At 73.3% G+C, this 55,141-nt stretch carries 49 protein-coding genes and 3 pseudogenes (1 of these 52 cut by a window edge); 23 read left to right on the top strand and 29 right to left on the bottom strand.

Annotated features, from left to right (window positions below; all coding sequences use genetic code 11):
• Nucleotides 1-140: 140 nt before the first annotated feature.
• From ABZ945_RS14955 to ABZ945_RS14965, 3 genes are all read right to left on the bottom strand, one after another.
• Nucleotides 141-1,664 carry a catalase gene (locus ABZ945_RS14955; protein WP_361268585.1) on the bottom strand — a complete coding sequence of 508 codons (1,524 nt, stop codon included), beginning with the start codon at nt 1,662-1,664 and terminating at the stop codon, nt 141-143.
• A gap of 185 nt (nt 1,665-1,849) precedes the next feature.
• The gene (locus ABZ945_RS14960; protein WP_361268588.1) at nt 1,850-2,143 is read right to left on the bottom strand and encodes a YkvA family protein; all 294 of its coding nucleotides are present in this window, start codon (nt 2,141-2,143) and stop codon (nt 1,850-1,852) included.
• A 110-nt stretch (nt 2,144-2,253) separates the two neighbouring features.
• Entirely contained in the window at nt 2,254-2,544 is a 291-nt protein-coding gene (locus ABZ945_RS14965) for a hypothetical protein (RefSeq protein ID WP_361268591.1), read from the bottom strand.
• Between the two features lie 495 nt (nt 2,545-3,039).
• Here ABZ945_RS14965 and ABZ945_RS14970 point away from each other — a divergent pair, with 495 nt between their 5' ends.
• Genes ABZ945_RS14970 through xdhC form a run of 3 tightly spaced genes read left to right on the top strand, consistent with a single transcriptional unit; the run spans nt 3,040 to nt 7,722 of the window.
• Nucleotides 3,040-4,515 carry an FAD binding domain-containing protein gene (locus ABZ945_RS14970; RefSeq protein WP_361268594.1) on the top strand — a complete coding sequence of 492 codons (1,476 nt, stop codon included), beginning with the start codon at nt 3,040-3,042 and terminating at the stop codon, nt 4,513-4,515.
• Nucleotides 4,512-6,911, top strand: coding sequence for a xanthine dehydrogenase molybdopterin binding subunit (gene xdhB, locus ABZ945_RS14975; RefSeq protein ID WP_361268596.1), 2,400 nt, complete (start codon nt 4,512-4,514; stop codon nt 6,909-6,911). Before ABZ945_RS14970 ends, xdhB begins: the two co-directional genes overlap by 4 nt.
• Before the next feature lies 1 nt (nt 6,912).
• The gene (xdhC, locus tag ABZ945_RS14980) at nt 6,913-7,722 is read left to right on the top strand and encodes a xanthine dehydrogenase accessory protein XdhC (RefSeq protein ID WP_361268932.1); all 810 of its coding nucleotides are present in this window, start codon (nt 6,913-6,915) and stop codon (nt 7,720-7,722) included.
• A gap of 68 nt (nt 7,723-7,790) precedes the next feature.
• Here the strand turns inward: xdhC and ABZ945_RS14985 are convergent, their stop codons facing one another.
• The 8 genes and pseudogenes from ABZ945_RS14985 to ABZ945_RS15020 form a co-directional block, all read right to left on the bottom strand.
• A complete protein-coding gene (locus ABZ945_RS14985) occupies nt 7,791-10,313 on the bottom strand; it encodes a sensor histidine kinase KdpD (RefSeq protein ID WP_361268598.1) in 2,523 nt (840 codons plus the stop codon).
• A 46-nt stretch (nt 10,314-10,359) separates the two neighbouring features.
• On the bottom strand, nt 10,360-11,067 hold the full coding sequence (locus ABZ945_RS14990; RefSeq protein ID WP_361268601.1) for a potassium-transporting ATPase subunit C: 708 nt from the start codon (nt 11,065-11,067) through the stop codon (nt 10,360-10,362).
• Nucleotides 11,068-11,073: 6 nt separating this feature from the next.
• Nucleotides 11,074-13,179 carry a potassium-transporting ATPase subunit KdpB gene (gene kdpB / locus ABZ945_RS14995; protein WP_361268604.1) on the bottom strand — a complete coding sequence of 702 codons (2,106 nt, stop codon included), beginning with the start codon at nt 13,177-13,179 and terminating at the stop codon, nt 11,074-11,076.
• On the bottom strand, nt 13,176-14,840 hold the full coding sequence (gene kdpA / locus ABZ945_RS15000; RefSeq protein WP_361268607.1) for a potassium-transporting ATPase subunit KdpA: 1,665 nt from the start codon (nt 14,838-14,840) through the stop codon (nt 13,176-13,178). Before kdpA ends, kdpB begins: the two co-directional genes overlap by 4 nt.
• Nucleotides 14,841-14,848: 8 nt before the next feature.
• On the bottom strand, nt 14,849-14,938 hold the full coding sequence (gene kdpF / locus ABZ945_RS15005) for a K(+)-transporting ATPase subunit F (protein ID WP_361268610.1): 90 nt from the start codon (nt 14,936-14,938) through the stop codon (nt 14,849-14,851).
• Nucleotides 14,939-15,396: 458 nt separating this feature from the next.
• A pseudogene (locus ABZ945_RS15010) lies at nt 15,397-15,648 on the bottom strand (diaminopimelate decarboxylase); the annotation flags it as partial.
• 10 nt (nt 15,649-15,658) lie between these two features.
• Nucleotides 15,659-16,021 (bottom strand): SAV_915 family protein, encoded by a 363-nt coding sequence (locus tag ABZ945_RS15015; protein WP_361268614.1) that lies wholly within the window; start codon nt 16,019-16,021, stop codon nt 15,659-15,661.
• Between the two features lie 201 nt (nt 16,022-16,222).
• Nucleotides 16,223-17,875, bottom strand: coding sequence for an IclR family transcriptional regulator C-terminal domain-containing protein (locus ABZ945_RS15020; protein WP_361268616.1), 1,653 nt, complete (start codon nt 17,873-17,875; stop codon nt 16,223-16,225).
• Nucleotides 17,876-18,062: 187 nt separating this feature from the next.
• Here ABZ945_RS15020 and ABZ945_RS15025 point away from each other — a divergent pair, with 187 nt between their 5' ends.
• The 8 genes from ABZ945_RS15025 to ABZ945_RS15060 are packed head-to-tail and all read left to right on the top strand — an operon-like array spanning nt 18,063 to nt 25,352.
• Nucleotides 18,063-18,833 carry a CoA transferase subunit A gene (locus tag ABZ945_RS15025; protein ID WP_361268619.1) on the top strand — a complete coding sequence of 257 codons (771 nt, stop codon included), beginning with the start codon at nt 18,063-18,065 and terminating at the stop codon, nt 18,831-18,833.
• A complete protein-coding gene (locus ABZ945_RS15030; protein WP_361268622.1) occupies nt 18,833-19,474 on the top strand; it encodes a CoA transferase subunit B in 642 nt (213 codons plus the stop codon). The genes ABZ945_RS15025 and ABZ945_RS15030 overlap by 1 nt, the downstream gene beginning before the upstream one ends.
• On the top strand, nt 19,471-20,490 hold the full coding sequence (locus ABZ945_RS15035; protein ID WP_361268625.1) for a thiolase family protein: 1,020 nt from the start codon (nt 19,471-19,473) through the stop codon (nt 20,488-20,490). Before ABZ945_RS15030 ends, ABZ945_RS15035 begins: the two co-directional genes overlap by 4 nt.
• Before the next feature lie 10 nt (nt 20,491-20,500).
• Nucleotides 20,501-21,274, top strand: coding sequence for a protocatechuate 3,4-dioxygenase subunit beta (gene pcaH / locus ABZ945_RS15040; RefSeq protein WP_361268628.1), 774 nt, complete (start codon nt 20,501-20,503; stop codon nt 21,272-21,274).
• Nucleotides 21,271-21,846 carry a protocatechuate 3,4-dioxygenase subunit alpha gene (pcaG, locus tag ABZ945_RS15045; protein ID WP_361268630.1) on the top strand — a complete coding sequence of 192 codons (576 nt, stop codon included), beginning with the start codon at nt 21,271-21,273 and terminating at the stop codon, nt 21,844-21,846. The genes pcaH and pcaG overlap by 4 nt, the downstream gene beginning before the upstream one ends.
• Nucleotides 21,833-23,257, top strand: coding sequence for a 3-carboxy-cis,cis-muconate cycloisomerase (pcaB, locus tag ABZ945_RS15050; protein WP_361268633.1), 1,425 nt, complete (start codon nt 21,833-21,835; stop codon nt 23,255-23,257). The genes pcaG and pcaB overlap by 14 nt, the downstream gene beginning before the upstream one ends.
• Nucleotides 23,254-24,168 (top strand): 3-oxoadipate enol-lactonase, encoded by a 915-nt coding sequence (gene pcaD / locus ABZ945_RS15055; protein WP_361268636.1) that lies wholly within the window; start codon nt 23,254-23,256, stop codon nt 24,166-24,168. The genes pcaB and pcaD overlap by 4 nt, the downstream gene beginning before the upstream one ends.
• 2 nt (nt 24,169-24,170) lie before the next feature.
• A complete protein-coding gene (locus ABZ945_RS15060) occupies nt 24,171-25,352 on the top strand; it encodes a 4-hydroxybenzoate 3-monooxygenase (RefSeq protein WP_361268638.1) in 1,182 nt (393 codons plus the stop codon).
• 10 nt (nt 25,353-25,362) lie between these two features.
• On the opposite strand, the gene ABZ945_RS15065 is transcribed toward ABZ945_RS15060, so the two are convergent.
• Nucleotides 25,363-27,012 carry an amidohydrolase gene (locus ABZ945_RS15065; RefSeq protein ID WP_361268641.1) on the bottom strand — a complete coding sequence of 550 codons (1,650 nt, stop codon included), beginning with the start codon at nt 27,010-27,012 and terminating at the stop codon, nt 25,363-25,365.
• Nucleotides 27,013-27,059: 47 nt separating this feature from the next.
• On the bottom strand, nt 27,060-28,565 hold the full coding sequence (locus tag ABZ945_RS15070) for an APC family permease (RefSeq protein ID WP_361268643.1): 1,506 nt from the start codon (nt 28,563-28,565) through the stop codon (nt 27,060-27,062).
• Between the two features lie 129 nt (nt 28,566-28,694).
• Between ABZ945_RS15070 and ABZ945_RS15075 the strand changes: the two genes are divergently transcribed.
• Complete coding sequence (locus ABZ945_RS15075) at nt 28,695-29,387, top strand: TetR/AcrR family transcriptional regulator C-terminal domain-containing protein (RefSeq protein ID WP_361268645.1); 693 nt, start codon at nt 28,695-28,697, stop codon at nt 29,385-29,387.
• A gap of 9 nt (nt 29,388-29,396) precedes the next feature.
• On the opposite strand, the gene ABZ945_RS15080 is transcribed toward ABZ945_RS15075, so the two are convergent.
• Together ABZ945_RS15080 and ABZ945_RS15085 are read right to left on the bottom strand one after the other, a co-directional pair.
• Complete coding sequence (locus tag ABZ945_RS15080) at nt 29,397-30,743, bottom strand: aldehyde dehydrogenase family protein (RefSeq protein ID WP_361268648.1); 1,347 nt, start codon at nt 30,741-30,743, stop codon at nt 29,397-29,399.
• A gap of 42 nt (nt 30,744-30,785) precedes the next feature.
• Entirely contained in the window at nt 30,786-32,321 is a 1,536-nt protein-coding gene (locus ABZ945_RS15085; protein ID WP_361268650.1) for a CoA transferase, read from the bottom strand.
• Between the two features lie 260 nt (nt 32,322-32,581).
• Here ABZ945_RS15085 and ABZ945_RS15090 point away from each other — a divergent pair, with 260 nt between their 5' ends.
• Nucleotides 32,582-33,160, top strand: a complete 579-nt coding sequence (locus ABZ945_RS15090) for a dihydrofolate reductase family protein (RefSeq protein ID WP_361268653.1) — start codon at nt 32,582-32,584, stop codon at nt 33,158-33,160.
• A 65-nt stretch (nt 33,161-33,225) separates the two neighbouring features.
• On the opposite strand, the gene ABZ945_RS15095 is transcribed toward ABZ945_RS15090, so the two are convergent.
• The 4 genes from ABZ945_RS15095 to gcvT all read right to left on the bottom strand — a co-directional run bounded on the left by ABZ945_RS15095 (nt 33,226) and on the right by gcvT (nt 37,265).
• Nucleotides 33,226-34,065, bottom strand: a complete 840-nt coding sequence (locus ABZ945_RS15095; RefSeq protein WP_361268655.1) for a hypothetical protein — start codon at nt 34,063-34,065, stop codon at nt 33,226-33,228.
• An 8-nt stretch (nt 34,066-34,073) separates the two neighbouring features.
• A complete protein-coding gene (locus ABZ945_RS15100) occupies nt 34,074-34,691 on the bottom strand; it encodes a papain-like cysteine protease family protein (RefSeq protein ID WP_361268657.1) in 618 nt (205 codons plus the stop codon).
• A gap of 421 nt (nt 34,692-35,112) precedes the next feature.
• Entirely contained in the window at nt 35,113-36,054 is a 942-nt protein-coding gene (locus tag ABZ945_RS15105; protein ID WP_361268660.1) for a hypothetical protein, read from the bottom strand.
• 104 nt (nt 36,055-36,158) lie between these two features.
• On the bottom strand, nt 36,159-37,265 hold the full coding sequence (gene gcvT, locus ABZ945_RS15110) for a glycine cleavage system aminomethyltransferase GcvT (protein ID WP_361268663.1): 1,107 nt from the start codon (nt 37,263-37,265) through the stop codon (nt 36,159-36,161).
• Between the two features lie 511 nt (nt 37,266-37,776).
• Between gcvT and ABZ945_RS15115 the strand changes: the two genes are divergently transcribed.
• Both ABZ945_RS15115 and ABZ945_RS15120 read left to right on the top strand, forming a co-directional pair.
• Nucleotides 37,777-39,042 carry a S8 family peptidase gene (locus tag ABZ945_RS15115; protein WP_361268666.1) on the top strand — a complete coding sequence of 422 codons (1,266 nt, stop codon included), beginning with the start codon at nt 37,777-37,779 and terminating at the stop codon, nt 39,040-39,042.
• A gap of 298 nt (nt 39,043-39,340) precedes the next feature.
• Nucleotides 39,341-40,123, top strand: a complete 783-nt coding sequence (locus ABZ945_RS15120; RefSeq protein WP_361268669.1) for an FCD domain-containing protein — start codon at nt 39,341-39,343, stop codon at nt 40,121-40,123.
• 58 nt (nt 40,124-40,181) lie between these two features.
• Here ABZ945_RS15120 and ABZ945_RS15125 read toward each other — a convergent pair whose 3' ends face one another.
• Complete coding sequence (locus ABZ945_RS15125) at nt 40,182-40,919, bottom strand: hypothetical protein (protein WP_361268672.1); 738 nt, start codon at nt 40,917-40,919, stop codon at nt 40,182-40,184.
• A gap of 313 nt (nt 40,920-41,232) precedes the next feature.
• On the opposite strand from ABZ945_RS15125, the gene ABZ945_RS15130 reads away from it, so the two are divergent.
• The 4 genes and pseudogenes from ABZ945_RS15130 (at nt 41,233) to ABZ945_RS15145 (ending at nt 45,760) form a co-directional block, all read left to right on the top strand.
• On the top strand, nt 41,233-42,084 hold the full coding sequence (locus ABZ945_RS15130) for a class II glutamine amidotransferase (RefSeq protein WP_361268674.1): 852 nt from the start codon (nt 41,233-41,235) through the stop codon (nt 42,082-42,084).
• 52 nt (nt 42,085-42,136) lie between these two features.
• Nucleotides 42,137-44,809: a LuxR C-terminal-related transcriptional regulator gene (locus tag ABZ945_RS15135; RefSeq protein WP_361268935.1), complete on the top strand. Its 2,673-nt coding sequence runs from the start codon at nt 42,137-42,139 to the stop codon at nt 44,807-44,809.
• A gap of 55 nt (nt 44,810-44,864) precedes the next feature.
• Nucleotides 44,865-45,416: a hypothetical protein gene (locus tag ABZ945_RS15140; protein ID WP_361268677.1), complete on the top strand. Its 552-nt coding sequence runs from the start codon at nt 44,865-44,867 to the stop codon at nt 45,414-45,416.
• Nucleotides 45,417-45,561: 145 nt separating this feature from the next.
• Nucleotides 45,562-45,760: pseudogene (locus ABZ945_RS15145) on the top strand (hypothetical protein).
• Nucleotides 45,761-45,763: 3 nt separating this feature from the next.
• Here the strand turns inward: ABZ945_RS15145 and ABZ945_RS15150 are convergent.
• The gene (locus tag ABZ945_RS15150) at nt 45,764-47,170 is read right to left on the bottom strand and encodes a DUF2252 domain-containing protein (protein ID WP_361268680.1); all 1,407 of its coding nucleotides are present in this window, start codon (nt 47,168-47,170) and stop codon (nt 45,764-45,766) included.
• Nucleotides 47,167-47,754 (bottom strand): potassium channel family protein, encoded by a 588-nt coding sequence (locus tag ABZ945_RS15155; RefSeq protein ID WP_361268682.1) that lies wholly within the window; start codon nt 47,752-47,754, stop codon nt 47,167-47,169. Before ABZ945_RS15155 ends, ABZ945_RS15150 begins: the two co-directional genes overlap by 4 nt.
• 194 nt (nt 47,755-47,948) lie before the next feature.
• Here ABZ945_RS15155 and ABZ945_RS15160 point away from each other — a divergent pair, with 194 nt between their 5' ends.
• Both ABZ945_RS15160 and ABZ945_RS15165 read left to right on the top strand, forming a co-directional pair.
• On the top strand, nt 47,949-48,413 hold the full coding sequence (locus tag ABZ945_RS15160; RefSeq protein ID WP_361268684.1) for an SHOCT domain-containing protein: 465 nt from the start codon (nt 47,949-47,951) through the stop codon (nt 48,411-48,413).
• A gap of 30 nt (nt 48,414-48,443) precedes the next feature.
• Nucleotides 48,444-48,872 (top strand): hypothetical protein, encoded by a 429-nt coding sequence (locus ABZ945_RS15165; protein ID WP_361268687.1) that lies wholly within the window; start codon nt 48,444-48,446, stop codon nt 48,870-48,872.
• On the opposite strand, the gene ABZ945_RS15170 is transcribed toward ABZ945_RS15165, so the two are convergent.
• The 7 genes and pseudogenes from ABZ945_RS15170 to ABZ945_RS15200 form a co-directional block, all read right to left on the bottom strand.
• Nucleotides 48,838-50,154, bottom strand: coding sequence for a SpoIIE family protein phosphatase (locus ABZ945_RS15170; protein WP_361268690.1), 1,317 nt, complete (start codon nt 50,152-50,154; stop codon nt 48,838-48,840). The two genes, ABZ945_RS15165 and ABZ945_RS15170, sit on opposite strands and share 35 nt — an antisense overlap.
• Nucleotides 50,154-50,957 (bottom strand): alpha/beta hydrolase, encoded by an 804-nt coding sequence (locus ABZ945_RS15175; protein ID WP_361268938.1) that lies wholly within the window; start codon nt 50,955-50,957, stop codon nt 50,154-50,156. The genes ABZ945_RS15170 and ABZ945_RS15175 overlap by 1 nt, the downstream gene beginning before the upstream one ends.
• Before the next feature lie 91 nt (nt 50,958-51,048).
• On the bottom strand, nt 51,049-51,387 hold the full coding sequence (locus tag ABZ945_RS15180; protein WP_361268693.1) for an STAS domain-containing protein: 339 nt from the start codon (nt 51,385-51,387) through the stop codon (nt 51,049-51,051).
• A gap of 227 nt (nt 51,388-51,614) precedes the next feature.
• A pseudogene (locus tag ABZ945_RS15185) lies at nt 51,615-51,989 on the bottom strand (amino acid permease); the annotation flags it as partial.
• Nucleotides 51,986-52,684, bottom strand: coding sequence for a GAF and ANTAR domain-containing protein (locus tag ABZ945_RS15190; RefSeq protein WP_361268696.1), 699 nt, complete (start codon nt 52,682-52,684; stop codon nt 51,986-51,988). The pseudogene ABZ945_RS15185 and the gene ABZ945_RS15190, both read right to left, overlap by 4 nt.
• Before the next feature lie 177 nt (nt 52,685-52,861).
• Entirely contained in the window at nt 52,862-53,317 is a 456-nt protein-coding gene (locus ABZ945_RS15195) for a TerB family tellurite resistance protein (protein ID WP_361268698.1), read from the bottom strand.
• A 156-nt stretch (nt 53,318-53,473) separates the two neighbouring features.
• Nucleotides 53,474-54,472, bottom strand: a complete 999-nt coding sequence (locus ABZ945_RS15200; protein WP_361268940.1) for a sporulation protein — start codon at nt 54,470-54,472, stop codon at nt 53,474-53,476.
• Between the two features lie 200 nt (nt 54,473-54,672).
• Between ABZ945_RS15200 and ABZ945_RS15205 the strand changes: the two genes are divergently transcribed.
• Nucleotides 54,673-55,071, top strand: a complete 399-nt coding sequence (locus ABZ945_RS15205; RefSeq protein ID WP_361268701.1) for an STAS domain-containing protein — start codon at nt 54,673-54,675, stop codon at nt 55,069-55,071.
• Nucleotides 55,068-55,141 carry the beginning of a GAF domain-containing SpoIIE family protein phosphatase gene (locus ABZ945_RS15210; protein WP_361268704.1) on the top strand. 2,134 nt of this gene lie beyond the right edge of the window, so only the first 74 of its 2,208 coding nucleotides appear in the window; the start codon lies at nt 55,068-55,070; its stop codon lies off the right edge, out of view. The genes ABZ945_RS15205 and ABZ945_RS15210 overlap by 4 nt, the downstream gene beginning before the upstream one ends.

A 55,141-nucleotide genomic window follows, 5' to 3' on the forward strand; every position in this document is an offset into this window, starting at 1 on the left:
GGCCCGGATCCGGGAGCAGGAGGCCGAGCTGGAGGCCGCCCTGGAGGCGGCCCGGTCGGCGCTGGAGGACATCCCGGCGGACGACACGGTCCGCCGGGAGCCCGTCGATGCCGTCCCTGCCGGGTCCGTAGGGGACCGGGTCAGGCCTTGTGCTGCATGCTGCTGCGCGCGGGGTTGCCCTGCTCGTCGCGCTTGGGGTCCTTCTCGTCGGCCTTGTCCCGTACGCCCTGCCGGATCCGCTCGCCGATCTTGGGGTCGATGTTGGACCAGTAGGTGAAGGCCCGCTCCAGGACCGGCTCGGTGACGCCGTTGAGCAGATGGCCCACCACGTTGTCCACCAGCCGGTCGCGCGCCTCGTCGTCCAGGACCTCGCGGACCATGGTGCCCGCCTGGCCCCAGTCGTCGTCCTCGGCGTGGGAGACGTAGGCGGCCCGGGTGATCTCGCCGTCGGCGTACCAGGAGGGCGGGGAGCCGTAGCGCTCGGTGTCGGCGGCCGGGCCGCCCTTGGAGTTGGGCGCGTAGACCGGGTCGGTGGTCTTCCGGTACGCCATCGCCCCGTCCTTGGAGTAGGTGTTGACCTCCACCACGGGGGCGTTGACCGGGAGCTGCTGGTAGTTGCCGCCGATGCGGTAGCGGTGCGCGTCGGCGTACGAGAACAGGCGGGCCAGCAGCATCCGGTCCGGGCTGGGGCCGATACCCGGCACGAAGTTGTTCGGCTGGAAGGCGGCCTGCTCGATCTCGGCGTGGTTGTCGGTCGGGTTGCGGTCCAGGGTCATCCGGCCGACCTCGATCAGCGGATAGTCGCCGTGCGGCCAGACCTTGGTCAGGTCGAACGGGTTGAACCGGTAGCCGGCGGCCTCCTCGTACGGCATGACCTGCACATACAGCGTCCAGCTGGGGTACTCCCCGTCGCGGATGTGCTCGAACAGGTCCCGGGTGTGGTAGTCGGTGTCCGCCGCGGCCATCTGGTCGGCCTCATGCTGGGTGAAGAACTCGATGCCCTGGTCGGTCTTGAAGTGGTACTTCACCCAGAACCGCTCACCGGAGGCGTTGATCCACATGTAGGTGTGGGAGGTGTAGCCGTTCATATGGCGCCAGGTGCGCGGAATGCCGCGGTCACCCATCAGCCAGGTCACCTGGTGGGCGGACTCGGGCGAGAGGGTCCAGAAGTCCCACTGCATGTCGTGGTCGCGCAGGTTGTTGTCGGCGCGGCGCTTCTGGGACCGGATGAAGTGCTGGAACTTCATCGGGTCCTTCACGAAGAAGACCGGCGTGTTGTTGCCGACCATGTCGTAGTTGCCCTCGCTGGTGTAGAACTTCACCGCGAAGCCGCGCGGGTCGCGCCAGGTGTCCGGGCTCCCGCGCTCCCCGGCCACGGTGGAGAAGCGGATCACCAGGTCGGTGGTGGTGCCGGGCTGGAACAGCGCGGCCTTCGTGTACGCGCTGACATCGGAGGTGACCTCGAAGTGACCGAAGGCACCGCTGCCCTTGGCGTGGGGCTGACGCTCGGGGATGCGCTCCCGGTTGAACTGCGCCATCTGCTCGATCAGGTAGGCGTCCTGGAGCAGGATCGGCCCGCCCGGTCCGACGGTGAGCGAGTGCTCGTCGCTCTCCACCGGTGCACCGGAATCCATGGTTGTCGGCTTGCGAACGTCTTCCGTCATAACCGTTTCCTCCGCTGTCCCATGCCCTGTCACTGTGATGCGGTGGGGGCCCGGGCGAGGCCCCTAGGCACCAGTGACCCTCTTTGGACGTCGTCAAACGAATAACGAACCGAACTGTCAGGAAATGCCCCTTCGGGCGGGCAGCAGGCCGCGTGTCGGCTCGGCGCCGATCCGTCTCGGGACCCTTACGCAGCGTGATCGTGCCGGGTGTCCCGGCGGGCGGCGGCGGAGTGCAGGGTGCGCAGGGCGAGCAGCAGCACCCCCATGTCGTCCAGGTAGACCGGGTCGGGCACCAGATCCACCGGGGAGACGGTGTAGACCACGGCTGCCCAGAACAGCGCCTTGTCCCGCAGCGGCACCCCGGCGTCCAGCAGCAGCCGGCGCGCCCGGAGCAGCCGGATGAGCAGCCAGAGGGCGCCGACCGCCGTGGCGACGGCCAGCACGGCCGCGCCGATGAGCCACCAGGAAGTACCGTCCATGAGGGGCGTCTACCCGCCGCGGCGGCGGTGATGAGCCGTCAGCGGCGGACGGCGTAGGGCCGCCGGTGAGGGGGCGGGCCCGGTGGGCCGCCCGAGGGGACATCGCCCGTTCAGTCGCGGTCCTCGGCGGGGAGGAGCAGCCGGGGGTCTATGCCGGTCACGGCATCCGCGTAGGACAGCCGGGCCGCGGCTGACATGAGCCGGTCGTACTCGTCCTGCCGCACGGTGAGCCGGAACCAGTTGACCGTGCTGACGAGATAGTCGACGGCCAGCTCCGCCTCGTCGTTCGCGACGAGGTCGCGGACCGAGTCGAGGGCGCCCACGGCGTCTCCCCGACCGGGGGCCCGCCGCTGCACGGCGTCGGCCACCGCGCGGATGATGCCGTCCTCGGGCGTGTTCACAGGCTTCGGCTCCTTGGGTCGCCGGGTCCGGGAGACGGTGGTCGACGGAGAGTGGTCAACCCCTTGACCGCCCCCGGACGCAGCCACTACTTTGCGGTAGACGTCGACCCATCATGACCGAAAGGAGGCGGCCCGCGGATGTACACCTGCTCCGATCTGAGTCGCCTCGCTCATCGCACGGTCTGGATTCCGGGTCGCATCGCCCACGGCTCTTGAACGCGCCGTGGTGACGGGCCCGTCCACGGGGTGCTCCCGGGGCCCTGTCACCTCCTCCCGGCACGGCTGCTGAGCTCGCCGCCGTCTCGACGCGCCTCCCGTCCGTGGCACGTTCCGGGTTCTGCTGTCACCCTCTCTCGGTATCCCTCGGCCATCGCTGACGCGTGCCGTGGCGCGGCCGCCTTCTGATCACAGGGGGCGTGGCCGGAACACAGAAAGCTGCCCGAAATTGGCGAACATGATGCATCGACCCGTCGCGCACCGAAACGGAGGCCCGTCATGGTAGGAGCGCGGATCACGGTCAACGGGAAAGAAACGCCGATTTCACCGGCTGCTCCCCACACCACGGTGCTGGACTTCCTGCGCGACCAGGGCTTCACCGGTACGAAGGAGGGCTGCGCCGAGGGTGAGTGCGGCGCCTGCTCGGTCCTGGTGGCCCGTCCCGGGGTGGACAAGCCCACCGACTGGGTGGCGGTCAACGCCTGCCTGGTCCCGGCTGCGGCGCTGGACGGCCAGGAGGTCATCACCTCCGAGGGGCTGGCCACCGCCGGGAAGCCCGGCACGCCGCCCACCCTGCACCCGGTGCAGGAGGAGATGGCGGTCCGCGGCGGCTCGCAGTGCGGGTACTGCACTCCGGGCTTCGTGTGCAGCATGGCCGCCGAGTACTACCGGCCCGGCCGCTGCGCGCACGCGGAGCCGGCGGAGGGAGCGGAGAGCGCGGACGACGCCGAGCACGGGCCGAACGGTTTTGACCTGCACGCGCTGAGCGGGAACCTGTGCCGCTGCACCGGCTACCGCCCGATCCGCGACGCCGCGTTCGCCGTGGGCGCGCCCGCCGACGAGGACCCGCTGGCCCGGCGCCGTGAGCAGTCGCCGCCCGCGGCCGTGGCCACCTCGTACATCCAGGAGAACAGCGCGTTCCTGCGGAAGGACACCCTGGCCGAGACGCTCCAGGTGCTGCGCGAGCGGCCCGACGCGGTGGTGGTCGCCGGCTCCACCGACTGGGGCGTGGAGGTCAACATCCGCTCCCGCCGGGCGGACTGCGTGGTCGCCATCGACCGGCTGCCCGAGCTGCGGGAGCTGAAGGCGGGGGCCGACTCGGTGGAGATCGGGGCGGCGCTGACGCTCACCGAGATCGAGCGCCGGCTGGACGGGAGCGTCCCGCTGCTGGCGGAGCTGTTCCCGCAGTTCGCCTCCCGGCTGATCCGCAACGGCGCCACCCTCGGCGGCAATCTGGGGACCGGCTCCCCCATCGGCGACAGCCCGCCGGTGCTGCTGGCCCTGGAGGCCTCGCTGGTGCTCGCGGGCGCCGACGGCGAGCGCGAGGTGCCGCTGGCGGAGTACTTCACCGGGTACCGCCAGAGCGTGCGGCGCCCCGGTGAGCTGATCCGCGCGGTGCGCGTCCCGCTGCCGCTGGCGCCGGTCACGGCCTTCCACAAGATCGCCAAGCGGCGCTTCGACGACATCTCCAGCGTGGCGGTCGCCTTCGCGCTGGAGATCGAGGACGGCGCCGTGCGCAAGGCCAGGATCGGCCTGGGCGGTGTGGCCGCCACCCCGATCCGCGCCCTCGCCACCGAGGCGGCCCTGGAGGGCCGGGAGTGGACGGCCGAGACCGTCGAGGCCGCGGCCCGGGTGCTCCGGGCCCAGGGCACCCCGATGAGTGATCACCGCGCCAGTGCCGAGTACCGCGCCGCGATGCTCGGTCAGAGCCTGCTGAAGCTGTACGCCCAGACCAAGGAGGCGGTGTCGTCATGAGCCATCTGTCCGAGCGTCCCGAGAAGCCGGTCGTCGGCGTCTCCATGCCGCACGAGAGCGCGAGCCTGCACGTCACGGGCACCGCGCTGTACACCGACGACCTGGTGCACCGCACCAAGGACGTGCTGCACGCCTACCCGGTCCAGGTGATGAAGGCCCACGGCCGGATCACCGCGCTGCGCACCGGGCCCGCGCTCCGGGTGCCCGGGGTGGTCCGGGTGCTGACCCTCGAGGATGTGCCCGGGGTCAACGACGCCGGGATGAAGCACGACGAGCCGCTCTTCCCCGAAGAGGTCATGTTCCACGGCCACGCGGTCGCCTGGGTGCTCGGCGAGACCCTGGAGGCGGCCCGGTTGGGCGCCGCGGCGGTGGAGGTGGAGCTGGAGGAGCTGCCCTCGGTCCTGACGTTGAAGGACGCGATCGCGACCGCCAGCTTCCACGGCATCAACCCGGTGATGGTGGCCGGCGACACCGAGGCCGGATTCGCCGACTCCGCCCATGTGTTCACCGGTGAGTTCGAGTTCGCCGGCCAGGAGCACTTCTATCTGGAGACCCACGCGGCGCTGGCGCTCGTCGACGAGAACGAGCAGGTGTTCATCCAGAGCAGCACCCAGCACCCCTCGGAGACCCAGGAGATCGTGGCGCACGTCCTGGGCCTCAGCAGCAACGAGGTGACCGTGCAGTGCCTGCGGATGGGCGGCGGCTTCGGCGGCAAGGAGATGCAGCCGCACGGGTTCGCGGCCATCGCCGCGCTGGGCGCCAAGCTCACCGGCCGGCCGGTCCGGCTGAGGCTCAACCGCACCCAGGACATGACCATGTCCGGCAAGCGCCACGGCTTCCACGCCCGTTGGAAGATCGGTTTCGACGCCGAGGGCCGCATCCAGGCCCTGGACGCCACCCTGACCGCGGACGGCGGCTGGAGCCTGGACCTGTCCGAGCCGGTGGTGGCCCGCGCGCTGTGCCACATCGACAACACCTACTGGATCCCCCACGCCCGCGTCGAGGGCCGGATCGCCAAGACCAACTCGGTGTCCAACACCGCCTTCCGCGGCTTCGGCGGACCGCAGGGCATGATCGTCATCGAGGACATCCTCGGCCGGGTCGCGCCGCTGCTCGGGCTGGACCCGATGGAGCTGCGGGAGCGCAACTTCTACCAGCAGGGCCAGACCACCCCGTACGGTCAGCCGGTCACCCACCCCGAGCGGATCTCCGCCGTGTGGGAGCAGGTGCGGGCCAACGGCGGCCTGGCCGACCGCAAGCGGGAGATCGCGGCCTTCAACGCCGCGCACCCGCACACCAAGCGGGCGCTGGCGGTCACCGGGGTGAAGTTCGGCATCTCGTTCAACCTCACCGCCTTCAACCAGGCTGGCGCGCTGGTGCTGATCTACAAGGACGGCTCGGTCCTGATCAACCACGGCGGCACCGAGATGGGCCAGGGCCTGCACACCAAGATGCTCCAGGTGGCCGCGACCACGCTGGGCATCCCGCTGCACCGGGTGCGGCTGGCCCCGACCCGTACCGACAAGGTGCCCAACACCTCGGCGACCGCCGCCAGTTCCGGCGCCGACCTGAACGGAGCGGCGGTCAAGAACGCCTGCGAGCAGCTGCGGACGCGGCTGTTGCAGGTGGCCGCCACCCAGTTGGGCGCGGGCGCCGCGGACGTACGCATCGTCGAGGGCATCGCGCGCGCCCTCGGCAGCGACCAGGAGGTGGCCTGGGACGATCTGATCCGCACCGCGTACATCCAGCGCGTCCAGCTGTCCGCGGCCGGCTTCTACCGCACCGAGGGACTGCACTGGGACATCAAGAAGTTCCAGGGCTCGCCGTTCAAGTACTTCTCCTACGGCGCCGCGGCGACCGAGGTGGAGGTGGACGGCTTCACCGGCAAGTACCGCATCCGGCGGGTGGACATCGTGCACGACGTCGGCGACAGCCTCTCCCCGATGATCGACATCGGTCAGGTGGAAGGCGGTTTCGTGCAGGGCGCGGGCTGGCTGACCCTGGAGGACCTGCGCTGGGACACCGGTGACGGTCCGCACCGGGGCCGGCTGCTGACCCAGGCCGCCAGCACCTACAAGCTGCCGAGCTTCTCGGAGATGCCCGAGGAGTTCCACGTCCAGCTTATGGAGAACGCCACGGAGGAAGGCGCCGTGTTCGGGTCCAAGGCGGTGGGTGAGCCTCCGCTGATGCTGGCCTTCTCGGTACGCGAGGCGCTGCGGCAGGCCGCGGCGGCGTTCGGGCCGGCCGGGGTCAGCGTGGACCTCGCGTCCCCGGCGACCCCGGAGGCGGTGTTCTGGGCGGTCCAGGCGGCCCGCGGTGGCGAGGTGCGGCGCGACGGCCGCACGCTCGACACCGGCGGGGAGCCGGTCCGCACCATCGCCCTGAGCCATGCCTGACATGACCTGGGTGGCCGCGGTCGCGCGGTTGCGGGCACGCCGGGAGCCCGGTGTGCTGGTGACCGTCGCGACCGTGCGCGGCCACGCCCCGCGGGACGCCGGTGCCAAGCTCGTGGTGGGGCGGACCGAGGCCTGGGGCTCGATCGGCGGCGGCAATGTCGAAGCGGTCGCGATCGACCGGGCCCGGGAGATGATCGCCGTGTCCAAACCGGAGCCGGAGCTGATCGACTTCGCGCTGAACGACAAGGTGACCAACCAGCACGGGGTGCAGTGCTGCGGCGGCACGGTCGCGGTGCTGCTCGAACCGCTGCCGGTGGTAAGGGCGGTGGCGATCTTCGGCGTCGGCCATGTCGGCCTGGAGCTGGCGCGCATCCTGGCGCGTCAGGACCTGGACCTCCATTTGGTCGACTCCCGGGCCGACATGCTCACCGAGCGGCGGCTCGCCGTCCTCGGGGACGCGGTGGCGCAGGTGCACACCCACCACACGCCGCTGCTGCCCGAGGAGGTGCTGGCGACGGTGCCGCACGGGACCCATGTCCTGATCATGACCCATGACCACGCCGAGGACGCCGCGCTCTGCGACGCCGCCCTGCGCACCGACCACCTCGGCTCCGTCGGGCTGATCGGGTCGGCGGCCAAGTGGACGCGGTTCCGCAAGCGGCTGGCCACCGAGGGCGGTCATGACGAGGCCGTCATCGACCGGATCAAGACCCCGATCGGGCTGGCCGACATCACCGGCAAGGAGCCCGCGACCATCGCGGTGAGCGTGGCCGCCGATCTGCTGCGCACCTTCGAGACCGAGGGGGACTGACTCCTCGGCGGGCCGCGGGGTGCCCCGTACGGGTTCGCTTCCGTACGGGGCACCTGTGCGGCGGCTCGTCATCGTGCCGGTGGCGGCGGCTCCGCCACCGGCAGGGTGAGGACCATGGTGAGGCCGCCGCCGGGGGTGTCCTCCGCGGTCAGGGTGGCGCCGAAGGCCTCGGTGAAGCCGCGGGCCACCGCGAGGCCCAGGCCGACGCCGGCGCCGCGCGGGGCGTCGCCGTGGCGCTGGAAGGGTTCGAAGATCCGGTCCTTCGCCTCGTCGGGGACGCCGGGGCCGCGGTCGGTGACGCGCAGTTCCACCCGGTGGGCCAGGGCGCTGGCCGAGACATGGACGGGCCGGCCGGCGGGGCTGTGCTGGACGGCGTTCTCCACGATGTTGGCCACGGCCCGCTCCAGCAGGCCCCGGTCGACGGCGATCATCGGCAGGGTCTCGGGGATGTCCAGGACCACGGAGTCCTCGGGGACGCCGCCGAGCGCCATCGGGACGACCTCGTCCAGGTCGGTCTCCCGGACCAGCGGGACGACGGTGCCGGTGCTGAGGCGGGACATGTCCAGCAGGTTGCCGATCAGGGCGGCGAGCCGGTCGGCGCCGTCCTCGATGCCTTCGAGGAGCTCGGCCCGGTCGGTCTCGGACCAGGCGACGTCCTCGGAGCGGAGCGAGGTGACCGAGGCCTTGATGCCGGCGAGCGGGGTGCGCAGATCGTGGCTGACGGCGGCCAGCAGGGCGGTGCGGATGCGGTTGCCCTCGGCCAGTTCGCGCGCCTGGCCCGCCTGGTGCAGCAGGCGCTGGCGGTCGAGGACCACGGCGGCCTGGGCGGCGAAGGCGGTGAGGACCCTGCGGTCCTCGGCCGGCAGCACCCGGCCGGAGAGGGCCAGGGCCAGGTGGTCGCCGATGGGCAGGTCGACGTCGGCGTCCTCGGGCCGGTCGGCGGGGGCGGCGCCGACGGAGGCCACCGTCGACCAGGCGCCGGTCTCGCCGGCGCGCTCCAACAGGGCGACGGAGTCCATGGTGAAGGTCTCACGGAGCCGGGAGAGCAGGGCGTCCACGGTGTCCTCGCCGCGCAGGATGCTGCCGGCGAGCAGGGAGAGGACTTCGGACTCGGCGCGCAGGCGGGCGGCCTGGTGGGTGCGCCGGGCGGCGAGGTCGACCACCGAGGCGACGGAGACGGCCACCCCGGCGAAGATCGCGATGGCGACGATGTTCTTCGGGTCGGAGACGGTGAACCGGTGGAGCGGCGGAGTGAAGTAGTAGTTCAGCAGCAGGGAGCCGAAGGCCGCCGAGGCCAGTGCGGGCAGTACGCCGCCCAGCAGGGCGGCCGCGACGGTGCAGGTGAGGAAGAGCAGCATGTCGTTGGCGAGCCCGAGCTCCGGCACCGCCTGCCGGAGCAGCAGGGTGAGCAGGGCCGGGCCGAGCAGGCCGGTCAGCCAGCCCCGGATGACCCGGCCCCGGCCGAGCCGGGCTCCCCGCACCACGGCCGGCAGGCTTCGGCGGCCCTTGGCGGCCTCGTCGTGGGTGACGATGTGGATGTCCAGGTCCGGGCCGGACTCGCGGGCGACGGTGGCGCTGGCCCCGGGGCTGAAGAGGTACTGCCAGGATCTGCGGCGGCTGACGCCGAGGACGATCTGGGTGGCGTTGACCCCGCGGGCGAACTCCAGCAGCGCGTCGGAGACCTTCTCCCCGATGACATGGTGGAAGGTGCCGCCCAGGTCCTCCACCAAGGTGCGCTGGGCGGCGAGTTCGCCGGGTGAGGCGGAGGCCAGTCCGTCGCCGGCCGCGATGTGGACGGCCAGCACCTCGCCGCCCGCGCCCTTCTCGGCCAGCCGCGCGGCCCGGCGGATGAGGGTGCGTCCCTCGGGGCCGCCGGTGATGCCGACGACGATGCGCTCCCGGGCCTGCCAGGTGGAGCGGATGCCGTGCTCGCCGCGGTACGCGTTGAGGTAGGCGTCGACCCGGTCGGCGGTCCACAGCAGGGCCAGCTCCCGCAGGGCGGTGAGGTTGCCGGGGCGGAAGTAGTGGGAGAGGGCTGCGTCGACCTTGTCGGGCTGGTAGATGTTGCCGTGGGCCATGCGGCGGCGCAGCGCCTGCGGGTCCATGTCGACCAGCTCGATCTGGTCGGCGCGCCGCACCACCTCGTCGGGGACCGTCTCGCGCTGGCGGACGCCGGTGATCGTCTCGACCACGTCCCCGAGGGATTCCAGGTGCTGGATGTTGACGGTGGAGACGACGTCGATGCCGGCCCGGAGGAGTTCCTCGACGTCCTGCCAGCGCTTGGTGTGGCGCGAGCCGGGGACGTTGGTGTGGGCGAGCTCGTCCACCAGGGCGACGGCGGGGCGCCGGGCGAGGACGGCGTCGACGTCCATCTCGGTGAAGACGCCGTCCCGGTAGGCGATCTCGCGCCGCCCGACCAGTTCCAGGCCGTGCAGCATCACCTCGGTCCGCGGCCGGCCGTGGTGCTCCACGAAGCCGACCACGCAGTCGGTGCCCCGTTCGAGCCGGCGGTGCGCCTCGGAGAGCATGGCGTAGGTCTTGCCGACGCCCGGTGCCGCGCCGAGGTAGATCCGAAGCTTGCCGCGTCCCATACCGCCGTCTTCTCGTGTGTGCTGGTGCGATGGTTCGACAGTGCCGTCAGCTCTGGATGAGTGAGGTGAGCGCGGTGTTGAGCTCCAGGACGTTGACCCGGGGCTCGCCGATGAAGCCCAGCGTGCGGCCCTCGGTGTGGTCCCGTACCAACTGCTCGACCCGCTGGACGTCGAGCGTGTTCCGCTCGGCGACCCGGTGGACCTGGAGTGCGGCGTAGGCGGGCGAGATGTGCGGGTCCAGGCCGGAGCCGGAGGAGGTGACCGCGTCGGCGGGTACGGCCTCGGGCCGCACGCGGTAGGTCGCGGTGGAGTTGTCGGCGACGACGGCCCGCTGGGCGGCGGTGACCTGGGCGCAGAGGGTGCCCCCCTCGGCGTCCTTCGGGCAGCCGCCGTCGACCGCGCCGTTGTCGGCGGAGCGGTTGGTGGCGCCGGACAGGAGCAGCGTGTAGCGGGTGTTCACGCTGTTGGCGCCGAGCCCGTGGGAGGGCCGCGGCTGGAACCAGCGCAGGTCGGGCCTGGCCGCCTCCTCCGGGCCGCCGCCGGGGAGGGTGTACGTCTGCCCGATGAGGGAGGAGCCGACGACCCGGCCGCCCTGGTCCTCGATCTCGGAGCCGTCGGCCTTGCCGGGGAAGAGGGTCTGGGCGGCGCCGGTGAGGGCCAGCGGGTAGAGCACGCCGCAGATCGCGGTGAGGACGAGGAGGGCGCGCAGACCGGCGCCGAGGAGCCGTGCGGTCGCGGTGACGGAGGTGTTCATGTCGTCTCAGCCGATTCCGGGGATGAGGGAGAGGAGCAGGTCGATGAGCTTGATGCCGAGGAACGGGGCGATCAGGCCGCCGAGGCCGTAGAGGCCGAGGTTGCGGCGGAGCATCCGGTCGGCGCTGGTGGGCCGGTAGCGCACGCCCTTGAGGGCGAGCGGCACCAGGGCCACGATGATCAGCGCGTTGAAGACCACGGCGGAGAGGATCGCGGACTCGGGCGAGGCCAGGCGCATGATGTTGAGGGTGTCCAGGCCGGGATAGACCACCGCGAACATGGCCGGGATGATCGCGAAGTACTTCGCCACGTCGTTGGCGATGGAGAAGGTGGTGAGGGCTCCCCGGGTGATCAGGAGCTGCTTGCCGATCTCCACGATCTCGATCAGCTTGGTGGGGTCGGAGTCCAGGTCCACCATGTTCCCGGCCTCCTTGGCGGCCGAGGTACCGGTGTTCATCGCCACGCCGACGTCGGCCTGGGCGAGGGCGGGGGCGTCGTTGGTGCCGTCGCCGGTCATCGCCACCAGCTTGCCGCCGGCCTGCTCCCGCTTGATGAGGGCCATCTTGTCCTCGGGGGTGGCCTCCGCGAGGAAGTCGTCCACCCCGGCCTCGTCGGCGATGGCCTTGGCGGTGAGCGGGTTGTCACCGGTGATCATGACGGTCTTGATGCCCATCCGGCGCAGCTCGTCGAACCGCTCGCGCATCCCGTCCTTGACCACGTCCTTGAGGTGGACGACCCCCAGCACGCGGGCGCCGTCACTGTCCTCCACCGCGACCAGCAGCGGGGTGCCGCCGGCCTGGGAGATGCGGTCGGCGAGTTCGCCCGCGGCCTCACCGACCTGCCCGCCCCGCTCCCGTACCCAGGCGATGACGGAGCCGGCGGCGCCCTTGCGGACCGTGCGGCCGTCCACGTCCACGCCGGACATCCGGGTCTGGGCGGTGAAGGCGATCCACTCGGCGTGCGCCAACTCGCCCTGGTGGCGCTCGCGCAGCCCGTAGCGCTCCTTGGCCAGCACCACCACGGAGCGGCCCTCGGGGGTCTCGTCGGCCAGCGAGGAGAGCTGGGCGGCGTCCGCCAGTTCGTCCTCGGTGGTGCCGGGGACCGGCAGGAGCTCGGCGGCCTGGCGGTTGCCGAAGGTGATGGTGCCGGTCTTGTCCAGCAGCAGGGTCGAGACGTCGCCGGCGGCCTCGACCGCCCGGCCGGACATGGCCAGGACGTTGCGCTGGACCAGGCGGTCCATACCGGCGATACCGATGGCGGAGAGCAGCGCGCCGATGGTGGTGGGGATGAGGCAGACCAGCAGGGCGACCAGGACGATCATCGACTGCTCGGCGCCGGCGTAGACGGCGAACGGCTGGAGGGTCACCACCGCCAGCAGGAAGACGATGGTCAGCGAGGCGAGCAGGATGTTCAGCGCGATCTCGTTGGGCGTCTTCTGCCGGGCGGCGCCCTCCACCAGGTTGATCATCCGGTCGATGAAGGTCTCGCCCGGCTTGGTGGTGATCTTGATGGTGATCCGGTCGGAGAGGACCTTGGTGCCGCCGGTGACGGCCGAGCGGTCGCCGCCGGACTCGCGGATGACGGGGGCCGACTCGCCGGTGATGGCGGACTCGTCCACCGAGGCCACGCCCTGGACCACGTCCCCGTCGCCGGGGATGATGTCGCCGGCCTCGCAGACGACCCGGTCGCCGATGCGCAGCTGGGAGCCCGGTATCCGCTCCTCGCTGGTGCCGTCCTCGCCCAGGCGGCGGGCGACGGAGTCGGTCGTGGCCTTGCGCAGGGTGTCGGCTTGGGCCTTGCCGCGGCCCTCGGCGACCGCTTCGGCCAGGTTGGCGAAGACGGTGGTCAGCCAGAGCCAGGCGGTGATCGCCCAGCCGAACCAGTCCGTGGGATCGGCGCAGGCCAGCACGGTGGTGATCACCGAGCCGATCAGCACCACGAACATCACCGGGGATTTGATCATGACGCGCGGGTCGAGCTTGCGGACCGCGTCCGGGAGGGAGATGAGCAGCTGCCGGGGGTCGAACAGGCCGCCGCCGACCCGCCCGCCGCCGGGCTGCTCGCCGGCGGGTGTGTCGTGCTGCGGAGCCTTGGTGGGCGTGGCGGTGCTCATGCGGCGAGTCCTTCGGCGAGCGGCCCCAGTGCCAGGGCCGGGAAGTAGGTCAGACCGGTGATGATGACGATCGTGCCGACGAGCAGGCCCGCGTAGAGCGGCTTGTCGGTGCGCAGGGTGCCCGCGGTCTCCGGGACCGGCCTCTGCCGGGCCAGCGAGCCGGCCAGCGCCAGCACGAACACCATCGGCAGGAAGCGGCCCAGCAGCATGGCGATGCCGATGGTCGAGTTGAACCACGGGGTGTCGGCGTTCAGGCCGGCGAAGGCGGAGCCGTTGTTGTTGGCGCCGGAGGTGTAGGCGTAGAGGATCTCCGAGAAGCCGTGGGCACCGCTGTTGGTCATGGAGTCGGCCGGGGTGGGCAGCGCCATGGCGGCCGCGGTGAAGCAGAGCACCAGGGCCGGGGTGACCAGGAGGTAGCAGGCGGCGAGCTTGATCTCGCGGGTGCCGATCTTCTTGCCCAGGTACTCGGGGGTGCGGCCCACCATCAGCCCGGCGAGGAACACCGCGATGACGGCCATGATCAGCATGCCGTAGAGGCCGGAGCCGACGCCGCCGGGGGCGATCTCGCCGAGCTGCATGCCGAGCATGGTGATGCCGCCGCCGAAGCCGGTGTACGAGGAGTGGAAGGAGTTGACCGCGCCGGTGGAGGTGAGGGTGGTGGCCACCGCGAAGATCGAGGAGCCGGCGATGCCGAACCGGGTCTCCTTGCCCTCCATGGCGCCGCCGGCCAGCTCCAGGGCGGGCCCTCGGCCGGCGAACTCGGTCGCGAACATCAGGGCGGTGAAGGCGATCCAGATGACGCCCATGGTGGTGAGGATCGCGTAGCCCTGGCGCAGGTTGCCGACCATCCGGCCGAAGGTCCGGGTGAGGGAGAACGGGATGAGCAGGATCAGGAAGACCTCGAAGAGGTTGGAGAGCGGGGTGGGGTTCTCGAAGGGGTGGGCGGAGTTGGCGTTGAAGTAGCCGCCGCCGTTGGTGCCCAGCTCCTTGATGACCTCCTGGGAGGCGACCGCGCCGCCGTTCCACTGCTGGGTGCCACCGCTGAACTGCCCCACCTCGTGGATGCCGGCGAAGTTCTGGATGACCCCGCAGGCGACCAGCACCAGCGCGCCGATCACCGAGAGCGGCAGCAGGATGCGCACGGTGCCGCGTACCAGGTCCGACCAGAAGTTGCCGAGCTCGCCGGTGCGACTCCGGGCGAAGCCGCGGACCAGGGCGACCGCGACGGCCATGCCGACGGCGGCCGAGACGAAGTTCTGCACCGCCAGGCCGCCGGTCTGCACCACATGGCCCATGGCCTGCTCGCCGTAGTAGGACTGCCAGTTGGTGTTGGCCACGAAGGAGGCGGCGGTGTTGAACGCCTGGTCCGGGTCGATGGAGACGAAGCCGAGCGAGCCGGGCAGGCCGCCCTGAAGCCGCTGAAGCCCGTACAGGAAGAGGACGCTCACCGCGGAGAAGGCGAGCACTCCGCGCAGATAGGCGGGCCAGCGCATCTCCACCGCGGGGTCGGCGCCGATGGCCCGGTAGATCCACCGCTCCGGCGCGTAGTGCTTCTCGGAGGAGTACACCCGGGCCATGTAGTCGCCGAGCGGGCGGTACGCCAGCGCGAGGGCGCCGATCAGGGCGAGCAGCTGGAGCAGGCCGGCTGTCTGGGAACTCATACCGGCGCTCAGAACCTCTCCGGGAACACAAGGGCGAGGACGAGGTAGCCGAGCAGGGAGGCGGCCACGATGAGGCCGACGGTGTTCTCGACGGTCACAGCTTGGTCACCCCCCGGGCGATGAGCGCCACCAGCGCGAAGACCGCGATCGTGGCGGCGACGAAGGCCAGATCGGCCATCGTGAGCTCCTGGGTCGTAGGGACGTGTTTCGGCCGGTGTGGCCGAGGAAGAGCAAACCTCGGCGGCGGGCGGGGGGTAAGCGGCTTTGACGGGCCTCTTACGGCCGGAGCCCCAGCTTTGATGCCGCCCATACGCCGACGGCCTCGGCGTTGACGCGGCCTTGACGCCGGCGGCGCGGGGGCGGCCGCCCGACCAGGAGGGACAGCGTCACCGCCTGGAGGTACCGGCGACATGGCCGTTCACATCGCCGCATTTCCGGACGGCGGCGGTGCGTACGCGGTCGCCCGCCGGCACCTGGGGCGGCGGGCGAGCCTGGTCGCCGCCGGCTCGCTGGTCCTGGACTACGTGCTGAACGGCTTCGGCGCCGAGGGCGGCCGCGATCGGGAGAGGAACGCCTTGGCCGCGTAGAGGACTTCGGTGTCCGGGAAGACATCCCGGTAGGTGCGGCAGCGGCGGCGCACCTCGCCCTCGTCCAGCAGATGGACCGGGGTGGAGAACCGCTCGGCGGCCTCGGTGAGGGACAACCCGCCGACGGCCAGGTCCCCTTGGGGGAGCCGGGTGGTGGACGCCGGCCAGACGGACAGGACGCCGGTGTCGGTGGCGGCCTCGGGCAGCGCGGTGACGGTCATGGCGCTCCCCTCAGACGGTCCGGGTCAGGGATCCGGGGCGCTGGGCGCCGGGGTCCGCGCCGGGGCCGGACACCGGTACGCCGGTGGCGGCCGGGGCGGTCAGCGTCGGGTCGACGGTCACCAGCGAGGCCCCGACCGGTTCCGCCAGCGAGCGGAGTACGGGCACGGAGAGCCGGATCCAGGGCTGCCCGGCGCCGAGCGTGGCGGCCAGCCGTTCGGCGCTGGTGAAGCCGACGGCGGTACGGGCACCCAGCGGGGTGCGGAACAGCCGTACGCCCAGCCGCGCGTGTCCCGGCCGCACCGGCACAAACAGCGGGCCGGCCGGGTCCGGTTCCTCGGGTTCGGGGTCGTCGTCGTAGCGGAACAGGCACATCGGGCCCTCCCAGGGGAACGGCGGAAGATCGTGGGGCCCCGGACGCGGGGAGGCGACCCGGGGCGCGCCTTCGAAGGTATCTCCCGCCGCGGCGCCATGGGCCGTGCGGTGACGGGACCTTGACGGCGGGCGGCCGTATCCATACGGTCCGCCGACGGCGGTGGCGCCGCCCGGTCCGGGGGCCGACGTGCGTCGACGCCCTCAGGCCGGGGCGATGCGGACGAAGCGCTCCGCGGTGTGCAGTTCGTCCTCGATCCGCCGGGCCGTCTCCCGCAGGCGCGGCAGGATGTCCTCGCGGCACTGGTCGAGGGTGCGGCTGCTGCTGTGCAGGGCGACGTTGCAGGCGGCGACGGCGCGGCCGACGCGGTCGCGGACGGGCACGGCGAGGGAGCGCAGCCCGGCCTCCAACTCCCCGTCGACCAGGGCGTAGCCGTCCTCGGCCGCCCGGTCGAGGACGGCTACGAGGTCGGCGCGGGCGGTGCGGGTACGCGGGGTCAGCGCGTCCGGCTCGGTGCGCCGCAGCCGGGCGGTGCGTTCGGCCGGGGGGAGATCGGCCAGCAGGACGCGGCCGAGGGAGGTGGCGTAGGCGGGCAGCCGGGTGCCCACGGTGAGGTTGACGGTCATGACGCGCCGGGTCGCCGCGCGGGCGGTGTACTGGACCATGGTGTCGTCCAGGACCGCGAGGGAGGCGGACTCCCCCACCTGGGTGGAGAGTTCGCGCAAGTGCGGTTCGGCGAGCCGGGCCAGGGTGGTGCCGGCGAGCAGGGGGTAGCCCAGGTCCAGCACCCTCGGGGTGAGCCGGTGTGTGCGGCCCTCGGCGGTGACCTGGCCGAGGTGCGCCAGGGTGATCAGCGCCCGGCGGGCGGTGGCCCGGGGCAGTCCGGTGAGCTCGGCGACGGCGCTGAGGGTGAGCGGGCCCCGGCCGTCGAAGGCGGTGATCACGGTCAGCCCGCGGGCCAGGGATTCGATGAACGCCGGGCCCAGGTCCTGCTTGGAGGCGGCCGTCCAGGAGGCGAGCGGTGCGGTGCTCCGCGGCGGACGGTCGGCGGCGGTGGCGACCCGCCGGCCCATCTCGCCGGCGGCGGCCCGCAACCGGGGCAGCAGCCGGGCGCGGAGCGCGTCGGCGCTGTGCCGGCTGGTGTGGCTGACCACGCTCAGCGCGCAGGGCGTGGAGCCCGCGGGCAGCGGAAGGGGGACGGCCAGGGCCACCAGGCCCGATTCGATCTGCTGGTCGTCCACCGCCCAGCCGTCGGCGCGGGCGGTCGCGGCCCGGCGGCGGAACTCCTGCTCGGACGGGCCGGGCCGGGGCGGCAGGAAGGGGAAGGCCTCGCCGTGCGGGTCCTCGGCGCCCCGCGCGCCCCAGGCCGTCCACCGCGCGGCGTCCCAGTCGGCGGCGAACAGCGGCCCGGGGGCGGTGCGTTCGGCGGGCAGCCGGTCGCCGATACGGAAGCTCAGGGACATGGCGCGGCGCCGGGTGGCCTGGTGGACGAAGCGGATGGCGTCGCCGTCGGGGACGGCGAGGGAGACCGACTCGTCCAGCTCGTCGGCGAGCCGGTCGGCCGCCTCGCTCAGCAGCTCGGGCAGGCGCAGCGCGGCGAGATAGGCGTTGCCCAGCTCCATCAGCCGGGGGGTGAGGGTGGCCTGGCGGTCCTCCAGGCGTACGTATCCCATCGCCGCGAGGGTGCCGACGGAGCGGTCCACGCTGGAACGGGCCAGCGCGGTGGCGTGCTGGAGACGGCTCAGGCTCAGCGTGCCGCCCGCCTCGCTCAGGGCGCGGAGCACGGCGATCCCGCGTACGAGGGGGGCGACGGTCTCGGCCGGCGCCGTCTCCGGGGCGGTCGCTGGGGACGGCATCTCGGTTCTCCAGACGGGTGGGGATTTCCGGACGGGTGGTGCTTTCCGACGGGTGGTGCTTTCCGGACGGAGATGGCCGGATCGCCCGCACCCTTTCGGGGCCATTGACAGCGTCGCAAGCCGATGGGCAGACTCACCGGCAGCATAGCGAACGAACTTTCACCAGGCGAACAAGTGGGGGGCTTCCATGGACAAGGTGGTCGCTTCGGCGGCGCTCGCCGTGGCCGATGTGCCCGACGGCGCGTCGATCGCGGTCGGCGGCTTCGGCCTCAGCGGTGTGCCGAACGTGCTGATCGGGGCGGTGTACGAGCGGGGCACCACCGGGCTCGGCGTGGTCTCCAACAACTGCGGCGCCATGGACACCGGGCTGGCCGTGCTGCTCGCCGCGGGACGGATCGCCCGGGTCACCGGCTCCTACATCGGCGCCAACAAGGAGTTCGCCCGCCAGTACCTCGGCGGGGAGCTGGAGGTCGAGCTGATCCCCCAGGGCACCCTGGCCGAGCGGCTGCGCGCCGGGGGCGCGGGCATCCCCGCGTTCTACACCCCGGCCGGGGTCGGCACCCAGGTCGCCGAGGGCGGGCTGCCCTGGCGCTACGACGGTTCGGGCGGCGTCGCCCTGGCCTCGCCGCCCAAGGAGGTGCGCACCTTCGACGGCACCGACTACGTCCTGGAGCACGGCATCCGCACCGACTTCGCCCTGGTCCGGGCGGCCAAGGGCGACCGCCACGGCAACCTGGTCTTCAACAAGTCCGCCCGCAACTTCAACCCGCTGGCGGCCATGGCGGGGCGGATCACCATCGCCGAGGTCGAGGAGCTGGTCGAGCCGGGCGCGATCGACCCCGACCAGGTCCATCTGCCGGGCATCTTCGTCCAGCGCGTGGTGGCCCTGACGCCCGAGCAGGCCGCGGACAAGAAGATCGAGCAGATCACCGTCAGTGACCGGAAGGAGCAGGGCTGATGGCCTGGACCCGGCAGGAGATGGCCGCGCGGGCGGCCGCCGAGCTGCACGACGGCGAGTACGTCAACCTCGGCATCGGGCTGCCCACCCTCATCCCCAACCACCTGCCCGAGGGCGTCCACGTCATCCTGGAGTCCGAGAACGGCATCCTGGGCACCGGCTCCTACCCGTACGCCGAGGACGTCGACCCGGACCTGATCAACGCGGGCAAGGAGACCGTCACCGTCCTGCCCGGCGCCTCCTTCTTCGACTCCGCGCTCTCCTTCTCCATGATCCGCGGCGGGCACATCGACACGGCCGTGCTGGGCGCCATGCAGGTCTCGGCCCGGGGCGACCTCGCCAACTGGGCGGTGCCCGGCAAGCTGATCACCGGCATCGGCGGGGCCATGGACCTGGTGCACGGCGCCCGCCGGGTCATCGTGATCATGACCCACACCGCCAAGGACGGCAGCCCCAAGCTCGTCCAGGAGTGCACCCTGCCGCTGACCGGCCGGGCCTGCGTGGACCGGATCATCACCGACCTGGCCGTCCTGGACGTCACCGACAGCGGGCTGCTGCTCGTGGAGTGCGCCCCCGGCGTCACCCCGGGCGAGGTGCGCGCCCGTACCGACGCGCCCGTCTGGGAGCGGAGCACCGTGTGAGCCCCCACGCCGTCTACGTCGTGGACGCCGTCCGCACCCCCATCGGCCGGTACAACGGGGCGCTGGCCGCCGTACGCCCGGACGACCTGGCCGCACACACCCTGCGCGCCCTGCTGGAGCGCACCCCGGAGCTCGATCCGGCCCGGATCGGGGACGTGGTGCTCGGCAACGCCAACGGCGCCGGTTATGTGCTGCCCAAGAGCGAGCGCCCCTTCCCCGCCGGGCACACCGAGCTGTACTCGACCACCCTGGGCTGGCGCATGGTCAACCCCCGGATGGATCCGCAGTGGACGGTCCCGCTCGGGGAGAGCGCCGAACTGATCGCCGAGAAGCACGCCATCGGCCGCGAGCGGCAGGACGCCTTCGCGCTCGCCTCGCACCTCAAGGCCGCCGGGGCACGGGACGCGGGGCTGTTCGACGGGGAGATCGCCCCGGTGACCGTCCCCGCCCGCCGGGGCGAGCCCACCGTGGTGGACCGGGACGAGAGCATCCGGGCGAACACCTCCCCGGAGGCGCTGGCCGCGCTGAAGCCCGCGTTCCGCACCGAGGGCGGCACGGTCACCGCGGGCAACTCCTCCCCGCTCAACGACGGGGCGGCGGCCCTGCTGCTGGCCGACGAGGACGGGCTGCGCGCCACCGGCCGCGAACCGTTGGCCAGGATCACCGCCCACGCGGTCTCCGCCTGCGAACCGCACTACTTCGGGCTCGCCCCCGTGCAGGCCGTCCACCGGGCGCTGGAGCGGGCCGGCCGGGCCTTCGCCGACCTCGCCACGCTGGAGCTCAACGAGGCCTTCGCCGCCCAGGTGCTGGGCTGCCTCGCCGAATGGCCCGAGCTCGACCCGGCCGTGCTCAACCCGCGCGGCGGCGCCATCGCGCTGGGCCACCCGCTCGGCGCCTCGGGCGCCCGGCTGGCCGGCGCGGTCGCCCACCAGCTCGCCGCCCGCGGCTCCGGCACCGGCGTGGCCGCGCTGTGCATCGGCGTCGGCCAGGGCTCCGCCCTCGTCCTGGAGAGGTAGCTCCCGCGCCATGTCCCTCCCACCCACCCAGGAGCTGATCAGCGCCGAGATCGCCGACGTCCGCGAGCGGTACGCGCGCCACCTCACCGACGGTGGCGACCCGCGCCCCCACCCCGAGCGGTCCTACCCGCCGTACCGCAGCAGCGCGCTGCGCCACCCCCGGCAGCCCCTGGTGGCCGTGGACGACCCGGAGATGGTCGAGCTGTCCGGCCCCGCCTTCGGGGTCACCGACGTCACCGAGCTGGACCACGATCTGACCCGGCAGCACCCCGGTGAACCGCTGGGCGAGCGGATCACCGTCACCGGCCGGGTGCTGGACCGCGAGGGCCGACCGGTACGCGGACAGCTGGTCGAGATCTGGCAGGCCAACGCCTCGGGCCGCTACGCCCACCAGCGCGACCAGCACCCCGCCCCGCTGGACCCGAACTTCACCGGCGTGGGCCGCTGCCTCACCGACGAGCAGGGCGGCTACCGCTTCACCACCGTCAAGCCCGGCGCCTACCCCTGGCGCAACCACCACAACGCCTGGCGCCCGGCCCATATCCATTTCTCGCTCTTCGGCTCCGCCTTCACCCAACGGCTGGTCACCCAGATGTACTTCCCCGGCGACCCGCTCTTCGCCTACGACCCGATCCTCCAGTCCGTCACCGACGACGACGCCCGCCGGCGCCTGGTCGCCGACTACGACCACAGCCTGTCCGTGCCGGAGTGGTCGCTCGGCTACCGCTGGGACATCGTCCTGGACGGGCCGGCCGCCACCTGGATCGAGGAGGGACGCCGATGACGGCCACACCGCCCACGCCCTCCCAGACCGTCGGCCCCTTCTACGGATACGCCCTGCCCTTCACCGGCGGCGGCGACCTCGCACCACCGGGCCACCCCGACACCCTCACCCTGCACGGCCGGGTGCTCGACGGAGCCGGCCAGGGCGTGCCCGACGCCATCGTGGAGGCCTGGCAGCCCGCCCCCGACGGCTCCCGCACCGGGGCGCCCGGCTCGCTGCGCCGCGACCCGGTGACCGGCGCGATCATCGGCCGCGACACCGTGGCCTTCACCGGCTTCGGCCGCGTCGCCACCGACGCCGACGGCCACTTCACCCTGCGCACCCTGCCCCCGGGCGGCGTGCCGTACATATCCCTGGTCGTCTTCGCCCGTGGGCTGCTGCACCATCTGTACACCCGCGCCTATCTGCATGACGCGGCCGGAGTCGAGGACGACTCCCTCCTCGTCCGGATCCCGGCACCCCGCCGCGCCACCCTGGTCACCACCCCGGACGGCCCACGGGTGCACCGCTTCGACATCCGTCTGCAGAGCGGCGACGAGCACGAGGAGACGGTCTTCCTTGACTTCGGCTGATCCCGGGCACCCCGCCCCTGCTCCCGACACCGGTCTGCTCGCCCCGGTCCGGGCCGGGACCGCCGTGGAGGCGCTGACCGATGACCCGGCCCTGGTACGCGCGATGCTGGACGCCGAGGTGGCCCTGGTCCGCGCCCAGGCCTCGCTGGGCCTGGTCCCGCCCGGGGCCGCCGAGGCCATCGCGGCCGCGGCCGCCGCCCCCGGCCGGTTCGACCCCCGCGAGCTGGCCCTGCGGGCCCGGTCCGGCGCCAACCCGGTGATCGCGCTGGTCGCCGAACTCACCGCGGCCGTGGAGGAGTCCGACCCCGAGGCCGCCGCCCGGGTGCACCTCGGGGCCACCAGCCAGGACATCCTGGACACCGCCCTGATGGCGGTCTCCGTCCGCGCCGTGGACCAGGTGCTGGCCGATCTCGCTCGGGTGGCCCGGGACCTCGGGCGGCTGGCCGCCGCCCACCGGGACACCACCATGCCCGGCCGCACCCTCACCCAGCACGCGGTGCCGACCACCTTCGGGCTGAAAGCGGCCGGCTGGCGCTCGCTGGTCCTGGACGCCTACGACCGGCTGAAGGCCGTACGGGACGGGCTGCCCGCGCAGTTGGGCGGCGCGGCGGGCACCCAGGCCGCGTTCATCGCCTACGCCGAGGCCGCCACCGACGTAGCCGGCCCCGACCTCGGGCTGCGGTTGTCCGCCGCCTTTGCCGAGCAGTGCGGGCTGGCCGAGCCCGCACTCCCCTGGCACGTCCTGCGCACCCCGGTGGCGGAACTCGGCGGCGCGTTGGCCCTCGCCTCGGGCGCGCTCGGCAAGCTCGCCGCCGATGTGCTGGTCCTCTCCCGTACGGAGATCGGCGAGGTGAGCGAGGGCACCGGTGGAGGGTCCTCCGCCATGCCGCACAAGGCCAACCCTGCCCGGGCGACCCTGATCGCGGGCGCCGCCCGGCGGGTGCCCGCCCTCGCCTCGGTGCTGTACGCCTCCCTGGTGGCCGAGGACGAACGCCCCCCGGGTGCCTGGCACGCCGAATGGCCGACCGTGCGGGACGCCCTGCGCACGGTCGGCGGAATGGCGGCCACGGCGGTCGAGCTGGTCACCGGACTCCGCGTCCACCCCGACCGGATGCGCACCAACGGCGATGCCACCGAAGGGCAGTTGACGGCCGAGCGCCTGGTGGCCGCGCTCACCCCGCTGACCGGGCGCGCCGAGGCCCGCGCCGCCGTCACCCGCGCGGGCCGGGCGTCCACCGACCTGGCGAGCGCCCTCGGCGACGACCCGGCCCTCAGGGGGCTGGTGACCGGGGAGCGGCTGCGGGCCCTCACCGACCCGGCCGGCTACCACGGCTCGGCCGGAACGCTCGTCGACCGGGCGCTACGGCGGCCCGACCCCGAGCCTCCGCACACGGTCCAGGGAGCACCATGACCACCCGTCCCACCTCGGCCCCGCACCACCGGGTGGACGGCCCGTCGTCCGGGCCGCCGCTGATCCTCGGCCCCTCGCTCGGCACCCCGCTGTCCGTCTGGGACCCGCAGACCGCCGCGCTCGCCCGGACCCACCGGGTGATCCGCTGGGACCTGCCCGGGCACGGACGCTCACCGGCCGCCCTCCTCCCCCACGGCGGCGGCATCCCCGAACTGGCCGCCTCTGTAGTGGCGTTGGCCGACTCGCTGGGCATCGACCGCTTCGGCTACGCGGGCATCTCCCTGGGCGGGGCCGTCGGGATCCATCTCGCCGCCCACCACCCCGACCGGGTCTCCCGGCTGGCGGTGGTCTGCTCCTCCGCGCACTTCGGCGAGCCCCACGGCTGGCGGGAGCGGGCCCGCGCCGTACGAGCCTCCGGCACCGCTCCCCTGGCCCCGGGCGCGGCCGAGCGCTGGTTCACCCCCGCCTTCGCCCAGGCACCGGCCGCCACCGCCCTGCTCGGTGCCCTGCGCTCGGCCACCGACCCCGAGGCGTACGCCCGGCTCTGCGAAGCCCTCGCCTCCTATGACGCCCGCGGCGCACTCCACCGCATCACCGCCCCCACCCTGGTGGTGGCGGGCCGGGACGATCCGGCCACCCCGGTGGCGCACGCCCGGGAGATCGCCGACGCCATCCCCGGCGCCGGGCTGGTGGAGATCCCCCGGGCCGCCCATCTGGCCCATGTCGAGCGGCCCGAGGAGGTCACCTCCGCGCTGCTCGCCCACTTCGCCACCGGCGGCGATGACGACGGCAGCCGGCATACCGCCGGGCTCGCGGTGCGCCGGGCGGTCCTGGGCGACGCCCAGGTGGACCGGGCCATCGCCCGCACCACCCCCCTGACGGCCGAGACCGCCGCCGCACCCGAGGAGTGACCATGGACCACACCACCGTCGCCATCGTGGGCGGCGGCCCGGCCGGGCTGCTGCTCTCCCGGCTGCTGCACCGGGCCGGTACCGACTGCACCGTCCTGGAGCGCCGGGACAGGGCCTATGTCGAGCGGCGCCAGCGCGCGGGCATCCTGGAGCAGTCCACCGTGGACGCCCTGCGGGAGGCCGGGGCCGCCGAGCGGCTGGACGCCGAAGGCCTGGTCCACGACGGGGTGGAGCTGCGCTGGAGCGGCCGCTCCCACCGTATCGACTTCCCCGCCCTCACCGGCGGCCGCCGGGTCTGGGTGTACGCCCAGACCGAGGTGGTCAAGGACCTGATCGCCCTGCACCAGGCGGCCGGCACGGCCCCGCGCTTCGAGGCGGAGGTGCACGCCGTCGAGGGGATCGACACCGGGCGCCCGATCGTCCGCTACACCCACCAGGGCCGGGAGCGGGCCCTCTCCTGCGACTACGTGGTGGGCTGCGACGGCTCCCACGGTGTCGCGCTCAAGGCCGTCCCGGTGGGCGCGCGGCGGACCTATGAGCGGGTCTACCCATACTCCTGGCTCGGCATCACGGCCGATGTCCCGCCCTCCTGTGAGGAGTTGGTCTACGCCCACTCCCCGCACGGCTTCGCCCTGCACAGCATGCGCTCGCCGCGGGTGAGCAGGCTCTACCTCCAGGTGCCCAACGGCACCGACCCGGAGGCCTGGACCGACGAGCGGATCTGGGACGAGCTGGACGCCCGGTTCACCCTGGACGGCTGGACACTGGACCGGGGCCCGATCACCGCCAAGGCGGTGCTGCCGATGCGCAGTTCGGTGACCGAGCCGATGCGGTTCGGCCGGCTGCTGCTGGCCGGGGACGCGGCGCATATCGTGCCGCCCACCGGGGCCAAGGGCCTCAATCTGGCCGTCTCCGACGTGGTGGTCCTCGCCCGGGCGCTCACCCACCGGCAGCGCACCGGCGGGACCGAGCTGCTGGACGCCTACTCCGGTACCTGTCTGCGCCGGGTCTGGCGGGCCGAGCACTTCTCGTACACCATGACCACCACCCTGCACACCGACCCCGGGCAGAGCGCGTTCGACACCCGGCTGCAGATCGCGCAGCTCGACCGCGTCGCCGACTCCCCGCACGCCGCGGCCGAACTCGCCCTGAACTACGCCGGGATACCCGTGTTCTCGACCTGATCGCGCGGGGTCAGGCGTCCGGGGCGTGGTGGACCCGGCGGCCCCCGACGAAGGTCTGCTCCACCCGCGCCTGGGCGATCTCCTCGGCGGGGCGGGCGAAGATGTCGCGGTCCAGCACGGCGAGGTCGGCCAGCTTGCCCGGGGCGATGGTGCCGGTGCCGTCCAGGTGGTTCACATAGGCGCTGCCCGCCGTGTAGGCGGTCAGGGCCGCACCGAGGGTGATGCGTTGCTCCGGCAGGAAGACCGGGCGATCGGATCCGGGCTGGTGGCGGTTGACGGCGGTGTGCAGCCCGGCGATCGGGTCGGGGCTGGACACCGGCCAGTCGCTGCCGGCCGCCAGCGGCGCCCCGCTGTGGACGAGGTCGGCGAACGGGTACTGCCGGGCGGCCCGTTGCGGGCCGAGGAACGGGATGGTCAGCTCGTCCATCTGCGGCTCGTGCGCGGCCCAGAGGGGCTGGATGTTGGCGGTGGCGCCCAGGGCCCGGAAGCGCGGGATGTCGGCGGCGTCCACCACCTGGAGGTGGGCGAGGTGGTGCCGGTTGCCGCGCCGGCCGTTGGCGCGCTGCGCGGTCTCGACGGCGTCCAGGGCCTCGCGTACCGCGCGGTCGCCCAGGGCGTGGAAGTGCACCTGGAAGCCCTCGCGGTCCAGCCGGGTGACGATCTCGCCGAGTGCGGTGGGGTCGACGAAGGAGATCCCGGCGTTGCCGGAGGCGCAGCCGCAGGCGGTGAGGTAGGGGGCGAGCATCGCGGCCGTGTGGTTCTCCGCGATGCCGTCCTGCATGATCTTGACGCTGTGGGCCTTGAGGGTGCCGACGGTGAACTCGGAGCGCCGGTACAGCAGTTCGGGGAGCTGTTCGAGGCCGCGGGTGCGGTCCCACCAGAGCGCTCCGCGTACCCGTGCGGTCAGCAGGCCCTCGGTGGCGGCGCGCCGGTAGGCGGGGGCCGGGTCGGCCATGGAGGCGTGCTCGCCGAGCAGGGCGTCCTGCCAGGCGGTGATCCCGTAGGAGTGCAGCAGCGCCTGGGCGCGCAGCAGTCCGGCGAGCTGTTCATCGGGGGTGACCGGGGGCGCGTGGTCGGCGACCAGGAGCATGGCCCCTTCCTGGAGCATGCCGCTGGGATGGCCGTCGGCCTCCCGTTCGATCCTCCCGTCGGCGGGGTCGGCGGTGTCGCGGGTGACTCCGGCGGCCTCCAGGGCGCGGCTGTTGGTCCAGGCGCCGTGGTGGTCGCGGTTGACCAGGTAGACGGGGCGGTCGGGGACGAGGGTGTCCAGCAGATGGCGGTCGGGGGTTCCGCCGGGGAAGGCCTCCAGGGACCAGCCGCCGCCGGTGATCCAGGGGCGGTCGGGGTGGGCCTCGGCGTAGGCGCGGATCAGGGCGGCGCAGTCGTCCGCGCCGGTGGCGCCGGACAGGTCGCACTGGCCCATCTCCACGCCCCCGCCGACCGGGTGGACATGGGCGTCCTGGAAGCCCGGGACGAGCAGGCGGCCGCGCAGGTCCACCACCTCGGTGGCGGGTCCGATCAGGTCGTGGACCTCGTCGTGGCCGACCGCGACGACCCGGTCGCCGCGCACGGCCACCGAGGTGGCGTAGGGGTGGACCGGGTCGACGGTGTGGACGGGGCCGCCGGTGAGGACGAGGTCGGCGGTGGGGGTGGCAGACATGGACGGCTCCGGTGCGGGGGGGTGGACGGGGGGAGGGAGGGCCCGGGTCAGGCGGGCCGGTGGTCCATCGGCAGGGCGACGGTGTCGGCGTCCGTGCCGCGGCCGGTGGTGAAGTACGGGGAGCGGCGGCGCCACTTGGCGACGGCGGCGGCCACCAGACCGGTGAGCACGAACAGGGCCGGGATCAGCAGCAGGAACCAGCCGTTGTCCGGGGTGGCCTGGAAGTGGTCGCTCATGGTGGCATACCGGTAGGCCAGATAGGCGCCGAGGCCGAACAGCGCCAGCGCGCTGAGGCCGGGGACGAGCACGCAGCGCAGTGCCGCGAGCGGGCCTTGGCGCAGCGCACCGCGGAACCGCACCGCGCAGGCCAGCGCGGTGAGGCCGTAGTAGAGGGAGACGATCAGGCCGATGGAGTTGACGGCCGTGAGGATCATCAGGTTGAGCTGGGGGATGCCGACCGCCAGCACCGCGACCGCCGCCGATACGGCCATGATCATCACCGTACCCGCGGCGGGCGACCCGTAGCGCGGGTGGATCCTCGTCCATCTCCGGCCGAGGGTCTGGTCCCGGCCCATCGCGAGCGCGCCGCGCGCGGTGGGGATGACGGTGGACTGGAGCGAGGCGAAGGCCGAGCACATCAGCGCGGCGAGCGGCAGCGACGCCCAGGGCTCCGGGGCCAGTCGGGCACCCAGGTAGGTCAGGGCCTGCGGCCCCTGGGCCACCAGCTCCTCGTCGCCCATCGCCCGCTGGAAGGCGATCGCCGCGAAGACCAGCAGCCCGAGCATGGCCAGCAGGGCGATGAGTCCGCCCCGGGCGGCGTCGGAGGCGTTCTTCGTCTCCTCGTTCACCGTGAACGCCGCGTCCCAGCCCCAGAAGACGAACACCGCCAGCACCAAGCCCTGGGCCAGGGACTGCACCGAGCCGATCGCGAAGGGGTCGAGCCAGTCCCAGGAGAACGGCTGGTCGCCCGAGACGATCGCCCAGGTGCAGAAGACCAGCAGCACGGCGTACTCGAAGACCAGCAGCACCCACTGGAGCCGGGTCGCCGAGCGGACCCCGGTCACGGCGGTCACGGTCACCACCACCAGCGCCACCAGCCCGACCACCGTGCTCACCCCGGTGGACCCCGGGTCGAGCGCGACGCCGAGCAGGCTGTGCAGCCCCAGCTTGCCGGCGAACTGCAGGATCACCGAGCCGGTGACGGCGCTGGTGTACGCCATGAACACCACGTTGGCCACCAGCACCACCCAGCCGGTGAGGAACCCCGGCCAGGCGCCGAGGGAGCGCCCGACCCAGGTGTAGCCGCTGCCGCAGTTGGGCTCGGTGCGGTTCAGCCGGGCGTAGGAGAGCGCGATGCCCAGGATCGGCAGGAAGGCGACGATGAGCAGCGCCGGGGTCTGCCGGCCCGCGTACAGCGCGAGCACCCCCATCCCGATGCCGATGCTGGTGGTCGCGGCCGTGCTGGAGGCCGCGATCGCCACGCCGTCCCGTACACCCAGCGTGCGGCGCATCGCCGTCGCCGGTGGTTCCGTCTCCGGTATGACTGCGGCCATGTGCGCGCTCCTTCGGCGGTGAACGAGGGGGTGCGCCGATGAAACAACCGCGCCATACTTACGTCAATAAGTTGTCGTAAGCGGCCGTCTCCCCGTGGGACCGTGGGCCGCGGAGACCAGGAGGCCGGTATGCCGGATCCCCAGCGCATCCCGGTGGGGCGCAAACGCAGGCGCCCCACCGGCTCCGGGACGGTGCTGAGCGAGGAGGCGATCGTCCGGGCGGCGCTGGAGCTCATCGAGGCGCCCGGGGGCAACGCGCTCACCGTGCGCCGGCTCGGTGCCGCGCTGGGCTGCGACCCCTCGGCGGTCTACCGCTACTTCGCCAACACCGACGCCCTGCTGCTGGCGGTGGCCGACCGGCTGATCGGCGAGTCGATCGACGGCTTCGCCCCGGGTGAGGACTGGATCGCCGCATTGAGGGAGCTCGCCGTGCGGGTGCACCGCTCGGTGCTGCGCCACCCCCGGCTGGCCCCGGTCAGCGCCTCCCGGGTCACCGCGGGGCCCGCCGAGTGCCGGGCGGTGGACACCGGCATCGGCATCCTGCTGCGGGCCGGCTTCCCGCCCGCCGAGGCGGTGCGCCTGTACCGCACCTTCATCGACACCGTCCTCGCCCATGCCGCCCTGGACGCGGAGGTGCTGGGCCTGACCGAGCAGCAGCGCCGTCAGGAGAGCCAGGCGTGGCAGGACGTCTACGGCACCCTGCCACCCGGCGACTACCCGCATCTGCACACCGTCCGCGCCCATCTGGCCGCCATGGCCGAATCGGCCTTCCCGGACGCCCTGGAACTGCTGCTGGCCCAGTTGGCGGCCCGGCCGCGGTAGGGGCCGGCCTCAGCCGCGCTGGTCCAGCACCGCCTTGCGGTGGCTGAAGGTCTCCAGCGAGTAGTGGCCGTGGTAGTGGCCCATACCGCTCTCGCCGACACCGCCGAAGGGCAGGTCGGAGACGGTGAGATGGGCCACCGGCAGTCCGAAGGTGAGCCCGCCCGAGGAGGTCTCACGGGTGAGGCGCTCCCGGGTGGTGTCGGAGCCGGTGAAGGCGTACAGGGCCAGCGGCTTGTCGCGCCCCCGGATGAAGTCGATGGCCTCGTCCAGGCCGGCCACCGCCACCAGCGGCAGGATCGGCCCGAAGATCTCCTCGCGCATCACCGGGGAGTCGGTCGGGACCTCCGCGAGCACGGTCGGGGCGATATAGCGCCGGTCGCGCTCGTGCCGGCCGCCGACGACCGTACGGCCCGAGTCGAGCAGCCCCACCAGCCGGTCGAAGTGCCGCTCGTTGACGATCCGGCCGTAGGCCTCCGCCGCCGAGGGGTCGTCGCCGTACCGCTCGCGCACCGCCGAGGCCAGCTCCTTCTCCAGCGCGCGGGCCGTCTCCGGGTCGGCCAGCACGTAGTCGGGGGCCACACAGGTCTGCCCGGCGTTCATGAACTTGGTCGCCACCAGCCGGGCCGCGACCGTCGGCAGATCGGCGTCCCGGTCCACGAACACCGGGGACTTCCCGCCCAGTTCCAGGGTGACCGGGGTGAGGTGCTCGGCGGCCGCGCGCATCACGATCCGGCCGACGGTCCCGTTGCCGGTGTAGAAGACATGGTCGAACCGCTGCGCCAGCAGGGCGGTGGTCTCCGGCACGGCCCCCTCCACCACGGCCACCGCGTCGGTGTCCAGATGGCGGGGCAGCAGCCGGGCCAGCGCCGCGGAGGTGGCCGGCGCCAGCTCGCTGGGCTTGGCCACCACGCAGTTGCCCGCGGCGAGCGCCCCCACCACCGGGGCCAGCAGCAGCTGCACCGGGTAGTTCCAGGGCGCGATGACCAGGACCACGCCGAGCGGGTCGAACACGGTGTGGGCGGTGGCCGGGCTCAGCCGCTCCGGGACGGGCGCCGGCTCCGGCTTCAGCCAGTCGGCCAGGTGCTCCAGGGTGTGGTCGATCTCGCGGACGGTGAAGTCGATCTCGGTGCGGTACGCCTCCTCGCGCCCCTTGCCGAGGTCCGCGCGGAGCGCGGCGGCCAGGGCCTCGCCCTCCTCGGTCAGCAGGGTGCGCAGCGCCCGGAGCTGGGCGGTCCGCCAGGCGAGCGGCTTGGTACGCCCGGTGCGGAAGGTGGCGCGCAGCCGGGCGACGGTCTCGGCGGGGCGTTCGGCGGCCGCGGGGACGGTGCCGGGCGTGTGCTGCTGTTCCTGGGTCATGGGGGTCCTTCGGTAGGGGGAGGTACGGGTAGTGGGGGGAGGCTACGAGCGGTGGTCCGGCAGCCACTCCGGCCGGCCCGAGCCGCGCGGGACGAGCAGGGACGAGGGGCGGTACGCGCCCGGGGTGGCGGACATCGCGATCTGCTCCGTGACGCCCTGGTAGCGGCCGAGCGGGGTGTCGGCGGTGAAGGTCTCCGGGTCCAGGTAGGCGTGGCGCGTCCCGGTGCCCGCCGTCTCCCGGGCGTAGGCCTTGTCGAAGGTGCCGAGGGAGAGGATCCACAGGGCGACCCGGGTCAGCGAGACATGGACCCGGTAGCTGCCGCCCTCCCGGGCGCGGCGGCGCAGCGCGGCGATGATCCCGGCGGTGGCGAGCCAGGGCACCAGATAGTCGTTGACCACCTTGATGTACGGCAGACGGGGGTGGTCGGCGGTGCCCTCCAGGGTCATCATCCCGGTGACGCAGCCGGCGGTCTGGTCGAAGCCGACCCGCTGGGCCCAGGGTCCCCGCTCGCCGTGCAGGGTGACGGTGGTGTGGATGACACCGGGCCGGATCTCGGCCGCCTCCTGCGCGGTGAGGCCGAAGCGGGCCAGATAGCCGGGGCGGCGGTTGGCGTAGAAGACGTCGGCGCCGCGCAGCAGCGCCCGTACCGTCGCCGCGCCCTCGGGGACGGCCGGCTCGACGGTGGCGGAGCGGACGCCGGTGTTGGCGGTGACATAGACGACGTCGTGCTCCCACTCCCCCGGGCGCCAGAGGTTGAGGGCGTCGGCCCCGTGCAGGGCGAGCGCGCGGCCGATGCCGGCGCCGGCGATCACATGGCCCATGCCCAGGGCCCGTACGCCGGCCAGCGGGGCGCCGGCGCCTTCGGGGAGGGGTTCGGGTGCGCTGTCGCCGATCTTCTCCACCTCGACGAGCGGGAGATCGGCCAGGACCTCGCGGTACTGGCGCTCGGCCAGGAACTCGCCGGTGGAGCGCACCATCGGCATGACGACCCCGGCCTCGGCGCCGGCGGCCTCCAGGTCGGCACCGTTCCAGCGGGCCACCGCCTCGGCGATCGCCGGCCGGTCGTCGTGGGTGCGCAGCAGCTTGAGGGTGCGCGACTTCAGGCCCGGGTACATCTCCAGCGGCATCACCCAGCGGCCGTCGCCGGCGCGGTAGAAGTCCAGCGCCATCGGGTTGTCCGGGTCGGCTGGGCGGCCGGGCGGGAAGCCGTTGACCAGCTCCCAGCGGCGGTCGTAGAAGGGGCAGAGCCGGTGCGGGGCTCGCCGCAGGTCCATGCTGATCGACTGGCCTTCGCCGCCCCGGTCGCGCCAGAGCGCGGCGACGGCCACCGACTTCGCGGTCAGCGCCAGCGCGGTCGCCGAGGCGAGCCGCAGGGTGCTGGGCACGATGGGGTCCGCGCCGGTGAAGGTGATCTCCCCGCCCGCCTCCGCGGCGCTGAGGCCGACCCCGGCCAGCACCTCGTCCAGCCGCGCGTGCAGGTCGTAGCCATCATCGGTGGCGGGCTCCCGTACGGCGGTGGCCACCCGGTCGGTCAGGGTGCCGCCGTCCGTGGGGCGGGCGGAGCCGGTGCGGGGCATGGGTGCGCTTCCTTCCAGGGGGCTGGCGAGGTCGGGGGCCGGGGCTTTCAGCGGTGGGCGGTCGGGGTCGGGGGCAGGCGGGACTATCTGTATGTATATAGCAACTAATATGGCCGACCTATTCCCGGGCAAACCTCACGGTCTCACCTCAGGGACGCGGCCCCGGCGCCTCCCGGAAGCGGGCTCCGGCGATGAGTTTCGCGACCGCCACCGGTCACCCCTCCTGAAGACCTTCAGCATCCCGCGCACCGGAGGACACCATGACCGCCGCCTACACGTTCGACGTCTTCTCCAGCCTCGACGGCTTCGGCGCCGCCGGTGGCGACTGGACCGGCTACTGGGGCAAGCAGGGCCCCGAGCTGCTGGCCCACCGCCTCGCCCAGTACGGCGAGGAGCAGCGGATGGTCTTCGGCGCCGGCACCTATCGGCTGTTCGCCTCGATGCTGGCCGCGAGCACCGAGGACTCCGACGTACGCGACCCCTGGGTGACCCGGATGCGGAGCATGCCGGCCACGGTGGTGTCCACCACACTGGACGGGCCCCTCGACTGGCCGGACGCGCGGATCGCGTACGGCGACGCCGTGGATGTGGTCGCCCGGATGAAGAAGGAGTCGGACGTGCCGCTGCGCTCGCACGGCAGCCTCTCGATGAACCGGGCGCTGATGGCGGCCGGTCTGGTCGACCGCGTCCAGGTGACGGTCTTCCCCGTGATCACCGGGCGGACCGGGCTGGACCCGATCTTCGCGGGCGCGGCCGACTTCGACCTCGAACTGCTCGGCAGCCGGACCCTGGACGGCCACATCCAGGAACTCGTCTACCGGCCTGTTCTGCACTCCTGAGCCGGAGCGCACGAAGCCGGGCCCGGCGGAGGTTCCCCCCGCCGGGCCCGGCTCGCCGCTGTGCGTCAGTCGGCCTGGTGTGCCCGGCGACGCCTGCGGAGGACGGCGGTCAGCCCGATCAGGGCCGCGGCCGAGGCTCCGAGGGTGGTGGTGGCGGCGACGGTGCGGTCGCCGGTGGAGCTGTCCGCGACCGGGTCGGCGGAGTACCCGCCGGCCATGCCCTCGCGGTCGTAGGCGGAGCCCGGCAGCTTGTCGCCGTACCGCTGCTGGACCAGCTTCTGGTACGCCACGATGGAGGTGCCGGCCTTGCCCACCGAGCTGCGCGCCTCGGCGTTGAGCGGGATCACCCTGTCCCCGCGCTGGACGTACCAGGCGCGGATCTGCGGCTCCTGGAAGACCGTGCCGCCGGTGCCGCTCTCGGCGGCCTTGGCGACGGCGTCGTTCTCGTAGCTGCCGGAGGCTATGTTGACCACCTGCCAGGCGCCGCCCTGACGGGCGGACCACACCGAGGCGGTCTTGCCGTCGGCCGAGACCGCCTTGGTGGCCAGCACGTCCAGGTCGGCCACCGGGGCGCCCGACGTGCCCCGTACGAAGTCCGGGGAGAGGGCGTAGACGGCCACCGTCGGCCCGGTGAGCTTCGGGTCGGCCTTGGCCGCGGCCTGCGCCTCGGCCTGCTTCGACATGCCCGAGTCCAGGGTCGGGGGCTTGCCGTCGCGGGCGAAGAACCGGGCCAGGGTGTCCAGCGTCTGGGGCGCTTCGGCGGCCGTACGGGCCTGCTTGATCTGCTGCGCGCCGAGAGGCGTGGGCTCGGCGGCGGCGGCCGCGCCCGCCAGCGGACCAAGGCAGAGAAGGGAGGTCGCGGCGACGGCGGTGAGGAGCCGGCGGTGGTTGCGGATGTCAGTCATGACGGCCCTCACTGTCCGATCTTGTAGAGGGTGTGGGTCCAGGAGAACTTGTCGTTGCCGGAGCCGGAGCCGCCGACGTAGTACGTGTAGGTGCCCCAGTTGTAGCGCTGGTTGCTCTTCCACGGGTCGCCCCAGTAGACCTTGTCCACGGTTCCGTTGGACGCGGTCTCGTAGCCGGCGACCACATGCATATGGCCGCCGCCCGACGACCAGAGGATGCGGGTCTCGATCGGGCGGTCGTTGTCGATCTCGGTCTTGATGACCGAGGCCTTCAGGTAGTTGCTGATGTAGCTGCCGTCCCCGACCTCGGCCCAGCGCAGCGCGGTCTGGACATTGCCCAGGTTGGCCTGGTTGTTGGGGCAGGTGGTGCCCTGGGTGCGGCCGAAGGCGGCGTTGCAGACCTCGTTCTGGGTGTAGTCGTGGCCCAGGAAGTCGAGGATGGTGTTGGCGGAAGCGGCCCAGCACCAGTTGGTCTTCTCCTGCACCTGCATGGTGATGCCCAGCGACTCGGTGGCGGCGGACGCGGCCGTGGCGCCGGTGAGGGAGCACAGGGCGGTCGCCGCGGCGACGATCGCGGCTCCGCGAAGGGTTCGCCCGCGCGCTCGGCGGGCGGTGGGGGTGGTCATGGCGGCATCCTCCCGATGGGGATGACGGTGGGATGGGTGAGGCGCGTCCGGACGCACAGCCAGAGCATTGATTCTTGTCGGGAGCAAGTCAACGAAGGCCGCGCGGCCCCCGGGCGGTTACGTGAACGCGGCGTTCCGGATCTGTGAACAGCGGGGCGTTCGCGCAGATCAGAGGCGCCCACCCGGCTCCGCGGCGGTCGGGAAGCGTGAACATGAGGTATTCACTCGGCGGCCCGTTCCGTGGTCCCCGAGGCTGGTTCGGGCACCGGGGTCCCCGAGGGCGGTTCCGTGGTCCCCGAGGCTGGTTCGGGCGCCCGGGTCCCCGAGGGCGGTGGGGCGCCCGGCAGCCGAACGCGCCCCCCGGCCGGAGGGCCGAGGGGCGCGTGTCACCGGTGGACGGGGAGGGGGCCGCCCGCCGGGTTCAGCTCCAGTCCCAGACGATGCCCACCGTCCCGGGCCGGATGCGGGTGTCGACGATATGGACGGTGCCGTGCTGGCGGTTCAGGGTGAGCTGTTCCAGGCATCTGCGGGTGGTGCCCAGCGGGCCCTGGGTGAAGCGGTGGCAGCGCACGGGGAGGGCGGCCGGGTCGAACCGCACCTGGAGGACGTACTGCCCTCCGGTCTCCGGGAAGCACTGGAACCACTCGTTGCTCTCCTCCCCGGTGCCGTCCCGTACGGCGAAGCCGAAGACATGGGTGTCCCCGACACACAGCCGGGTGTCGAAGAGCAGCTCGGTGACCAGGACCCCGGAATCCGCGTCCCAGCGGGACCTGCCCACCCGGCAGTTGTCCCCGGCCCGGGGGGTCATCCGGTCCGGCTCGCAGCCGTTCTCGCCCTGGTGGATCATCACGAACCGGTCCACGCCGTTGCGCTCGGCCCGGACGACGTACTGCGACTCGCGGGAGTGCAGCTCCCGCCGGGCGCCGATCCGGACGCGTTCGAGCTGGCTCACCGTCCGCAGTGCGCCGTAGGAGGGTGAGTCGATGTCGGCGAGCAGCTGGGACACCGATGCCGACTTCTCCAGCAGGGTGCGGTAGGAACGGGCCACGGGGCGGGCGGCCTTGGGGACCGGGCCCCCGAGGTGCCGGGTGAGGCCGCCCGGGGCGAGGCCTAGGATGTCCTCCAGGGCCACCACCGCGCGCAGCGAGGTGGTGCGGCTCGGCACCCGCGCGCCCTGCTGCCAGTAGCTCAGGGTGGCGACGCCGACCCGGATGTTCCGCTGCCGCAGTCGCTGCTGTACGCGGTGCAGGGTCAGTCCGCTGGCGGCGAGCGCCGCGCGCAGGGCGACATGGAAGGGCCCGGTGAGGATCGCCCGGGCCGTCTCGGGGTCGGTGGTCGGTGCGGGTGGGACGTTGGGGCGCATGGGGCATCTCCCTGTGGTGCGGCAGGCCGGGGGGAACGGCTGGGGCGGCCTGGTCGGTGCGGGCCCGCGCGAGCGCCGGGCCGGTCGAGCGGGGCGCCCGGCAGTCAGCGGCGGCGGAGGTAGAACGGGAGCAGGGCGACCTCGGCGCGGGTGGGTACGCCGTTGATGTCGACCAGCACCTTGGTGCCCGGTTCGCTCTGCTCGGGTGCGGCGTAGGCCAGCGCCAGCGGATGGCCGAGGGTGGGTGAGAGCCCGGCCGAGGTGATCTCGCCGACGCGGGCTCCGGTGAGCGGGTCGCGCAGGGCGACTCCGGTGAGGGGTGCCCAGGGGCCGGTGAAGGCCAGGCCCGTGAGGACGCGGCTGCTCCCGGTCTCCCGCTGGGCCGCGAGGGCGGTGGCGCCGACGAATCCGCCCGGTTTGGCGAGGTCCACCAGATGGTGCAGCCGGGCGTCGAACGGCGTGGTACGGGAGGTGAGTTCCCGCCCGCACAGGGGGGTGCCCGCTTCGAGCCGCAGGGACTCCCGGCAGGCCAGCCCGCAGGGGCGCAGACCCAGTTCGCTCCCCGCCGCGCGCAGCGCCTGCCAGAGCCGCGGGGCGTCCGGCGGGCGGCAGAAGACCTCGAACCCGTCCTCACCGCCGGTGGTGGTGGTCCGCGCCAGGAGTACGTCCCGCCCCGCCAGCCGCAGCCCGCGGAGGGTGCCGGGGGCCGGGCGCAGCGTCGCGGCCTCGGTCAGCGCCGACACGGCCGCCGCCGCCATCGGCCCCTGGACGGCGAGCAGGGCCCAGTCCTCGGTGGCGTCGCGGACCTCGGCGAGATGGCCGTCGGCGCGCTCACGCAGGCAGGAGAGCAGGATCGGTGTCCGGCCGGAGTCGCTCACCAGCAGGAACACATCACCGGGCAGCCGGTGGACGGTCGGGGCGTCCAGTATTCCGCCGGTGTCGTGCAGCAGCAGGGCTCTGGTCGAGGTGCCCACGGGCATCGAGGCGAGGTCGCCCGCGAGGGCGTGGTTCAGCGCCCGGCCGGCCTCGGGTCCGGAAACCTCGATCTTGCCCTGGTGGCTGAGGTCGAACAGTCCGGCCGCGCTCCGTACGGCGTGGTGCTCCGCCGTCTCACCGGCGTACCGCATCGGCATGGACCAGCCGACGGAGTCGCCGAACGAGGCGCCGAGTGCCGTATGGGCACGGTGCAGGGGGGTGGTGTTCTTCGGCATCGCGGCCTTCCTCGGACAGTGGTCCGCACCCGGGGCGTGGACCACTCGGTGGGGGGACGGTGGGGACACGGGCGCCGCGGACGGCGGGGACGCCCGGTGACGCCCGCCTGTGTCCGAATGCACATGCCGGCGGGCCGTTTCGGACCGCAGCCCCGCGGCGGTCACTCCTGACCGCGCACGGCACCCGCCGACCGGGGCGGGACGCCGATCATTGGGCCAGACATCGGCCCAATGGACGTCATCGTAGAGGGCGCGAGGAGGCAGTCAACCCCGGCGCACCGACCACGCGCGACACCCTCGCAAACCCCAACACATGCGGTTTACAAGCTTTTTGCCACTCCGGCCGTCCCACCAGGCATTAATGAAAGTTCCCTTGACAACCCTGCCGCCCGGCGCCAACAGTACGGGGCTGAGAGCCAAAAGGACTTCTCTCCGGCCCTTTTGGGAAGCTCCATCCCCCCACCCCTCCGCCGCAGACGGAGGGGGACTCACCCATCAAGGGAGTTTGCTCATGCGCAGGAACGTCACACTGACCGCGATGCTCGCGGGTGTGGTGGCCGCCACCTCGCTGGGGCTGGCCGGGTCGGCGTCGGGCCAGAGCCCCTCGCCGCAGCCGCTCGCCCCGCTGGTCGCCGACTCGGGAGCCGCCTCCCAGGTGCCGGACCGGTACATCGTGGTCACCCAGGGGGCCGCCCCGGAGGTGGCCGAGGCCGCGCGGGCGGCGGGCGGCACCATCGGGCTCACGTACAGCACGACGTTGAGCGGCTTCTCGGCGGAGCTGCCGGAGGCCGCCGTCACGGCGCTGCGGGCCCATCCTCGGGTGAAGTACGTGGAGGCGGTGCACCGCCGGCAGGCCCCCGAGGTGGACGTACGGAACGAGGGCCCGGCGAAGGGGCAGACCTCCGCGCCGGCCAGGACGGCGGCGGCCGCGCCCTGGGCACTGGACCGCATCGACCAGCGCACACTGCCACTGGACAGCAGGTTCGCCGTCGCCAACACCGGCAAGGGCGTGAACGCCTATGTGATCGACTCCGGGATCCGCGCCACGCACCAGGAGTTCGGCGGCCGGGTCAAGAGCGGCTTCAGCGCGATCAAGGACGGCCGCGGCACCAATGATTGTCATGGGCATGGCACCTTTGTGGCCAGTGAGGTCGGCGGGAAGACCTACGGGGTGGCCAAGGACGTGACCCTGCACGCCGTGCGCATCCTGAACTGCAGCAACAGCGGCACCACGGAGCAGATCGTGGCCGGCATGGACTGGACGGCGAAGAACCACGTCGCACCGGCCGTGGCGAACATGAGCATCCAGAGCGACAAGGGCGAGACCTCCCAGGCCATGGACGAGGCCGCCGCGGGGCTCATCGACTCCGGTGTCGTCCTGGTGCTGATCGCCGGCAACTGGGGCGACAACCGCTGCACCAACTCCCCCAAGGACCCGCGCGCCATCATCACCGCGGCCAGCACCCGTACCGACAAGCGCAACAGCGGACGCAATCCCTCCAGCTACGGCAGCTGTGTGACGCTGTTCGCCCCGGGCGCGGACGTCTCCGGCGCCGCGATCAAGAACGACACCGCCGTGGCGACCGGCTGGAACGGCACCTCCATGGCGGCTCCCCTGGTCACCGGCACCATAGCCAACGCCCAGCAGAGCAACCCCGGCCTCACCATGGGGCAGGCGAAGGACCTGGTGGTGGCGAACTCCACCAAGGACGTGCTCACCGACATCGGCACCGGCTCACCCAACCGCCTGCTGTACGCGGGCGCGACGGGTTCCTGACCCCGTCACCTCAGGGAGCCCTGACCCTGAGGTGACGGATCCGCACACCGGCGCCCCGTCCGGCTCTTCGAGCCGGGCGGGGCGCTCGGGCGCTTCCCGGAAAAGACGGCTCTCCCGCCCGCGTAGGACCGGCCCGCCACCCTCTATCCTGGGCGAAGCCGCCCTCAAGCGCTCCCCGTTGGTGCCGTCGACCGCGGCACCGCGGAAGGCGGCCCCACCGCATCGGCAGCGACGGGGAACGGTACGCCACCGCGCCGCCACGCGTGATCCCGGACCGACTGGAAGCGAGAGGTGTGCCGTGCCCGGCAGCGACGAGACGTCGTCCATGCTCCATCTGGCTCCGGAGGCATCGCGCCGGGTAGGCGGCCTGGACGGACCGCTGGAGGCGAAGACGACCGCCGAACAGCTCGTCGACCGCCTGGTCACGGCCATCGCGCTGGGCAGCCTCCAGGTCGGGCAGAAGCTCCCGCCGCAGCGGGAACTCGCCGCCCAGCTGCGGGTCAGCCGCACCACCCTGCGCGAGGCCACCCATCTGCTCCAGGACATGGGCTACTTGTCGATCAGCCGTGGCCGGGGCGGCGGGGTGACGGTCCGCCGGGCCGAGGACCAGCGGCTCGGACCGCATATCGAGCGGGTGCTGGTCCCCCGCTGGCAGGAGTTCCAGCACCTCTTCGACATCGCGCACGCCATCCATCCGCTGATCGCGCGGCTGGCCGCGGAGCGGCGCACCGGGGAGGACATCGACCGGATCCTCATCGCGGTGACCGACTACGAGCACGCCCGCGACCGCGACGAGCTCCGGATCGCCGACCACGCGGTCCACTGCACCATCGCGGCCGCCACCCACAACCCGCACTACGTCGGGCTGGAGGAGCAGATCCGCAACCAGATGTCGCTGGGCACCGACGCGCTCCCCTACAACGACGACATCCGCCGGCGCGCCCTGACCGACCACAAGGCGCTCTTCCACGCCATCCAGGCCCAGGACGCGGACCAGGCCGCCCGCCTCGCCCGCGAACACTTCACCGACCTGGTGGAGAAGCCCCTCAAGGCGCTGCACCTGGACAGCACCCGCGCCTGAGCGGGCCGGGCGGTGAGGCCGGGTGCACGGCCCCGCGACCTCCCCGGCCCGGTCGGGCTCAGCCCGCCGCCTCCCAGGCGGCGGTCAGTCCGTCCAGCCAGGCCGGCGGCAGTTCCCCGGCGTCCCACTCCCCGCGCAGCTCCTCCGGCGTCACGGTCAGCCGCTCCAGCACCGCGACGCAGGTGGGAGAGTGCAGCAGGGTGTAGCGGCCGTGGATCGCGATCGGGCTGCCCGGCCCGTACCGGGCGAACATCCGCTCCAGCCGGGCGCGGTGCAGGTCCGTGAACCGGGTCAGCCGGCCCGGGTATCCGGCCCGGTTCCGCGCCCCCATGGTGCGCAGCACGGCGACCAGGACCTGCTCGGAGACCTCCGGGTCCAGCTCCGAGTCATCGGCGAACGACAGATGAAGGCGCGTCACCGCCACCTTCACCCGCTCCACGTCCATCCGCCCGACGCGGTACCGCTCCTCCGGTTCCTCGGGCTCCCGCGGCCCGTGGTCGCCGACCGCCTCCCGCAGCACCCGCTCGGCGATCTCGTCGAGCCCGTGGACCACGGCCCGGGCGCCGTCGCCCCACCCCGCCGCGTACAGCTCGCCCTTCCCCGGCGGCGCGCCCTCCGGCACCGGCGCCGTCTTCCGCCGCGCCTCGGCCAGCGCGCCCGCCTCGACCAGCGCGATCAGCTCCTCCGCGTCGCCGGAGTAGACCCCCGCCCGCCCGAGCAGCTGGACCAGCGTGGTCTTCGCGTTGAGGACGCTCACCGGGTCCAGCTGCCGCAGGTCTCTGTCGGCGGCGTTCATAAGTCCTCCTCGTCCCTGGGTCGCCGGGTCGAGCCTACGTCGGCCGCGCCGCGTCCCGGCCGCGGAATCCCGTGCCGGGGGCCCGGGCCGCGAGGACCGCCTCGGCGGCGTCCCCGGTGCGTACCGGGCGGTCCCGGCTCGGCATGCCCATGCGCTCCTGGCGGGCGACAATGGGAAGGGCCGGCATAGGCAAGGGGCTCAACGGCGGAAGGGCCCGGAAACAGAGGAGGGCACCGTCGGCGCGCCCGCCGCCCGGGCGGCGGGCTCCGCCGCGACACGGCTCGCTCCCGACACGGAGGACCGGTGATCCACGATGTGCCGCTGGATCGCGTACTCGGGCACACCCGTCGCTCTCAGCCGGGTCCTGTTCCAACCGCAGCACTCCCTGATCGACCAGAGCCTGCACTCCCGGCTGGGGGTGGAGACGACCAACGGCGACGGCTTCGGGGTCGGCTGGTACACGCCGGACACCGCGAGCCCGGCGACCCTGCGGGAGATCGGACCGGCCTGGAACGACCGCAATCTGCGGGACGTCGCCCACCATGTCCGCTCGAACCTGTTCTTCGCCCATATCAGGGCCTCGACCGGGACCGCCGTGCAGCAGACCAACTGCCACCCCTTCCGCAGCGGTCGCTGGCTGTGGATGCACAACGGGGCGATCAACGGCTACCGGGAGCTCCGGCGCGACCTCGCCCTGGCCGTCGATCCGGCCCTGTACCCCGAGATCGAGGGTTCCACCGACTCGGAGGTGATGTTCTTCCTCGCCCTGACCTTCGGGCTGGCCGAGGACCCCCCCGGCGCCGTGGCGCGGATGGCCGGTCTGGTCGAGAGCACCGGGCAGGCGCACGGAGTGCCCCACCCGCTGCAGATGACGGTCGCCGTGACCGACGGCGAACGCGTGTGGGCCTTCCGCTACTCGACCGAGGGCCGGTCCCGGTCGCTGTACTACAGCACCAAGGTCAGCGCCCTGCGCGCGCTCCACCCGGACGCCGCGCTGCTGCGGGACATCTCCGACGAGACCCGCCTGGTCGTGTCGGAACCGCTGGGTGACCTCTCCGGCGCCTGGAACGAGGTGCCCGAGGGCAGTTACGGCGTCGTCCAGCCCGGTGAGCACATACTCCGCGAGTTCCAGCCCGTACCGCCCACGGTCGCGGCCCCGGGCTGAGGAGGCCGTGCCCCGCGCGGTGACCGGATGTCAGGAGGAGGCGGTGGCAGCGATGGTGCCGGCCGTTCCGGGCGCCGACCCGCTGGGCGACCCGTTTCTGCGCACCCGTCTCGCTCCTCCCGCGAGGCCGGCCCTGTTCCTGCCGCGCCGGCGGCTCGTCCGCCACCTGGACCAGGCCTCGCGTACCCCGCTGACCCTGCTCAACGGACCGGCCGGGGCCGGCAAGACCCTGCTGGCCGCCGACTGGGCCGACGGGCGGCGGGAGCAGGTCGCCTGGCTCACCGTCGAAGCGGGGGACCGGCGGCCCGGGATGTTCTGGGCCTATGTGCGGGAGGCACTGCGCGCCGGCGGTGCGCCGGCGCCGGACACGGCCGGGCTCCCGGCGGACCCGGGCCGGGCGGACCGCCGACTGCTGGTCGCCCTCGCCGCCGCACTGCACCAGCACGACCGGCCGGTGGTCCTGGTGCTCGACGAGTACGACCGCATGGGCGCTTCGGAGGTGGCGGAGCAGCTGGAGTTCGTTCTGCGCCACGCCGGCCGGGGGCTGCGTCTGGTGCTGGTCACCCGCACCGAGCCGCCGCTGCCGCTGCACCGCTACCGTACGGCCGGCGAGCTGACGGAGATCCGCGCCGCCGAACTGGCCTTCACCCCGGAGGAGGCCGCCGCGCTGCTGGAACTGCACGGACTGGGTGGTCTTCCGCCGTACGCGGTGCGTGACTTGGTGGACCGTACCCGGGGCTGGGCGGCCGGGCTGCGGCTGTGCGCCCTGGCCGCCCGGGAGAGCGCCGACCCGGAGCGGTATCTGAAGGAGTTCGAGGCGGACCGCGGCGCCATCGCGGACTTCCTGCTGGCCGAGGTGCTCCGGGGCCGGCCGGAGGAGACGCAGGACCTGCTGCTGCGCGTCAGCGTCCTGGACCGCTTCCGTCCGGATCTGGCGGACACGCTGACCGGCCGGAGCGACGCGGAGCCGATCCTCGTCGGGCTGCACCGGGCGAACGCCTTCGTCGAGCGGCTGGAGCACTCGTGGTACCGGCTCCACCCCTTGTTCGGGGAGATCCTCCGGGCCCATCTGCGGGTGCGTCTGCCCGGCCTTGAGCCGGTACTCCACCGCCGCGCCGCGCGGTGGTGGCGGTGTCAGGGGGTGCTGCCGGAGACGCTCGCCCATGCCGCCGCCGCGGGTGACGGGGATCTCGCGGCGGGCGCCCTGGTCGACGACCTGGCGATCGGCCGGCTCCTCACCGGCCCGGACGCGGACGAGCTGGCGCGGACGACCGCCCCGGTGGGAACCGGGACCAGCAGCCCCGCGGCGGATCTGGTGCGGGCGGCGCGCGATCTGGCCCGGTGCGATGTCGAACGCGGTCTGGCGGGACTGCGGCACGCCGAGGAGCGGCCGGCCGGTGGCAGGGCGCCGGGCGAGGCCGCCGACCAGGCCGTGGACCCGGCGGCCGCCCGGCTGAGCCGCGCGCTGCTGGAGGTACTGGCCGCCCGGCTGACCGGCTGCCCCCGGGCGGCCGAGCGGGCGGCCGCGACGGCCGACGGGTTGCTCCGGGAGGTTCCGGCCCGCCTGCTGGAGCGGCATCCGGAAGTCCCCGCGCTGCTGCTGACCCATCTGGGATCGGTACGGCTGTGGGCCGGGCGCTTCGAGGAGGCACGCGCCGCCCTGACCACCGCGGCCGGTGCTCCGGTGGCGGCCTGTACCGCCCTGCCTCGCGCGGAGTCGATGGGGCATCTGGCCCTGCTCGACTATCTGCACGGCTGGCTCGGGCGGGCGGAGCGCAGGGCCCTGGCGGCGGTGTCCGAGACGGAGCGGCTCGACGGCTCCCGGCCCCCGGGCTGCGGCCTGGCGGCGCTGGTGCTGGCCGCGGTGGCCGTCGACCGCGATGAGCTGGACCGGGCCCGGGCCCTCCTGGGCGCGGCGCCCCGCCCGCCGGAAGGGCGTGATCCGGTGCCGGCGGCCGGCCGGGCCCTGGCCACCACCCGTCTGCTGCTGGCCGGTGGAAACACCCGGGCCGCGGTCGAGGCCGCGGATCCGGCCGTCCCCACCGCCGTGGCCTCGCCCTGGGCGGCCGGCCACACGGCGCTGGTCACCTCCGCCGCCCGGCTGGCGCGGGGGCGGCCGGACGAGGCCGCCGAGGCGCTCCGGGGCGTACCCGGGGACCAGCCCCTGTGCGCCGTGGAGGCCGCGGCCCTCTCCCTGGCCGCGGGGCGCCGGGAGGCGGCGGTCGACCTGCTCGACGCCCTCCGCGCCCGGGGCGGAACGGGACCGGTGGTGAGCGTACGGGCGGCACTGGTACGGGCCCGGATCGCGGAGCGGGCCGGGGACACCCAGGCCGCCCGCGAGCTGGTGGCACGGGCGCTGCTCGACGCCCGGCGCGAGCGGCTGCGGCGCCCGTTCCTGGACGCCGGCACCTGGATCCGCCCCCTGCTGGACGCGGCCCCCGCGCGCGAACTGGCGGCGGGCTGGCTCGTACCGGGGCCCCCGGGGCACGGCACACCGCCCGGCCCGGAGGCCCGGCCCGCGCCGCTGGTCGCGGTGGAGCTGAGCGCACGCGAGCACGATGTCCTGGAGCGGCTGGCCGGGATGATGTCGACGGAGGAGATCGCCGACGACCTCCAGGTGTCGGTGAACACGGTGAAGACGCATCTGAAGGCCGTGTACCGGAAGCTGGCGGTGAACCGGCGGGGCGACGCGGTGCGGCGCGCCCACGGCCTCGGGCTGCTGTGAACGTCCCGCCGGCGGGACGCGGCCGCGTGGGGGACCGACCGCGAAGGGAGCCCCCATGACCGGGACCGGTGGAGCCGGGACCGGTGGCGCCCCGGCCACGGCCCGCGAGGCGCGCCGCGCGCGCCGTGCCGAGCGCCGGGCCCGGGCGGACTACACGGGTGGCGTCTACGGCTCCGTGCTCGCTGCCTCGGTGGTGATCGGCGCCGGCTCGCTGGGCTCGTATCCCCGTACCGAGCTGGTCCTGCTGCTGTTGCTCACCGGCGCGGTGTTCTGGATCGCGCATGTGCACGCCCGGCTGTTCGGGGCGCATCTGGCGCAGTGGAGCCCGGACCGCCGGGTGGTGCTGGAGGTGTGCCATGACGAGTGGCCGATCGTCAAGGCCGCCGTCCCGCCGGCGGTCGCGGTGGCCGCCAGCCCGCTGCTGGGTCTGGACGTCCGGGGTGCCCTCTGGCTGGCCCTCTCCGTCGCCGTGGCCGGCCAGGTGGGCTGGTCGGTGGCCGCGGCCCGCCGCGCCGGTGCCCCACTGCGGCTGATGGCCGCCACCGCGGCCGTGAATCTGCTGCTCGGCCTGCTGATCATCGGTTTCAAGCTGGTGCTGAAGCACTGACCGGCGGGCGTTCGCACGGTGCGCATGGCGCCCCTCACCCGTACGGGGTGAGGCAGGCGGGGGGCGGGGAGGCGGACGATCGCGGTGGAGGCGCCTGCCCGCCCGTCCTGGACCGTCCGGGAAAGGACCGCCCGTGCGCAACGAGATCCGGGTCGAGATCCGTGTCGAGGGACAGCTGTCGGAAGCGCTGGTCGCGGCCTTCCCGGAGCTGGGCCATGTGGTGATGGCCGGGCAGACCGTCCTGTTCGGGCCCGTCGTGGACGAGGCCCAGCTGTACGGGCTGCTGGCGCGCTGCCAGTCGCTGGGGCTGCGGGTCCTGGGAGATGCGCCAGTTGCCGGGGTGACCCTCAGAGCTGTTCGGCGGTGATCCGGCCGGTGCGGCGGGCGTCCTCCAGCGCCGCGAAGTCCCGCTCGTTCCGGTCGGCGTAGGACTGGGCGAACTCGGCGAGCGCGCGGTCGAAGCGGTCGCTGCCGCCCAGGTACGCGGCGAGGGCGATGGGATCGCCCGAGCGGGCGTGGGCCCGGGCCAGGGACGCCCCGCAGAGCCGGCCGAAGAGGGCGAGCAGGCCCGGCCCCATGGTCTCCGGCCGGGCGATGCCCTTCCAGTCCCACAGCTGGCGTACGTAGAAGTCGCGGCCCTGCCCGTCCAGGCCCGTCACATGGGTCCAGCCCAGGAAGATGTCGCCGGCCGTCTGCATCAGGCGCTGCCCGGCCACCACTCGGTGGCCCTGGTTGTCGTAGCGTGCGCCGTCGGTGTGGGCGGCGAGCACCGACTCCTGCGCCTCCTTGGCCTGGAGGAGCAGCGGGTCGTCGTCGTCCCTGCCGAGCAGGAGCAGTACCCAGCAGCGGGTGCCGACACTGCCGACGCCCACCACCTTCCGGGCCATGTCGACCAGCCGGTAGTGGCGCAGCAGATGCCGGCGCTCGGCGGGCAGCGTCCGGGCGTACGCGCCCACGAGGGTGCGCAGCTCCTTCTCCCGCCCGGCCTCGGACGGGTCGGCCGCCAGCTGGGCGAGCGGAGTGATCAGCGGCGGGTCGGGGGTGAGGCGCCGGCCGTCGGCGGTGACCCGGGTGAGCTTGGCGAACGCCTGGAGGTGGGTGCGGGTACGGGCCCGCGCGGTGGCTCTGGCGGTGCGTTCCACCGCCTCCCCGCCGATCGAGGAGGCCAGCTCCGCGATCCGGTCGGCGTCGTCCAGGGCGTACCAGACGTCGAGGGTCCGCATGCCCGCGAACGCCCGCATCCGCTCCCGGTACGCCTGTACGCACCCCCGTGCGATCCGGTTCTGCTCCTTCACCGGGAAGCCGTTCGCCCGGCCCGCGATCACCAGGCCGGCCGCCAGCCGCTTGACATCCCATTCGAACGGCCCGGGCAGGGTCTCGTCGAAGTCGTTGATGTCGAAGATCAGCCGCCGCTCCGGTGAGGCGAGCAGCCGGAAGTTCAGCGGGTGGGCGTCTCCGCACAGCTGCACCCTCAGCCCGCTGCCGGGCAGGGGCGCCAGATCGCCCGCCATGATCGCGGCGGCGCCCCGGTAGAAGCGGAACGGCGACTCCAGCATGCGGCCGTAGCGGATCGGCACCAGCTCCGGCACCCGCTCGGCCGACTGGCGTTCGATCACCTCGACCGGGTCGGGCCGGTCCGGTTCCGGCTCGTACCAGCCGTGCGAGGACCGCGGCGCCCGTCTGCGCGCCTGCCTGCCGTGGGCCGCCCGCTCGGCCGGTGACGGATGCCCGTGGGCCGCACTGGGCACGATCATGGTCGGACCTCCTCGTCCGCGGACTCACCGCGCTGCCGGCGCAGGCCCGACTGGACCGCGCTCGCCAGCATCCGTGCGGCGACTCCCACCAGCAGCAGTCCTCCCACCATCTGCCAGATCGCCAGGATCCGCCCGGTCTGGGATCGGGCGGTGATGTCCCCGTAGCCGACGGTGCTGAAGGTGGTGAGGGTGAAGTACAGGGCGTCCGTCCTGGTCAGCGGCTCGGTGAAGGAGCCGGGCGCGGAGCGGTCCAGCAGGTAGTAGGCCGCGGCGAAGAGGACCAGGAACAGCACCAGGGTGGCGGCCAGGGCCTCGGCGGCCCTCAGCCTCGGGTGCGGTGAGCGCCCGATGGCCCGCGTCTCCCAGGCGAACACCGCCAGCACCGCGAGCAGGCCTCCCGCGAGCAGCGCCGCGGCCTGGGCGGTGTCGCGCTCGTCCAGGGGCAGCAGGTAGTAGGCGGTGACCAGGCCGGCGGCGATGGACAGGGCGCGGGCCGCCCCGACGGCCGCCGCCCACCGGCGGAGCCGGCGCGCGTCCGGCCCGGGCCGGCGGTGGTCCGTCCGGGCCGTGCTCGGATCACTCATCCCGTGTCTCTTCGTCCATCCGGCCGGTCCGCCCGGCCGTCCGGGATCCATGGCACCTCCGGGGCGGTGCCGAGGGATCACCCGTGGCGGGTGAGGCGGTCCGGGCACGGCCTTCGGCACGCTGGAACCGGCCCGGAACCGCTGCCGGCGCGGAAGCCGCCGCGGCCGGTGTCCCGGACGTCAGGAGGCAGGACATGACCGCACAGACCTATCTGGCCTACGACTTCCCGGTGCTGGGCGCCTTCTGGAGCATGCTCTGGTTCTTCCTGTGGATCCTGTGGATCATCCTGCTCTTCCGGGTGATCGCCGACATCTTCCGCGACGACGCCCTGAGCGGCTGGGCGAAGACCGGCTGGCTGGTGTTCTGCGTCTTCCTGCCGTTCCTGGGCGTGTTCGTGTACGTGATAGCCCGCGGCCGGAACATGGGGCGCCGGGAGGCGGCCCACGCGCGGGCCCAGCGGCAGGAGTTCGACGACTACATCAGGCAGACCGCCGGTGGCGGGCGGCCCAGCAGCAGCGAGGAGCTCGCCCGGCTGACCGAGATGCGCGACCGGCACGCCATCACGGACGAGGAGTTCCGCCGGGCGAAGGAGCTGGTGCTGACCGGCCACGGTCCGACCGGGCCCGCAGGACCCACCGCCCCCACCTCCGGACGATAGACGTCCGCACCATCCGAGACGAGGCGCGAGATGACCACGACACACAGCCGGCCGGCCCACCCGGCGAGCGCGGACTGGGCTTCCGGCCTGACGGCCTTCGCGGCCGTGATGCTGTTCCTGGTCGGCCTGCTCGACATCTTCCGGGGCGTCATGGGCATCGCCAACGACGACGTCTTCGTGACGACGCGCGACTATGTGTTCGCGTTCGACCTGACCGGCTGGGGGTGGATCCACCTGGTCCTGGGCGCGGTCGCCGTGATCATCGGCATCGGGCTGCTCCGGACCGCGACCTGGGCGCGGGTGGCGGGCGTGGCGGTCGCCGGGCTCGCCATCATCGCCAACTTCCTCTCCCTTCCCTACTACCCGGTCTGGTCGGTCGTGGTGATCGCCATGGCGGCCTTCGTCATCTGGGCCCTGTGCGTGGTCAGGCGCGACGGCCCGTCCGACCTGTTCGCGTAGCGCCGGGGCGGGCGGGGACGCCGAGGGCGAGCAGCGCGGTGTCGTCGTCGACGCCGTCGCCGAGACCGTCCAGCAGGGCGGTCAGGGCCTGGACCAGCCCTGAGGGCGGGGGGCCGTCGAGGCGGGTGGCGAAGGCGTGCAGGGCCTCGTCCCCGTAGAGGTCGGTGCGGTCGGGTCCGGTGCGGGCCTCGGTCAGGCCGTCGGTGTAGAGCAGCAGGGTGTCGCCGGGGGCGAGGACGGTGGTGGCCGCGACGAAGTGCGGGTCGGGCAGGACGCCGACGAGGAGTCCGCCGGGGGTGGGCAGGAAGTGGGCGGTGCCGTCGGCGCGGGTGACGAGGGCGGGCGGGTGGCCGCCGGAGGCCAGGCGGACGGTCACCTCACCGGTGTCCCGGTCGGGTTCCAGGACGCCGAAGATCGCGGTGCAGTAGCGGGGGTCGTCGCCGGTGTAGCGCTCGTGGAGCACGGTGTTCAGAGTCCCCAGCGCCCCGGCGGGGTCGGGGTCGTGCAGGGCGGCGGTGCGCAGGGTGTAGCGGGTCAGCGAGGTGACGGCGGCGGCCCGGGGGCCCTTGCCGGACACGTCGCCGAGGAAGAACGCCCAGCGCTTCCCGTCCAGGGGGAACAGGTCGTAGAAGTCGCCGCCGAGCCGGTCGGGGGAGGCCGTGTGGTAGTGCACGGCCGTCTCCAGCCCGGGCACGGCCGGCAGCTCGGCGGGGAGCAGGGACCGCTGGAGCGCGGCGAGGGCTTCCGTCAGCCTGGCCCGGTCGGCCTCGGCCTGCCGGCGGGCCTCCTCGGCCTCCTGCTGCCGGCGCAGCAGCTCCTGCTCGTAGGAGCGGCGGGCGGAGGCGTCGAAGACGGTGGTGCGGATCAGCAGGGGCTCCCCGTCGCCGCTGTGCTTGACGACCGAGGAGACCAGGACCGGCAGCCGTCCGCCGTCGCCGGTCCGCATCTCCAGGGCGACGCCGGTGATCCTGCCCTGCATCCGCAGCAGCGGGGCGAAGTGGGTCTCGTGGTAGAGCCTGCCGCCGACGGTGAGCAGGTCGGCGAACCGCTTGCGGGCCACCACCGCCTCGCGGTCCGTCCCGAGCCATTCCAGCAGGGTGTTGTTGATCTTGGCGATGGTGCCGTCCATCAGCGTGGACAGATATCCGCAGGGTGCCGACTCGTACAGTTCCTCGGCGCTGTCCTCCAGCAGGGCGCTGAACGCCGCGTCCGTCGTCCGGTCGTCGCCGTCTCCCGCCCCGTTCGGTTCGCGCGGCTCCGGGTCCTCCGCTGTCCGGCACATCACCGCGGATGCTCCAGGAACCGGAGGATCGCGGCCGCGGTGGCCTGGGGCGCGGACAGCTGCGGGCAGTGCCCCGTGGCCTCCAGCGTCACCAGGACGGAGCCGGGGATCCGGTCATGGACATAGGTGCCGACCTCACGGGGCGCGATGGCGTCCTGGGCGCATTCGAGGACCAGCGTGGGAACACTCACCCCGTCCAGGTCTCCCCGGGAGTCGGAAAGAAACGTGGTGCGGGCGAAGACCCGGGCCATCTCGGGGTCGGTGGCGCAGAAGCTGCCGGTCAGCTCCTCCCCCAGCTCCGGCCGGTCCGGGTTGCCCATGATGACCGGGGCCATCGCCGCCGACCAGCCCAGGTAGTTGGACTCCAGCGACTCCAGCAGCTCGTCGATGTCCTCCGCGCTGAACCCGCCCCGGTAGCCGTCGGAGTCGATGTAGCACGGGGACGGCGCCACCATCACCAGCGCCCCGAAGCGCTCCGGCGCGGCCTGGGCGGCCAGCACACCGACCATCGCGCTGACCGAGTGCCCCACGAAGGCCACGTCCCGCAGGTCCAGCTCCTCGCAGATGTCCACGACGTCCCGGGCGTAGCCGGCGAGGGCGGAGTACCGCTCCTCGCTCCACGCGGACGGCTCCGACCGGCCCGAGCCGACGTAGTCGAACAGCACGACGCGGTGGCGCCGGGCCAGCGCGGGCAGGACCAGCCGCCACATGTTCTGGTCACAGCCGAAGCCGTGGGCCAGCACCAGCACCGGCCCGTCCTCCGGGCCGGTCACCACGACGTTGTTCCTGCGGCGTACATCCATGTCACTCATCCTGTCATCACCGTCGAGGGCCATCCGACCGCCGGCCGTCGCCCGGCGGTCGGATGGTCGGGCGGTCGGGTGGTCGGGGCCTTCAGGAGACCTGCTCCCGGGGCGGTCCGGGGAGCAGCCGGCCGAAGCCCAGGGCGGGGAACGCCTCGGCGGCCATGCGCAGCAGTCTCTCGGGCTGGGCGGCGAGGCCCGCGACGGCCACGATCCACCGCGAGTGGCCGTTCTCCGACAGGTGCTCGGTGAGCAGATGGAGGCCGGCGACATCCATGAAGACGGTGTCCCGCAGGTCCCAGGTGACCGCGGTGATCTCCGGTGGCAGGGCGGCGCGGCTGGCGCGCAGGCCGGGCAGGGTGTCGAAGTCGATCACGCCGTGCGGGGTGATCCGGGCGGTGGTGCCGTCGATGGTGGTGGTGCTGTGCATGGTGGGCGTGCCCCCTCTCAGGGGGTGGTGAGCCCAAAGGCGAAACGCCCCTCGCGGGGCGCGCCGACGATGGCGGTGCCGAATGCCCGGGAGGGGGGCGATGTCCAGCACCATGGCCGGCCTCGCGGGCCGGCCAGTCTCTTCGTCCGTCAAGCGTTGCACACCGGCAATGGTCCACGCCACAGCCCACCCGGGGTGTCGCCTGCCGCAGGCGGCGAAAGGCCAGCTCAGGGGCGGTCCTCGGGTACGGGCCGAGAGCGCCGCCGCCGGGTGGCGGCGACGGCGGCGAGGGCGGCAGCCAGGACCAGGACCAGTGATCCGCGGAGCCACACCCCGGCCTCGATCCGGGTGGCGAGCAGCACACAGGAGGCGGCGCCGAGGACGGGCAGGACGCTCGGGGCGCGGAAGTGGCCGGACTCACCCGGATCGCGGCGCAGCACCAGGACGGCGGTGTCGACGATCAGGAAGACCACCAGGAGCAGCAGCACCAGGGTGGACGCCAGGGTGGCCGTGCTGCCGGTCAGCGCCAGCAGCAGGGCCGGCACGGTGGTGGCGGCGATGGCCGCCCAGGGGGTGCGGCGGCCGGGCAGCACCCGGATCAGGTGCCGATACGGCCGCTGGCGCAGACCTGGCGGGCGACGTCCCGTAGTTTGATGTTGCGCTCCTGGGAGTAGCGGCGCAGTGCGGTGAACGCCTGGTCCGGGTCGAGGCGGTGGCGTTCGCGCAGGATGCCGATGGCCTCGCCGATGACGTCCCGGGTGGCCATGGCCTCTTCGAGCTGAGCGTGGGTGCGGGCGCTGGAGAGGGCGACCGCGGCGTGGGAGGCGAGCAGCCAGCCGGTGGTCTCACTGGCCTCGGTGAAGGAGGAGGGCCTGCGGGAGTAGAGGTTGAGGGCTCCCAGCTCCTCGTCCTCGGTGTAGAGCAGGAAGCCCATCATGCTGCCGATGCCCAGGCCGGCGGCCTCCGGTACGAAACGGGGCCACCGGTCGGGGTGCGCGGTGAGGTCGCGGACGCGGAAGACGCGTTCGGCGTCGTGCCGGATCACGTCCAGGCAGGGCCCCTCGCCCAGGTGCTCCTGGAGTTCGTCGGCCCGGGTCACCAGCTCGTCGGTGGGTGCGAGGGTGCGGACGGTGCGGCGGCGTACGAGGAGGATGCCGGCCGCGTCGCAGCCGTCCATCTGTTCCACGGCCGACTCGGTGATCCGCTTGAGGGTGGCGTCCACCGAGGGCTGCGCGAGCAGGTCGCGCGCCAGCGTCGCCATCCGCCGGGCGAACTCCGCCCAGTCGCCGTCGTCCATCGTCGCCTCCAGGCTCCGGCCCGCCGGCCCGGGTGTGCGTCGCGGCCACCGGGGCGGCGGGAGCGTCTGCGTCCGCGTCGTCCCCCTACCCTGCCAGGTCGCGCCGATCACCAGCGGCAGGCCGCCGCGCCGTGGAGCGCCCGCGGCCCGCGCCCGCGGGGGCCTGCCGGCGGCGGCTCAGAGGTCGAACTCGTGCGGCGGCAGGTCGAGCGCGTAGCACGCCTCGCGCACCACGGACTGCTCGGTCTTGTCGAAGTCGCCGTCCGCTCCGCCGATGACGATGCCGATCTGGACGACCGCGCGGGCCTCGGCCGGCTTCTTCTTCGTCTTGGCGATCTCCTGGAGCACGCTGACCTTGCCGAAGTCGAAGTCGGCCGTGAGCTTGGCCAGGTTGTCCTCGAAGCGCCGGCGCAGATCCTCCGCGTCGAAGGCCCCCAGCACCTCGTTGGAGGCGATGAGCTGGGCGACCCGGCGCCGCTCGGCGGCGTCGATGGTGCCGTCCGCCGCGGCGACCAGCGCGCACATCGCCATGGAGGCGTCGCGGAAGGCTCCGGACTTCAGGTCGTGCTTCTTGGCGATCAGCTGGGTCTGCATCTGCGATGCCGACTCCCTGATCCGGTCCCACAGGGCCACGCCGTCTCCTCATGGATGGGAAGGGATGGGAAGGGATGGGAAAGGGGGTGAGGAAGGGGATGGTCCGGGCCGGGTCAGCCACCGGCCCGGACCACCCGTCGAGCACTTCTACAGTGATGTAGAAGTTACCAGATCGGCGCGGCCCCGGAGAGCCCCTCAGCCCTCCTCCGCCTCGCCACCCTCGTCGTCCCCTTCGAAGAAGTCGCCCACCTCGTCGACGACTTCCGCGGCGACCAGGCCGCCGGCCACCCCCACCGCGAGCCCGGCGGCGCCGGCCGCGACCGCCGTGCCCGCACCGGGCCCGGAGCGCCGGCCCGGGCCGTGCTCGTCATGGTGGCCGTGGGCGGTGTGGTCGGCGTACCCGGAGCCGAAGGCGCCGGGAGGGCGGCGGTCGGCCAACCGGTCGAGCCAGCTCTCGACTCGGGCGTTCCAGTCGGTGCGGGTGGCGTCAGCGTGGTCGACGGTGACGCGGGTGAGCGCGTCGCCCCCTTCGTGCGGGTACCCGCTCCGCTTGTCGGCCTCCAGGACGACCTCCACCCCGGCCGGGTTCGCCAGGAAGGTCACCTCGATCTCGTTGACCCGGTCTGCGTAGGCGGGCGCGGGGGTGAGTTCGATCTCCTGGTAGAAGGGCAGCCGCTGGCCGGTGCCGGAGATGCGCCCGGCCTCCAGGTCGGTGGAGGCGAAGCCGAAGCCGAGCTGTCCGAACGCCTCCAGGACCGCTTCCTGGACGGGCAGCGGGCGCACGGTCAGCGGGTCGAGGTCACCCTTGTCCCGGGCGCCGGCCACACCGAGCTCGGTCCGCACCCCCAGGGCGATCCCCAGCTGCTGGCCGTGCAGTTCGGTGATCGGCGTCTCCCACGGGAGGGTGATCGAGAACGGCACATCGCGCCGCTCGCCCGCTGCCAGGCGGAAGGGGCCGCCGACCACCTGCCGGTCGAAGGCCGCCGTACCCGCGGACTCACCGTCGCCGTGCTCGGCCTCCACCCGGGCCACGAGCTCCAGGGTGATGTGCTCGATGGTGAAGTCGGCGTCACCGCCCTCCAGATGGACCTGTCCGCCGAGCACGCCGCCCGGGGCCACCGCACCGGGATCGAGCACCGTGTCGACCTTCGGACCGCCGGCACCGAGCGAGCCGAGTAGCCGTTTGAACACCATCAGGGAGTCCACTCCTTCGTGTGATGCGGACATGCGATACGGATCGTTCACGGCACCGTCGGGCAACCGGAGACGTCTGCCATCCCTCGCTTTTTCTACACGCATGTAGAAGCATAGGGGGTGCGCGACCGCCCGGGATCCCGGCGACGCGGCCGGCTGTCTACCATGAGGGGATCGTCGGTGAGGGGTTCGCTCGGGGGATGCTGAGGGTGTTCTCGGTGGATGTCAGGCACGGGGCGCGGCACGTGGTGTTCGTGCTGCGCGGCGAGCTCGACTTCGACAGCGCGGTGCAGCTGCGGGAGGCCGGCGAGAGGGAGCTGGCCAGGGGTGCGGATGCGGTGGGCCCGGTGGTGGCCGACTGCGCCGCGCTGGAGTTCTGCGACTCCTCCGGCATCAGCGCGCTGGTACGGCTGCACCAGCGGCTGGCCGCGGCGGGCCGGGCGCTGCGGCTGGCGTCCGTACCGGGTTCGGTGGCCCGGCTGTTCTCGCTGACCGGCCTGGACCAGGTGTTCTCCGTGTACGCCGATGTGCCGGCGGCGCTGGCCGCAGGCGCCGGCCCCGATGATCCGGCCCGTTCGAGTGAGGGGCACCAGGCATGACGCGCGTACCGGAACAGCAGTCACCCCGGAGCACCACCGGCCCGTACGGGGTCGCGGGCGGCGGCGCGGA

The organism is Streptomyces sp. NPDC046887 (genome assembly GCF_040644755.1).
Taxonomy (GTDB): domain Bacteria; phylum Actinomycetota; class Actinomycetes; order Streptomycetales; family Streptomycetaceae; genus Streptomyces; species Streptomyces lichenis.

What these genes read in the sequence shown, in the direction of transcription:
- ABZ945_RS15205 (WP_361268701.1), top strand. Translation starts at nt 54,673, where the DNA reads ATGCTGAGGGTGTTCTCGGTGGATGTCAGGCACGGGGCGCGGCACGTG.
- ABZ945_RS14985 (WP_361268598.1), bottom strand. Translation starts at nt 10,313, where the DNA reads ATGGGACGCGGCAAGCTTCGGATCTACCTCGGCGCGGCACCGGGCGTC.
- ABZ945_RS14955 (WP_361268585.1), bottom strand. Translation starts at nt 1,664, where the DNA reads ATGACGGAAGACGTTCGCAAGCCGACAACCATGGATTCCGGTGCACCG.
- ABZ945_RS15075 (WP_361268645.1), top strand. Translation starts at nt 28,695, where the DNA reads ATGCCGGATCCCCAGCGCATCCCGGTGGGGCGCAAACGCAGGCGCCCC.
- ABZ945_RS15095 (WP_361268655.1), bottom strand. Translation starts at nt 34,065, where the DNA reads ATGACTGACATCCGCAACCACCGCCGGCTCCTCACCGCCGTCGCCGCG.
- xdhB (WP_361268596.1), top strand. Translation starts at nt 4,512, where the DNA reads ATGAGCCATCTGTCCGAGCGTCCCGAGAAGCCGGTCGTCGGCGTCTCC.
- ABZ945_RS15115 (WP_361268666.1), top strand. Translation starts at nt 37,777, where the DNA reads ATGCGCAGGAACGTCACACTGACCGCGATGCTCGCGGGTGTGGTGGCC.
- ABZ945_RS15015 (WP_361268614.1), bottom strand. Translation starts at nt 16,021, where the DNA reads ATGTGCCTGTTCCGCTACGACGACGACCCCGAACCCGAGGAACCGGAC.
- ABZ945_RS15140 (WP_361268677.1), top strand. Translation starts at nt 44,865, where the DNA reads ATGACCGGGACCGGTGGAGCCGGGACCGGTGGCGCCCCGGCCACGGCC.
- kdpA (WP_361268607.1), bottom strand. Translation starts at nt 14,840, where the DNA reads ATGAGTTCCCAGACAGCCGGCCTGCTCCAGCTGCTCGCCCTGATCGGC.
- xdhC (WP_361268932.1), top strand. Translation starts at nt 6,913, where the DNA reads ATGACCTGGGTGGCCGCGGTCGCGCGGTTGCGGGCACGCCGGGAGCCC.
- ABZ945_RS15085 (WP_361268650.1), bottom strand. Translation starts at nt 32,321, where the DNA reads ATGCCCCGCACCGGCTCCGCCCGCCCCACGGACGGCGGCACCCTGACC.
- pcaH (WP_361268628.1), top strand. Translation starts at nt 20,501, where the DNA reads ATGTCCCTCCCACCCACCCAGGAGCTGATCAGCGCCGAGATCGCCGAC.
- ABZ945_RS15175 (WP_361268938.1), bottom strand. Translation starts at nt 50,957, where the DNA reads ATGGATGTACGCCGCAGGAACAACGTCGTGGTGACCGGCCCGGAGGAC.
- ABZ945_RS15190 (WP_361268696.1), bottom strand. Translation starts at nt 52,684, where the DNA reads ATGGACGACGGCGACTGGGCGGAGTTCGCCCGGCGGATGGCGACGCTG.
- ABZ945_RS15065 (WP_361268641.1), bottom strand. Translation starts at nt 27,012, where the DNA reads ATGTCTGCCACCCCCACCGCCGACCTCGTCCTCACCGGCGGCCCCGTC.
- ABZ945_RS15025 (WP_361268619.1), top strand. Translation starts at nt 18,063, where the DNA reads ATGGACAAGGTGGTCGCTTCGGCGGCGCTCGCCGTGGCCGATGTGCCC.
- ABZ945_RS15105 (WP_361268660.1), bottom strand. Translation starts at nt 36,054, where the DNA reads ATGCGCCCCAACGTCCCACCCGCACCGACCACCGACCCCGAGACGGCC.
- kdpB (WP_361268604.1), bottom strand. Translation starts at nt 13,179, where the DNA reads ATGAGCACCGCCACGCCCACCAAGGCTCCGCAGCACGACACACCCGCC.
- ABZ945_RS15130 (WP_361268674.1), top strand. Translation starts at nt 41,233, where the DNA reads ATGTGCCGCTGGATCGCGTACTCGGGCACACCCGTCGCTCTCAGCCGG.
- ABZ945_RS15170 (WP_361268690.1), bottom strand. Translation starts at nt 50,154, where the DNA reads ATGTGCCGGACAGCGGAGGACCCGGAGCCGCGCGAACCGAACGGGGCG.
- ABZ945_RS15165 (WP_361268687.1), top strand. Translation starts at nt 48,444, where the DNA reads ATGACCACGACACACAGCCGGCCGGCCCACCCGGCGAGCGCGGACTGG.
- ABZ945_RS15180 (WP_361268693.1), bottom strand. Translation starts at nt 51,387, where the DNA reads ATGCACAGCACCACCACCATCGACGGCACCACCGCCCGGATCACCCCG.
- ABZ945_RS15100 (WP_361268657.1), bottom strand. Translation starts at nt 34,691, where the DNA reads ATGACCACCCCCACCGCCCGCCGAGCGCGCGGGCGAACCCTTCGCGGA.
- ABZ945_RS15160 (WP_361268684.1), top strand. Translation starts at nt 47,949, where the DNA reads ATGACCGCACAGACCTATCTGGCCTACGACTTCCCGGTGCTGGGCGCC.
- ABZ945_RS14990 (WP_361268601.1), bottom strand. Translation starts at nt 11,067, where the DNA reads ATGAACACCTCCGTCACCGCGACCGCACGGCTCCTCGGCGCCGGTCTG.
- ABZ945_RS15135 (WP_361268935.1), top strand. Translation starts at nt 42,137, where the DNA reads ATGGTGCCGGCCGTTCCGGGCGCCGACCCGCTGGGCGACCCGTTTCTG.
- ABZ945_RS14970 (WP_361268594.1), top strand. Translation starts at nt 3,040, where the DNA reads ATGGTAGGAGCGCGGATCACGGTCAACGGGAAAGAAACGCCGATTTCA.
- ABZ945_RS15155 (WP_361268682.1), bottom strand. Translation starts at nt 47,754, where the DNA reads ATGAGTGATCCGAGCACGGCCCGGACGGACCACCGCCGGCCCGGGCCG.
- pcaD (WP_361268636.1), top strand. Translation starts at nt 23,254, where the DNA reads ATGACCACCCGTCCCACCTCGGCCCCGCACCACCGGGTGGACGGCCCG.
- ABZ945_RS15200 (WP_361268940.1), bottom strand. Translation starts at nt 54,472, where the DNA reads ATGGTGTTCAAACGGCTACTCGGCTCGCTCGGTGCCGGCGGTCCGAAG.
- ABZ945_RS15080 (WP_361268648.1), bottom strand. Translation starts at nt 30,743, where the DNA reads ATGACCCAGGAACAGCAGCACACGCCCGGCACCGTCCCCGCGGCCGCC.
- gcvT (WP_361268663.1), bottom strand. Translation starts at nt 37,265, where the DNA reads ATGCCGAAGAACACCACCCCCCTGCACCGTGCCCATACGGCACTCGGC.
- ABZ945_RS15020 (WP_361268616.1), bottom strand. Translation starts at nt 17,875, where the DNA reads ATGCCGTCCCCAGCGACCGCCCCGGAGACGGCGCCGGCCGAGACCGTC.
- ABZ945_RS14960 (WP_361268588.1), bottom strand. Translation starts at nt 2,143, where the DNA reads ATGGACGGTACTTCCTGGTGGCTCATCGGCGCGGCCGTGCTGGCCGTC.
- ABZ945_RS15060 (WP_361268638.1), top strand. Translation starts at nt 24,171, where the DNA reads ATGGACCACACCACCGTCGCCATCGTGGGCGGCGGCCCGGCCGGGCTG.
- ABZ945_RS15030 (WP_361268622.1), top strand. Translation starts at nt 18,833, where the DNA reads ATGGCCTGGACCCGGCAGGAGATGGCCGCGCGGGCGGCCGCCGAGCTG.
- pcaG (WP_361268630.1), top strand. Translation starts at nt 21,271, where the DNA reads ATGACGGCCACACCGCCCACGCCCTCCCAGACCGTCGGCCCCTTCTAC.
- ABZ945_RS15125 (WP_361268672.1), bottom strand. Translation starts at nt 40,919, where the DNA reads ATGAACGCCGCCGACAGAGACCTGCGGCAGCTGGACCCGGTGAGCGTC.
- ABZ945_RS15150 (WP_361268680.1), bottom strand. Translation starts at nt 47,170, where the DNA reads ATGATCGTGCCCAGTGCGGCCCACGGGCATCCGTCACCGGCCGAGCGG.
- ABZ945_RS15090 (WP_361268653.1), top strand. Translation starts at nt 32,582, where the DNA reads ATGACCGCCGCCTACACGTTCGACGTCTTCTCCAGCCTCGACGGCTTC.
- ABZ945_RS15070 (WP_361268643.1), bottom strand. Translation starts at nt 28,565, where the DNA reads ATGGCCGCAGTCATACCGGAGACGGAACCACCGGCGACGGCGATGCGC.